The sequence below is a fragment of the Mucilaginibacter agri genome (assembly GCF_009928685.1).
Taxonomy (GTDB): domain Bacteria; phylum Bacteroidota; class Bacteroidia; order Sphingobacteriales; family Sphingobacteriaceae; genus Mucilaginibacter; species Mucilaginibacter agri.
In genome coordinates, this window is record NZ_WWEO01000042.1 from 576716 (window position 1) to 634386 (window position 57671).

A 57671-nucleotide genomic window follows, 5' to 3' on the forward strand; every position below is an offset into this window, starting at 1 on the left:
GCACACGTAACCTGCATGTACTTTTTGCCTTCCGTTTTATACAGGGTATGGCTAATTGCGCCAGTACAAGTATCTGTATTACCTTAATATTCAGCAGGCTTAAAAGCGAACGTGCCCGCGAGATCGGTTATTCGTTGTTTTACGGTCTGCTGCTTTGTATAACGCCGCTTACCACACTGGTAACCGCGTCGGTTGTTGATAATTTTAATTACAACGTACTGTATAAATTTATCATTTACTTTTATGTACCAGGTGCTATCCTGTTGTTCATCATGATGAATAATGTGAGGCTCGACAAGAAATTTCCGCTTTACCAGGTAGATTGGCCTAGCTTTATTATTTACGCCCTAATGCTGAGCCTTCTTGGTTATGTGCTATTGTATGGCCAGCAATATTATTGGTTTCAAGATCAACGCATTGTTTGGTCGGTTGTGGCAATCGGTGTTTTATTAGCCATCCACATTGTAAGGCAACTAAGCCTGAAACGGCCTTATTTAACGCTGGAGGTTTTTAAATATCGAAATTTTGTGGTGGGTCTTACACTAATATTTCTGCTCTACATCTGCCGTGGTGCTTTGGGTATTACAACCACTTATTTTGCCGCTGTTTTAGGCATGGACCCATTTCACGTGGCCGACATGCTGATCGCTAATATGGTTGGTATATTTCTGGGTGTAATCATCTCGTCACGTATGTTGCTAACGCATCGGCCTATACGCTTTATCCTGATGTTGGGGTTTAGCCTGATGCTCGTTTTCCATGTATGGATGTGCTTTTTGTTTAACATACAGGCTAACCCCTCCGAATTTATTATTCCGTTAATAGTGCAGGGATTAGGGGCGGGTATGCTGATGGCACCATTGATCATTTTCACGGTATCATCCGTGCCTGGTCATTTGGGTGGTACGGCTTCGGCTACCGGGGTATTCTTCAGGTTTGCCGGCTTTTGTTCTAGCATCGCCTTTATCAACTATTTTTCATTGTTTAAGCAGAGTGAGCACTTTAACCGTTTCCAACATTCTATCTCCGATGTGGATGCCGCTACAGTGCAGCGGGTTGCCGGTTACAAACAAGCATTAATGGGTCGTGGCATGGCTGCCGACCAGGCCGCTAAAGCCGCCAACGGTTTAGTAACACGCTCGGTAAACGCACAAACTTTAATGCGGTACAGTATGGACTATTACCAGTTAATCAGCTGGGTAATATTGGTGGTTATCTTGCTGATAGCCATTTATCCTTACATCAACCGCACCAAAATTAATCTTACGGATAATCAGCCAGCTCCGGCTTCTTATTAATACTACAAACTAAAACTAAACAAAAAAGGTGGTGAGCGTTTGCTCATCACCTTTTTAATTATTTATTGCTTAATACTTCGGCTTATTTAGCTGCCGGTTTCAAAGTAGCTTTAACTTCGCCGCAATCCATCATCGTTTTGCCATAGTAGGGGTTTTCGATAGTTTGCTTTTCGCTTAACCAGTAGGCTTTTTTCATTGGGCAATACTGCTGATAAAGTACCGTGCTGTTTGCTTTTAAACCGCTTAATACGGTGTACATATTTTTAGATAAGCTTTCAAAATGTTCGCGCTGGTGGTCTAACGCATCACTTTCGCTAATGTGGCGGCTGTCGAACTTTAATTTCTCTAAATTGGCAGATAGTAGTTTCTGCTGATCTGGTTTTAAAGTCTTGTCAACCGGGGCAGATAATACCGTAAGCAGCGCAGCGGCTTTGGTCTTAGCAGCCTTAACATCGCTCATTACCAGTGCATTTTTTAGGCCTAAGTATGCCTGTGCAATTTTATCAACAGATGTATTAGCCTGTGCATTGGCAACTAGTACAATGCACACCAGTATTAAGGATAGGGAAAGTGTTTTTATTGTTTTCATACTTTATGGTAATGATAATGATATAGAATTATTCTCCCAAATTTAGAAATTACAATAACATTTAACCAACAACATTACAACACTTGCTATGCTTCGCAAATTGCATATCTTAGCATCAGCATGCAAGCTAAAAACAACCCTAAAACCATCCGCGCCTGGGCCATGTTCGACTGGGCCAACTCATCGTATAACCTGGTAATTACATCCACCATTTTTCCGGCATATTTTACGGCAATAACTACCACCAAAGAGCACGGCGATGTGGTTACCTTTTTTGGCTACAAGGTAATTAACACGGCCCTTTCTGATTATGTGTTGGCTGCAGCCTACCTGCTGGTTGTGCTCATGCTGCCCATCCTAACCTCTATTGCCGATTATAAAGGCAACAAGAAAAGCTATATGCGTTTTTTTACGTTGATGGGAGGATTGGCTTGCTGTTGTTTATACTTCTTCAAGCTCGATACCTTAAATATGAGCATGATCTTCTTCGGGATAGCAGCTATTGGTTATTGCGGAGGTTTTGTGTTCTATAATTCGTACCTACCGCAAATTGCTACTTTAGATAAGCAGGATTCGGTTAGCGCCAAAGGCTTTACTTATGGCTATATTGGTAGCGTTATTCTCCAGATTATTTGCTTTGTAATTGTGTTGAAACCTGAGTTATTTGGTATCACAGATGGCGGTCTACCTGCCCGTATTTCTTTTTTACTGGTAGGGGTGTGGTGGATTGGTTTCGCCCAAATACCGTTCGCATTTTTGCCTAAGGGCGAACCTAACGCATCTGTATCTCACAAATACAACGTAATTAGTGGTGGTTTTGAAGAGCTGGGTCATGTTTGGCAAAAATTACGCGCAATGCCGCTGCTTAAACGTTATTTACCAGCGTTTTTCTTTTACTCTATGGGGGTACAAACCATTATGCTGGTGGCAGCTAACTTCGGCGCCAAAGAGTTGAATTTGCCACAGACGAGTTTAATAGCAGTTATTTTAGTAATTCAGCTGGTTGCAATCGGCGGTGCTACACTGATGTCGCGACTATCAGATAAATATGGCAACGTTAGAGTGCTTATTGGTGTAGTGGCTCTTTGGATAGCAGTGTGTATATCTGCTTATTTAATTACCAGCGCTACACAGTTTTATATGCTGGCTGTAGTAGTAGGTTTGGTAATGGGCGGCATCCAATCTTTATCTCGTTCCACTTATTCTAAATATTTGCCACAGGATATTACCGATACCGCATCCTATTTTAGTTTTTACGACGTAACAGAAAAGCTGGCCATTGTTATAGGTCTGTTCTGCTTCGGTTTTATCGAATCATTAACCCACAGTATGCGTAATTCGGCCCTGATATTGGGAGTGTTTTTTATAATCGGATTGATTTTATTGTTTTCCTTGCTATCGGCAGAACGGAAAAGTCATAAAAATTCTGAAATTAGCGGTTTGTAATTTATTAGGCTGATGAAGGTTGAGTTATTTATCCCGTGCTTTATTGATCAAATGTATCCCGATACGGCTTTTAATACTGTTAAGGTATTAGAGAAAGCAGGTTGCACGGTAAAATATAACACAGCTCAAACCTGTTGCGGTCAGCCGGCTTTTAACGCTGGTTTTTGGGACGAAGCTAAAGCCATCGGCAGTAAATTTCTGGACGATTTTTCGGCTGATGGTGTTATTGTATCACCCTCGGCATCCTGTACTGGCATGGTACGCAGTTACTACAACGACCTGTTTACCAACACGGCCGTACACAACAAATGCCGCGCGGTACAAGGAAATATCTACGAGCTTTCAGACTTTTTAATCAACATCCTCAATGTAGATTATTTTGGTGCGGAACTAGAAGGTCGTGCCGTTTACCACGATAGCTGCAGTGCCCTTCGCGAATGTAAGATCAAAGCTGAACCTCGCCAATTATTGGAAAAAGTTCACGGACTGGAGTTGGTTGAACTACCCGACAACGAAACCTGCTGTGGTTTTGGCGGAACGTTTGCCGTTAAGTTCGATGCCATATCCAGCGCTATGGCACAACAGAAGGTAGACCACGCCTTATCTGTAAATGCCGATTACATTATATCTACCGACGCCTCGTGCCTACTGCACCTGCAAAGCTATATCGATAAGCAACAACTCCCTTTAAAGACCATGCACATAGCTGATGTGCTTGCCGGTGGCTGGGGAAATATATAGGAGAGATTTTGGAATTCGGATGTTCGATTTCCGATTTTTTGAGATCCAACTGAAAATTCTTTAGTGAATTAATATTTGAGTGGCTAACTTTAAGCATCCTGTCACGATATTTCTATGAAATCCGATCTAGACGAATTAATAGCTGAGTTAGAGTTCGAAAAGCAGTTGATCCAAAAGTCAATTGACGATTGCGTTAAAGACGAAGACTATCTAAATGCCCACCACAATTACCAAGCCCGTAATAAACTTAACAGAGAGTTAGAGACGCTCTATAAATTGAGAGATCCGCTATATTTCGAAAAGGAACATATATTAAGAATTTTGGATATGTATAAATATTCGTCATTACGAATGGGCAGGTTTGACGATAGATTTCTGTCTGAAAACCGTCAGAAGAGCATTCGTGACGAAGAAGAAAAGCTTAATAGGCTCAATCAACAGAAATACACATATTACGACGGACAGGAAATAGATAACGCGTTGTTTGATCTTTATAAAGGGAAACTCGCAGGGTTTAAATTATATATCAATCAACAAGAAAATATCTATTTTGAATTTAGCTTAAACAACCACCAAAATCTACTCATCTCTATTGATGCGTCAGTTGAGGCGCAACAGTATATGGCCGCTAAGAGTCCGTTGCTGTTTTTTAAAACAAAAGGGTTTAAGATAAATGAAGTTAATAATAAGCTTAATTATTTATATGATAAGCCTTTCAAAGACGCTACTACGATAAAAGAATTACTAGCGCAAATTATTTTTAAGCTCTATAATGCTAGTATTCAGGCTCCGTTTATCGAGTTAATTTATCCAGATCATTTAAATAGTATCGGTTAAATCATCTTCGGCAATCAGTAAAAATCCCCCTAAAAAATCGTATCTTTGTAGCTCGAAATAAATCACTTAGTAGGTGATTGATTATCTTAATATTTTATAGAACAATAAATCATAGTTGTAGATGATTAACATTACACTTCCCGATGGATCCGTTCGTCAGTATGACAAGGGTATCTCATCCATGCAAATTGCACAATCCATTTCCGAAGGTTTAGCGCGTAACGTGCTGGCTGCCGAAGTTAACGGCCAGGTATGGGATGCAAGCCGTCCGATTGAAGAAGATTCGAACGTAAAATTATTAACCTGGAACGACGATGCCGGTAAATCAACCTTCTGGCACTCATCCGCCCACTTAATGGCCGAAGCCTTAGAAGCGCTTTATCCGGGTACCAAATTTGGTATCGGTCCGGCTATTGAAACCGGTTTTTATTACGATGTGGATTTCGGCGATCAGGAATTTTCTTCAGATCATTTTAAGCAGATCGAAGATAAAATGCTGGAACTGGCTAAGGCTAAAGAGGAGTTTATCCGCAAGCCGGTTAGCAAAGCAGACGCTATTGAATATTTTACCGAAAAAGGCGACGAATACAAGCTGGACCTGATTAAGGACCTGCCCGATGGTTCGATCACTTTTTATTCGCAAGGCGATTTTACCGACTTGTGCCGCGGTCCGCATATCCCTAATACTGGTTTCATTAAGGCAATTAAGCTGATGAATACTGCCGGTGCATACTGGCGTGGCGATGAAACCCGCAAACAATTAACCCGTATTTACGGTGTTACATTCCCTAAGTCGAGCGAACTTACCGAATATCTGCGTGTTATTGAAGAGGCAAAAAAACGTGACCACCGTAAATTGGGTAAGGAGCTTGAGCTTTTTGCATTCTCTGAAAAAGTAGGTATGGGCTTGCCATTGTGGTTACCAAAAGGTACTGCACTGCGTGAGCGTTTGGTTAACTTCTTGCAACGTGCACAGGTTAAAAGCGGTTACGAGCAAGTAATTACGCCGCACATTGGGCATAAAAACCTGTATGTAACTTCTGGTCACTACGAGAAGTACGGTAAGGATAGCTTTCAGCCGATAAAAACCCCGCAGGAAGGAGAGGAGTTCTTCTTAAAACCGATGAACTGCCCGCACCACTGTGAGATCTATAAAACCAAACCACGCTCTTATAAAGACCTTCCGGTTCGTTATGCAGAGTTTGGTACCGTATACCGTTACGAGCAAAGCGGCGAGTTGCACGGTTTAACCCGTGTACGTGGCTTTACTCAGGATGATGCGCACTTGTTCTGCCGCCCCGATCAGGTTAAAGAGGAGTTTATGAAGGTTATCGACCTTGTACTGTATGTTTTCTCGGCCCTGGGCTTTGAAGATTATACCGCACAAGTATCATTACGCGACCCGGATAACAAATCTAAATATATTGGTAGCGACGAAAACTGGGCTTTAGCCGAGGCTGCAATCATTGAAGCTGCTGAAGAAAAAGGGTTACGCACCGTGGTAGAGTATGGTGAAGCTGCCTTCTATGGCCCTAAGCTAGACTTTATGGTGAAAGATGCTTTAGGCCGTAAATGGCAGTTAGGTACCATCCAAGTAGATTATAACCTGCCAGAGCGTTTTGAGCTGGAGTATACAGGTAGCGACAACCTGAAACACAGACCGGTAATGATCCACCGTGCGCCATTTGGCTCACTGGAGCGTTTTGTGGCTGTTTTGATAGAGCATTGCGCCGGTAACTTCCCGTTGTGGTTATCGCCAGATCAATTTATTATTCTGCCTATATCAGAAAAATTTGAAGATTATGCAAAAAATCTTTCAGATGAACTAAAAAATTCCGATATTCGCGGGCTAATTGATTTCCGTGACGAGAAGATTGGTAGAAAGATCAGAGACGCCGAAGTCAAAAAGATCCCTTATATGTTAATAGTGGGCGAAAAGGAAGCTGCCGAGGGCACAATTTCAGTTCGTAAACACGGTGTAGGCGATTTGGGAAGTTTAACGATTGAGGATTTTAAACAACAATTAATTAAAGAAACAACAGTATAACTTGGCATTAAATAAACCAAATTTTAGCAGGGGGCCACGCCCTCCCTTCAAAAAAAAGGAAGCTGAACATAATATCAATCAATTTATCCGGGCTCAGGAAGTTCGCCTTGTTGGTGATAACGTAGAACCGGGTGTGTATTCGTTACGTGATGCTTTGGCGATAGCTGAGCAACAGGAACTGGATTTGGTTGAGATATCTCCAAATGCTGTACCTCCGGTTTGCAAAGTTACTGACTATAACAAGTTTATCTACGAGCAAAAGAAAAAGCTTAAAGAGATAAAGAACAACGCTAAGCAAACGGTAATTAAAGAGATCCGTTTCGGCCCGAATACTGATAGCCACGACTTTGAATTTAAGCTGAAGCATGCAATTAAATTCCTGGAAGACGGCGAAAAGGTGAGAGCTTACGTGCACTTTAAAGGTCGTGCCATTGTTTACAAAGAACAAGGTGAGATTTTATTGTTACGCTTCGCGCAAGCTTTAGAAGAAGTAGGTAAAGTAGAGCAACTACCAAAGCTGGAAGGTAAACGGATGTTTTTAACCGTTGCACCTAAGGCAGGTAAAAAATAATAAATGTGCAAATTCCGGATGTGCAGATGTGCAAATGGATTTGCGATAAGTAGCAACCACCGCAGTTGTAAAGATTAGTAAAGCAGTTTATCTGCAAATTTACATTTCAGCACATCTGCACATTAAATAAATAGTAGAGTTATGCCAAAAATGAAAACCAATTCCAGTGCCAAAAAGCGCTTTAAGCTTACTGGAACAGGTAAAATCGCAAGAAAGAACGCATACAAAAGCCACATCTTAACCAAGATGTCGACAAAACGTAAACGTGCCCTTGGTCATACCAGCATGGTATCTGACGCAGATATGGGTAACGTTAAACGTATGCTTTGTATCGGCAAGTAATTTCTTACAGGAAACAAATTTTTAACCAGGTATTAGAGTATTAAAGATCTTTAACAAGACACTCACTACCAAAAACGCAAAAAAATGCCACGTTCAGTTAACGCAGTAGCGTCGAGAAGACGCAGAAAAAAAATCATGAACCTTGCAAAAGGTTACTATGGTTCACGCAGCAAGGTTTACACCGTTGCAAAAAACACAGTTGAAAAAGGTTTACAGTATGCTTACCGTGACCGTAAAACTAAAAAAAGAGAGTTCAGAGCTTTATGGATCCAACGTATCAACGCTGGTGCCCGTCAGCATGGAATTTCTTACTCTCAATTAATGGGTAAGTTAACCGCTAAAGAAATTGGTTTGAACCGTAAGGTTTTAGCTGACTTAGCGATGAACCATCCTGATGCTTTTAAAGCTATTGTTGACGCTGTTAAATAAGCAACAACATAATATTGAAAAAGGCCCCGATTTATCGGGGCCTTTTTTGTTAATTTTGTTTTACACTTGATAATGATGAAAAAACTGCTACTCATTGCTGTTTGCCTGTTCGCCCTTTCTGCCTGTAACTCTAAAGTGGATAGCGCCATGCAGAAATACGTTAACGAAAGCCTGAAAGAGAAAAAGAAGGGCATCTTAAAGTTGAGCGCTTACAAGGAGGTAGATTGGGACGAGGTATATATTTTAGGACCTTATACCAGCAAAAAGCAGTTTGATGGCACCTTGCAGCATTATGAAAAGGAGATATTGGCTACCGGTGTCGATACTGACGATAGCATTTGCCTGGTGATGTTATTTAAAAATGGAAAATTGGTGGGCCAATCAATATTCGATAGAAAATCTATTGATTTTGCAAGTCTTACCCATTTCACAACAGGCACCAAAATAGAACCTTACAGTAAGGCTAAGGCTAATTTTGCCTTTAAGCAGCTGGGTAAATATGATCCGTTTATACTAAGCAATATTTAAGATAAAAGAAAAACCCGCCATCGGCGGGTTTTTCTTTTATCTATTAAGCTGAATATTTTGCGCTAGTCATTATCCTGCGTGTACGTTGCGTCCTCAATGTCCATATACTGTTTAAAGTTGCGCACGTCTTCATTAACCATCCCTTTAAATACGGGGCTTAAAATGTAGGCAAAGCCGGTACCTACACCACCTGCAGGAGGTTGGTAGCTAATTACTACATCAATTAGCGTAGTGCCAGGTTCGGGGCCATCCTGAAAACGTACTTTACCGGCATTGTCAATAGTCGAGTCTGGTAAAGAACTCCAGCCAATCATTTCGCCGGGCTCGTCTTTTACAATCTCGGCATCCCAGCTTACAGTGGTTACATTGGTTGGTAGTTTAAGTACCCAGTGCGAGCGTTTGTTGTCGAGCACTTCTACGCTTTCCAGGTGCTTCATAAACAAGGGTAGGTTATCCAGCTTGCGCCAAAATGAATATACCTCAAACCGTGGCTTGTTAACTGTAAATGATGAGCGGATGTTAACGTTGATAGGCTCGGTAGTGGTTTTACCCAATTTGCTATATAACTCGCAATGGCCGGTTATGCCCCGGTTAAGCAAGTAGCCACCAGCACCCATTTTTAATATGCTGGTAAACGGATGTTTAAAAATATGTGTCAGTCCCGAAAAGCCAAGTTTTACGCCTGCTGCTATTGAAACATATCGCTCGGGCCATTCTAAGTTTATATGGGCGTTGTCTTCGCCATGGTACATTGTTGTACGCTGTAGTGCCGTGGTTGTCATAATTCGCTGTTTTTTATAGGTATGTATAAATTCAACAGCTTAGCTAAAGTGATGTTTTCTTTAAATGAAAAATGTTTAGATAATAGTTAGTGTGTTATTAAGTTACTTGGTTATTGGCAACTTCTGAACATGAATGTAAAAGGGAGGCTACAAATAACTCAATAACCCACTAACCTAATAACTAACTCAGTAACTAAACTTAAACTTTGTCAAATCTGGTTTTATCGCTTTTGGGCGGTTTAATTCATATTGATAAATTAGTTGTCCCAAATTTTTTAGGAATGGGAGGCATACGGTTTCGTATTCGTACTTATTGTCGTTATAAATGCCGTCCTCGTTAGATTGCACTACCGCGGAGATCATAAATTCTACCTTGTTTTTAAAATCAACGACATAGGCATTATCAATGTCGTAACCATACGAATCGCCAACCTTGTTAAAGATACGCACATCAGGGTTTATAGCAGCGTTTTTATCTGCGCCGTAAAACAGAAACTTGCAATAAGCGGGGTAGTAGTCGGGTTGTTTGTAAGTAGGGTGCTCGCTTTCTGTGGGAAACATGCTCATGTAATGGTAGATGAGTTTGTAGTCATCTTTAGTTAAATTATATTGCTGCTGTTTGGGGAAAGCCTCCGGGAATAATAATCGTCTTAACACCATTTGCTGCTCGGCAAGTGGGTACACGTTCTTGTCGCTAAAATCAAAGGGCTTCATAACCAGTTGGTCTTTACTGTCTAAATAGCCTTTACCTTGTAGCATGTTTTCCAGCTGCATGGGGTAGTTGTTAACATCATATTGGGCGGGCGAACTATATACCAATTTATCACCTTTAAAAAAACGGATTGGGTTGGTTGCCCGAGCATTATCGCCACCATCGCCAACAGCTAAACGGCCGATAATGCGGGTGTTATTCAGCTCATATTTTTTCAGTTTGGTATTGATCTCAGCCCGGCCAACAAACTCGTACAAGCGGTTGTAAGCGTCGTTATCACTAACCAATAAGATCTTTTTAATATACTGCTCTATGCTGGGTTTTCCGTCGGCTGCAGAGGTGTCTGTAGTAACTTTGGTTTGTGCTTTAGAACTGCTATCAGTAATCATAATGGCACTTTTATTGAGGCCTTTAACATGTAATTCGTTAAGCTTTTCTAAAGCAAAAATAGCTGTAGGTAGCTTTACGGTACTGGCTGGATAAAAGTAGTGGTGTGGGTTTAAACGATAGCTGTAAGAGCTAAAATGAGGTATATTGTGCTCGTCGCGATCAATGCGCGTATACAATATCTGCACCTCGTTTTGGGTAGGATGATTAAGGATTCCTGCAAATAATTCGGGGTGCGATTGCAGCAGGTCCTTCAAAAATAGAGTGTCTGTTTTTTGACTAAAAACAGACATAGAAGCTAACATGCAGAATATAAATAGTAAGGGTTTCATTATCAATATTTATAGTTTGTAAGGTAACGATTATCGCCACAAAAAAAATCACGGATTGTTGATAACTCGAGGTTTTGTTAAAAACTAATGCACACTAAATGCCCACTTTTACATTAGATTTGATTCAAGTTCAATGCAACAATTTTTGTTGGCTCACGCGCTGTTAAAGGCGTTTCGTGATAAAAAGGCAAAGAAGAGCGTCTTGCGGGCTCACATAATATAGCCTTACCTGCCACCAAAAATTTATTTGTTACAACTTTCACGAATAAGGTTTTGTTAGGGCCAACCCGCTGCCGGGAATTTTTTCGGCACAGGATTTTTTGTCTCCTATCTAAACCAGGTTTAAGACGCTTAAAATATATAATTGCTATGCAACAGGAAGAAGTATTATTACAGGAGAATAAGGATCGGTTTGTGATCTTGCCTATCAATTATCCCCGCATATGGGAAATGTACAAGAAACATGAAGCCAGTTTTTGGACTGCCGAGGAGATTGACCTGAGTGCAGACAATAAAGACTGGAATAACCTGAATGATGGCGAAAGACACTTTATTTCGCACATTTTGGCGTTTTTTGCTGCCAGCGACGGTATAGTGAACGAAAACCTGGCGGTAAACTTTATGAGCGAAGTGCAGTTACCCGAAGCCCGTTGCTTTTATGGTTTCCAGATAATGATGGAGAACATCCACTCAGAAACGTATGCGTTGCTGATTGATGCTTACATCAAAGACAATAAAGAAAAAGACAGGTTATTCCACGCTGTGGAAACGGTGCCATGTGTTAAAAAGAAAGCCGAATGGGCTTTAAAATGGATAGAGAATGGCACATTTGCCGAGCGTTTAGTTGCGTTCGCAGCGGTGGAAGGCATTTTCTTCTCTGGTAGTTTTTGCTCTATCTTCTGGCTTAAAAAACGTGGTTTAATGCCTGGTTTAACGTTCAGCAATGAGCTGATCAGTCGTGACGAAGGTTTGCATTGCGAGTTTGCGTGCTTACTGTACGGCATGCTTAAAAACCAATTGAGCGAAGAGCGTGTACACGAAATTATTAAGGATGCGGTAATTATCGAAAAGGAGTTTGTTACCGACGCATTGCCGGTTGACCTGATTGGTATGAACGCACGCCTGATGCAACAATATATTGAGTTTGTGGCCGACAGATGGCTGGCCGAACTGGGCTACACCAAGGTTTACAACGCAACCAATCCATTTGATTTTATGGAGATGATATCGCTGCAAGGCAAAACCAATTTCTTTGAAAAAAGAGTTGGAGATTACCAGAAATCTGGTGTGTTAACAAGTAACAAAGACACCCAGGCATTTTCATTGGATGAAGATTTTTAAGAAACCAGTATCAATCAGTTTACAGTTTAAAATAAGGAGGGAAATTAATGTTTGTAATTAAAAGAGCAGGGAACAAGGAAAGCGTAAAGTTTGATAAGATAACCGCACGCGTTCAGAAACTATCGTACGGCTTAAGTGCGCTGGTTGACCCGATAGACGTAGCGAAGAAAGTAGTTGAAGGTTTGTACGATGGTGTAACTACCACCGAACTAGATAACCTGGCTGCCGAAACTTCTGCATCACTTACTACTAAACACCCGGATTATGCTTTGTTGGCAAGCCGTATTGCGGTAAGCAACCTGCATAAAAACACCATTAAGTCGTTTTCGGCTACAATGGAGAAACTTTACGATTATACCGACGAGCACAATGGCCGTAAAATGCCTTTAATTGCTGATGACGTAATGGAAATAATTCGCAAGAACGCTGATATACTGGATAGCTCTATTATTTACGACCGCGATTTCGGTTTCGATTATTTCGGTTTTAAAACCCTCGAAAAATCATATCTGCTGCGTGTTGACGGTAAAATTGCCGAGCGCCCTCAGCATATGTATATGCGCGTTTCTGTAGGTATCCACAAAGAAGATATCGAAAGCGTTATCCGCACTTATAACCAAATGAGCGAACGCTGGTTTACCCACGCCACGCCAACCCTTTTTAATGCGGGAACCCCTAAACCGCAAATGTCATCATGCTTCCTGCTTTCTATGAAAGATGATAGCATAGACGGTATTTATGATACCCTTAAACAAACTGCAAAAATTTCACAAAGTGCCGGTGGTATCGGTTTAGCTATCCACAATGTACGCGCTACCGGTAGCTACATCAGCGGAACAAATGGTACCAGTAACGGTATTATCCCGATGCTGCGCGTGTTTAACGATACAGCGCGCTACGTAGATCAGGGTGGCGGTAAACGTAAAGGTGCATTTGCTGTTTACCTAGAGCCTTGGCATGCAGACGTGTTTGATTTTCTTGATCTGCGTAAAAACCACGGTAAGGAAGAAGCACGCGCACGCGACTTATTCTACGCCCTTTGGATCTGCGATTTGTTTATGAAACGCGTAGAAGAGAACGGCGAATGGAGCTTGTTCTGCCCGCATGAAGCGCCAGGTATGTCTGAGTGTTTCGGTGCGGAGTTCGAGGCCCTATACACCCGATACGAAAAAGAAGGCCGTGCCCGCAAAGTTATCCGTGCACAAGACCTTTGGTTTGCCATTTTAGATGCACAGATAGAAACCGGTACACCGTACTTGTTATATAAAGACGCTGCCAACAGCAAAAGCAACCAGCAAAACTTAGGTACTATTAAGAGCAGTAACCTTTGTACCGAAATTATGGAATACACCAGCCCTGATGAAGTGGCTGTTTGTAACCTGGCTTCGTTAGCATTGCCTCGCTTTGTAAATAAAGATGTATTTGATTTCGATAAATTATATGAGATCACTTACGATGTAACCAAAAACCTTAACCGTATTATCGATAACAACTATTATCCCGTAGAAGAGGCACGCGTATCAAACATGCGCCACCGCCCGATTGGTTTGGGTGTACAAGGTTTGGCCGATGTTTTCATTATGCTACGTTTGCCGTTTGAAAGTGAATTGGCTAAGGTGTTGAACAAAAACATCTTCGAAACCATGTACTTTGCTGCCATGACAGCAAGTAAAGACCTGGCCATTGAGCAAGGTGCCTACGAAACCTTTAAAGGTTCGCCATTGTCAAAAGGTAAATTCCAGTTTGATCTGTGGGATGTAAAACCAACCGACCGTCACGATTGGGAAGGCCTGCGCAAAGCAGTCGTTAAACATGGTGTGCGTAACTCGCTGTTAATGGCGCCAATGCCAACAGCATCAACCTCGCAGATTTTTGGCAACAACGAGTGTTTTGAACCATATACCTCAAATATTTACACCCGCCGTGTATTAAGTGGTGAATTTGTTATTGTTAACAAGCACTTACTTAAAGATTTAGTAAACCTGGGCTTGTGGAACAACACCATGAAGAACAGCATTATCGCGGCTAACGGTTCTATCCAGCACATCCCTGAGATTCCGGCTGATATGAAGGAACTATACAAAACCGTTTGGGAAATTAAACAACGTAGCCTGATTGATATGGCGGCCGACCGTGGTGCGTATATCTGTCAGTCGCAATCATTAAACCTGTTTGTTGATAGCCCTAATACATCAAAGCTAACCTCAATGCACTTCCACGCATGGAAGAGAGGTTTAAAAACCGGCATGTATTACCTGCGTACACAAGCAGCTACCCAGGCGGTACAGTTTACGGTTGAGAAACAAGGCAGTAAAGAAATGGAGCCGGTTATTCCAGCACCAGAACCTAACGTACAAATGAATGATCTGGACAGTATAGAGCTTACCCAAACCAGCGGCCCTAGCTGCAGTATGGAAGAAGGTTGCGTAACCTGTTCGTCTTAATCAGACAAGATAGTTTGTTTTACTTTTAATTTGGCCGGGCTGTTTGCAAAGACAGTCCGGCTTTTTTGTTCTAAATACCACTACCGCCGGTCATGCTGAACTTGTTTCAGCACATCGCATGCCAGGTCGAGCGATTAGTTTGACGCATGCTTAGCAGGTGGGTTCCCGAAACAAGTTCGGGATGACGGTAGAGTTTAAGGCAAATAATATCCTCACATCCAAAACCTTTAAGCTTTCAAACGTTTATTCCTTAACACTTTAACTCATCAATCATGAACCCACAATTAATTCCACTAACCATAACAACGGATGCCGATGGTCCGTGTGTTTCGGTAGCCGGCGGTAACTATCGCGTAGTTATTTCGGGCAAGCAAACCGGCGGCGAATATGCCGTGATAGACATGCTTGTCCCACCAAACGGCGGACCGGGGCCACATGCCCATGTCGAAATTCAGGAGGCATTCTATGTACTCGATGGAGAGGTAGAAATAAAAACGGAAGAACAGACCTACACCGCGAAACGAGGTACATACATAAACATTCCGAAAGGAGGGATGGTGCACTGCTTTAAAAACAAAACGGATACGCTTGCACGTTTGCTGTGCTACGTAATGCCTGCCGGTATGGATGATATGTTTTTGGAAATAGGTAAGCCAGTTGAACCCGGTGTGTTTTTACCAGCGCCACAATTAGGCCCCGATGATATTAAGAAGTTGATGGAGATAGGCGAGCGATATGGTCAGAAGTTTTATCCGCCGGATTATTTGGACAAATAGACTATTGTATCATCTGTTCTCGGGCAATCCATTCCGCTTTATCATTTTCAAATTGAATTTTAAAAGCATTAATCATTGCTAGATAATCTAATGTGGAAAACTGAAATGAGGGAACTTTTTCAAACCATCTGACGCTTGATCCGATAAATTCAGGTTGATGGTTTTGTGAAATATCCAACCCCATCTTATGCCAAACTATTGTATCGTTTAAGCATTCAATTTCGGCAACGACAATCGTACATGAAAAATCACGATCATCTGGACACATTAGGATCGGACATACCGTTTTAGCATTTAGTTCGGGTAAAATTCGCCTCCACACTACTTCGCTTTCCGCCTCTATTTCCATCGAGAAAAGCAATGTGGGAATAGTACCTTTATATGCTTCCCCTGGATAGAGAACTTCTAAGTACTCATCTAAAAACTGACCGTCTAAACTAATATTTAGGAAATCACTATATATCTGATAGTCGCTTTCATCAATTTGTGCTACTATGTGATTCATCCTTGTAAAAACTTAAGTCAACTTTTATCTAATATGAAGCTAATTTAATTGAATAGATTAGCTTATTTGATACAGTATCAGAATCCTATTTATCTCTACTCAACAACCCCTCTGCAAATTCCTTCAAATATTGTTTACGTTCCATTGGCAGATCGATCGATTCAAGCGCTTTAAATGATTTATCTGCATAGGTTTGCATCGCTTTAACCGCATTTTCCCTGATCTGTAGTTTATTGTAGATTGCGGTTACTGCTGCAACCTTTTCAGCGGCATCGAATTCCTTAAGAGAGATCCAATGGTTTAGTTCGTTTTGGCTTTCAGTGTCGGCTGTTTCAAGGGCTTTAATTAGCAGGTAGGTCTTTTTGTTGGCCATAATATCGCCGCCTACCTGTTTGCCAAATTTCTCGGGATCGCCGTAAACATCGAGGATATCATCCTGGAGCTGGAAGGCAATGCCTAATTGTTCGCCGAAAGTATATAGCAGCTCTGCATCTTTGCCGGTAGCGCCACCTATCAAAGCACCAATTTCCAACGCACCGCCCAAAACAACGGCCGTTTTCAGGCGGATCATTTCTAGATACTCATCTATATGCACATCGTTCTGCTGCTCAAATTGCATATCAATCTGCTGGCCTTCGCAAACGGCAGTAGCGGTTGTATTAAAGATTTCTAATACGGGTCGCAGAATGTTGTTATCAACCTGCATCATCAGCTTATAGCCTTCAATCAACATGGCATCTCCAGATAGGATGCCCACATTGGGATTCCATTTCTGGTGCACCGTTTCACGGCCACGGCGCAGGGGGGCGTTGTCCATAATATCATCGTGCATCAGCGTGAAATTATGGAACACCTCGATAGCAAGGGCAGGGGGGACGGCTGATAGCACGTCGCCGCCAAACAAATCGCAGGCCATCAACACCAGGGCAGGGCGAAGGCGCTTGCCGCCTATGGATAAAATATAAGTTATCGGCTCGTATAAATCCGCCGGATGCGCAGGGTAAGATAGTTTTTTGACTGCCTCGTCTATAATGATCTGCAGATCTTTTAATGTAGTCATATAATGCTTGTAGCCTAATCAATCACCAAAGAAAAATCGATCTGTTTCTTGGTCAGATCAACGGTTTTAACTTTGATGCGTACCTCATCGCCCAGCTGGTAAACCTTCTTTTTACGCTGGCCGATGATGGCGTAATTTTTCTCGTCGAGTGTGTAGAAGTCATCTGATATATCGCGCAGGCGTATCATACCCTCGCATTTATTTTCGATGATCTCTACATACATTCCCCATTCGGTAACACCGGATATTACACCGTTAAATATGTTGCCGATCTGATCTTTCAGATATTCGGCCTGTTTGTATTTAACAGACGAACGCTCTGCATCAGCCGCTTTCTTCTCCATCTCCGAACTGTGCTGGCAAAGTTTCTCGTAATGGTCTGCATTGGCCGATTGTCCGCCATTTAAATAGTGGAACAGCAACCGATGTACCATCACATCAGGATAACGGCGTATAGGGGATGTAAAGTGTGTGTAGTGGTCAAAAGCCAAACCATAATGGCTCGAAGTTTTGGTGGTATATATCGCCTTAGCCATCGAACGGATAGCCAGGTGTGTTAAAACGTTCTGTTCTTTTTTCCCCTCCACATCATTCATCAGGTAGTTTAAAGATTTAGCAGTCTCTTTATCCGAGCGCATGCTAATCTTATATCCAAACCTTGCCGCAAAGGTAGCAAAAGATGCCAAAGCATCGGGCTTTGGTGTATCATGGGCGCGGTATACAAATGTATATTTATGTTTGCCTTTGCCCATTTTGCTTACATGCTCGGCAACTTTACGGTTGGCCAGTAGCATAAAATCTTCAATGAGTTTATGTGCGTCTTTACGCTCTTTCACATAAACACCAATAGGTTTGCCATTATCATCGAGCTTGAACTTAACCTCTGTAGTTTCGAAGCTGATGGCCCCATTTTTAAACTTACGGTCGCGCAGAATGTGGGCGAGTTCATTAAGTTTTAAGATCTCGCTGATATAGTCGCCCTGTTGGGTTTCTATCACTTCTTGAACTTCTTCGTAAGTGAAACGGCGGTTAGAGTGAATAATCGTTTTACCAAACCATTGTTCAACGATATTAGCTTTCTCATCCAATTCAAAAACAGCGGCAAAGCAAAGCTTATCTTCATTAGGGCGAAGCGAGCACAAGCCATTAGAAAGGCGCTCAGGCAGCATTGGTATCACACGGTCTACCAGGTAAACCGAGGTGCCGCGGTCGAAAGCCTCGCGGTCTAAGGCCGAATCAGGGATAATGTAATGGGCAACATCAGCAATGTGTACCCCGACTTCGTAGTTGCCGTTTTCCAATATTTTAAAGGAAATGGCATCATCAAAATCTTTAGCATCAAACGGGTCGATGGTAAAGGTTAATGTATCTCTGAAATCCCGGCGGCGTGCAATTTCGTCAGCGGTGATCACATCAGAAATAGCCTCAGCTTCTTCTTCAACCTCTTTAGGGAATGATAATGGGAAACCATACTCGGCAAGTATGGCATTCATCTCCGTATCATTTTCGCCTTGAGCACCCAATACCGCTTTAATACGGCCTATAGGGTTTTTAGCGTCAGTTGGCCACTCGGTTATTTCTGCAACGGCCTTAATGCCATTTTTTGCACCATTAAGCTCATTAAGCGGGATAAAGATGTCGTGCAGCATCTTACGGTCATCGGGTACGAAAAACGCGAATCGTTCAGATAGTTTTACTACTCCGGTAAATTCGGTTTTAGCGCGTTTAATGATCTCTATAACCTCGCCCTCTTTACGGCGGCCTTTACTTTTGGCGTAAACGTAAATTTTAACACGATCGCCATTAAGGGCGTTGCGCAGCTTGCGCGGGGCGATAAATATGTCGCTTTCGCCAACCTCATCGGTTATAATAAATGCCGAACCGTCGGCCGTCATATCCACCTTACCTTCAACAAACGTTTTAAGTTCTATCAGCTGGAACTTACCGGGGGCGGTTTCTTTTAAAACACTTTTAAAAACTTCATCCTTCAGAATCTCCAGGATTATCCCCCTCGAATCGGGATCGTTGATATTCAGCGCAGCAGATACCTGCTTATAATTTAAAGGCGTATTGGCGTTTTTCTCAAAAACATCAAGTACTAATTGGGTTAGTACGTGCTTAACAGAATTATTACTGTTTTTCTTTTTAGACATTGATGTATGTATTGGGCTAAGATAGGGAAAAGAGAATCAAGAATCGAGAATCAAGAGACAAGAAGAGTGAATCGGGAGTCAAGAATCGGGAATAGAGAAATAAGTCCCCCCAATTGCCTTAATTCCTGGCTTTTGTTTCCTGCCTCTAAACAAAAACGATCATTTCTTCCGGTATCAATTCTTCTCCGCGGAAACGTTTCAATAATTGTGCCGTCGCTATCACGTCTTTCTGACAATAGGTGCTGATACGATCTAATTGGTTGTCAACCCAGTACACATGACCTACCATGCTGCCATCAATGTCGTCTTTTGGGGTCGGGATATTGAAAATTGCGGCTAGCAGGTTAAGTGAAGTGAAATTTTTATAATCACCACATTTCCATAGCTCCATGGTGTCGAGATGGTTAACCTCCCAGGGTTTTTTACCATGTAGGTTTAACTGCGTAGGCATCTTTACACCATTGATTAACATACGACGGCAGATGTATGGAAAATCAAATTCCTTAGCATTATGACCGCATAATATCAGATCAGACCTTCTGCCATTTAGCATGGTAGCAAACTCCTCTAACAGTTCCTTTTCACTGTGCGAGGCAAATGATTTTACCCTAAAGCCGTTGCCGCCTGTGAACATGCCTACCGAAATACAGATGATTTTACCAAACTCGGCCAGTATGCCTGCGTTGGCATAAAAATCTTCGGCGGTTTCTTCTTTACGCTGATATTTGGTTTTGGCTGCCCATAGTTTCTGCATTATCGGCGGCAAATCATCATGACTGCTGTGTTGTGGAACAGTCTCAATATCAAGCACCATAATGTTATGCAGATCGTAATTTTCGAGCATGGGAAATAGGAGGTTGTGTAGGCTGGCAAATTAGTAAATTTTGTTGTTAAAAACTGCGTAATGGGGCGAGGGCTAGCGCGCTTTGGAAAGCTCTTTACTGAGGTTTGGCATAATTTTTATAATTTAAGCCCGTATGGCATAGCCATATTTAACAAATATCATCTGCACGTTAATACATATCTATGAAAATAAACAAATTATCAATCGTAATACCTGCTTATAACGAAGGCAAAACCATACACCTGATATTAAATAAGATTAAAGCAGTTGAGCTGATTGATGATATTGCGAAAGAAGTGATTATTGTTAACGATTGCTCTAAAGACGACACAGAGGAAGCGGTTGCCCGTTACCGCGAGCAAAACCCGGAGTTAGAAATTATGTATTTTAAACATGATGTTAACCAGGGTAAAGGTGCCGCGTTGCATACCGGCATCGCTAAAGCCACCGGTGATTATCTGATTATCCAGGATGCCGATTTAGAATATGATCCGGAAGAGTATAACGACTTGTTAAGACCGATTTGCAAAGGCTTTGCCGATGTAGTTTACGGATCGCGTTTTATGGGTGCTAACCCACACCGTATCCTTTTCTTTTGGCATACCATAGGCAACCGTTGGCTAACCTTTGCATCCAATATGTTTTCGAACATGAACCTTACGGATATGGAAACCTGTTACAAACTGTTCGACCGAAAGCTGATACAGTCAATACACCTTACAGAAAAGCGCTTTGGCTTCGAACCGGAGGTAACTATTAAATTATCGCGTGTGCCTAATTTGCGCCTTTATGAGGTCGGTATTTCTTACTATGGCCGTACTTATGATGACGGCAAGAAAATTGGATGGAAGGACGGCGTAAGGGCTATCTACTGTATCCTAAAATACGGGTTGTTTAAAGCTAAGTAGGTTATAGTTATTAGGTAATTGAGTTATTGGTTTTTGAAAAAGCACACATACAACGTAATAACTCAATAACCAATAACTAACCAGCTACCTAATCATCACCCCTGGTTTATTAAGCACGGGGATGCGGATGAAGTTTGATTCTACTACGCTTTCGGGCAGGAAAATAAATTTTTTGTCGAAGATGTCGCGACCGATGTAATAGCTTAACCAGTACTCATTTGTTAAACCGAAGGTAGCTTCGTCTATCGGCTCAATAAGAGCAGATGCGTTAGGTTCTATAAGCGGGATCATATGGCGTAGCACAGAGGTTTTTACGTGCTCGCCGTTTTTTTCTCCGTAGCCTTTTGAGGTAACCAATACGTTTTCAATTGGTTCATCTTTCAGGTTGATCACATACACATACCAGATCTTACTTTCAACACTTTCTTTTTCGAGGGCAACTGCAATGGCTATATCTTCAACTATATTACTGGGCAGATCTTTTTTCATAGGTATAATTGCTTTCGCTTTATTAATTATTTGTAGTACCGCTATTATGGTTCTCCAACAACTTTAACGTGTGTTGCATCGAACTATTGTCGGTCCAATCGCCATGACCCGGAATGATGGTTACAGCATCCGGATAGCGTTTAATCAGTTTCTCTATACTTATTGGCCACGCCTTCAAGTCAGCTTCGGCTATGTTGCCTAGTGAGTTGGCATCGGTGCTTTTGATAATACAACCGCCGAAAAGCACTTTTTGCTTCGGAAACCAAACCACTTCGTTGTCGGCAGTGTGGCCCGCGCCGGGGTAGTAAACCTCTATAGGAGTATTTCCAATATGCAATACAGTATCGTTCTTAAACGTTTGTGATACTTTGGGATAGCCCTCGGCCAAAGCTTTAACACTTGTAGCCGCAGATGCATAAGTTTTTATTCCCTTTACCTGAAGCGCCCTAATGCCGCCAATGCGGTCATCGTGATAATGGGTGCTTACACAAAATAATATCTTTTGGTTTAGGTTTTTGGATACCCAGTCAATCAGCTGATTCGTTTGATCATCATCCCAGGGAGTATCAATCACTGCAGCGCCTTTCGGTGTGCTTAGTAACAAGCCATTTCCGCCAACTACTGAGCCCTTGAATACACCGTATGATTCATACACATAAAAGCCATTACCCAAAGGGGTGACTTTTATGTGTTGCTTAGTTTGTGCAAGGCAACAATTGTATAAGAAACAGAAGCACAGTATAAGCCGCTTCATAGGCTTTATTTTTTCTTAGCAAATTTTTTACCACCAGCTTTTTTAGGCTCTTTCTCCATGGCATCGGCTAATGCTTTGCATTCGTCGTAAGTAAGTTCTAAAGGTTCTTTACCTTTCGGGATCTTAACGTTTAGCTTACCAAATTCGATGTAAGGACCCCAACGACCATTTAAGATCTTAACATCAGGATTCTCGTCAAACGTTTTCATTAGCTTTTCGGCGTCTTTTTTACGCTTTTCGAGGATGATATCTATTGCTTGTTGTTCGGAAACCTCTAACGGATCAACGCCTTTCGGTAGCGAGTAAAACGCACTGTTATGACGAATGTATGGGCCGAATTTACCAATGGCGACAGTCATATCTTTTTCTTCGAAAATACCAGCCTTTTTAGGGAGTTTAAATAGCTCTAAGGCATCTTCTAAAGATATGGTTTCGATCATTTGCCCTGCTCTTAAGCTGGCGTAAACTTTATCTTCATCGTCATTTTCGCCAATTTGTACAAATGGACCATAACGACCAATGCGTACCGACATGCGTCTGCGATTCTCAGGGTGCACTCCCAAATCGCGCTCGCCGCTTGCACGGTCGGCGTTTTGGATGGTAGATTCAACTTCCTCATGGAAAGGGTTGTAAAATTTGCGGATCATATCGGTCCACTCTTTTAAACCTTGTGCAATCTCATCAAACTGCTTTTCTACGTTGGCGGTAAAGTGAAAGTCTACAATGCCATTAAAGTGCTGTACTAAAAAATCGTTTACCACCGCACCAATATCTGTCGGGAACATTTTACCCTTTTCGGCACCTGTAGTTTCGGTTTTTTCGTCTTTAGTTATAGCGCCGTTTTTCAAAGTTAATACCCTGAAATTACGTTGTTTACCTTCGCGCTCTTCCTTAACCACATAACCCCGGTTTTGGATAGTGGAGATAGTAGGAGCGTAGGTTGATGGACGGCCTATGCCTAATTCTTCTAATTTTTTTACCAGGCTTGCTTCGGTATAACGTGCCGGTGGGCGAGAGAAACGCTCGGTAGCCGTCATGTCAGTTAACGACAGTTGCTGTCCTCTCGTTAAAGGAGGCAATATTGCGTTGGCATCATCCTGTTGGTTATCCTCATCCTCATCAACCGATTCGAGGTACACTTTTAGGAAACCATCAAATTTCATTACCTCACCGTTCGCAACCAGTTCTTCGGGACGGGTTGAAATACCAATACGGGCAACGGTACGCTCAAACTGGGCCTCGCTCATTTGCGATGCAATGGCCCGTTTCCAGATCAATTCATACAAGCGGCGTTCAGAAGGGTCGCCGTCTGTAGTATGTTCGTTGAAATAGGTAGGTCTGATAGCCTCGTGAGCTTCCTGCGCACTGGCGGCCTTGGTTTTATATTTTCTAAGCTGATGGTATTGCGCACCATAAGCCTCATTAATCTCTTTAGCGGCTGCATCTAAAGCGGTATCCGATAAGTTTACCGAGTCGGTACGCATATAGGTGATCTTACCAGATTCGTATAGCTTCTGGGCTACCGACATGGTACGCGATACCGAGAAACCTAACTTACGGCTGGCTTCCTGTTGCAATGTCGATGTAGTAAAAGGTGCAGCCGGCGCTCGTTTGGCTGGCTTCGTTTCTAACGAGTTGATGTTGAAGTTGGCGGCAATACAATCCTGCAAAAACTTCTCGGCATCTTCTTGTTTGGCAAAGCGTTCGCCTAATTCGGCTTTAAAAGCTTCACGACCTTTACCAAAAATGGCCACGATACGAAAGGCGGCTTCTGATTGAAACTTATTGATTTCACGCTCGCGATCAACGATCAATCTAACGGCAACAGATTGTACCCGACCGGCAGAAAGTGATGGCTTAACCTTCTTCCATAATACCGGAGAAAGCTCGAAACCAACCAGCCTGTCTAACACACGACGTGCCTGTTGGGCGTTTACCAAATTATAGTTGATAGTACGTGGATTTTCGATAGCACGCAGTATGGCTGGTTTGGTAATTTCGTGAAATACAATACGTTTAGTGTTGTTTTCTTTCAATCCTAACGTCTCATACAAGTGCCATGATATTGCTTCTCCCTCGCGGTCCTCATCGGACGCTAGCCATATCATTTCTGCTTCTTTAGCTAACTTTTTAAGTTCGCTTACCAGCTGCTTTTTATCGGCTGGTACTTCGTATTTCTGTTTAAAATCGTGTGCTATATCTATGGCATCTTCAGACTTAACCAGATCGCGGATGTGGCCATAACTCGACTTTACAGTGAAGTCTTTGCCCAGATATCCTTCGATGGTTTTGGCCTTAGCCGGTGATTCTACTATGAGTAAATTTTTTGCCATTAATAGTCGATTTTCTGCAAATAAACACAAAGGAAAATGAAACACGAATTTTGAGACGTGTTTTTAAAGAAAATTTATTTTTAACGATATTGTTTCAGGAGGCGTTAATTCCTACGAAAAGGCGGTGTAATTGTTACATTAAGAAACCACCACCAAGCAAGTCGTTTCCTTCGTAAAACACTGCCGATTGGCCCGGAGCAACACCCGATACGTTATGCAGGAAGTCTACTTTCATATGGTCGCCCATTTGCTGAATCACACTTTCGGCACCCGCATCTTTATAGCGGATTTTGGTAACCGCTTCTAAAGGTTGGTGTATGTTTTCGTATTTAATAAGGTTAAGATTCTTAACCCAGGCTTGTTTACGTTCTAATTCGTTTTGCGTACCTAGTACCACGGTATTGGTAGCAGGCTCAATACGGGTAACAAACATTGGTTGACCCAATGCAATGCCTAAGCCCTTGCGCTGGCCGATAGTATAAAAAGGGTAGCCCTGATGTTTGCCAACTACAGTACCGTCTTCTAAAACAAAGTTTCCGCCGCCTACACGTTCGTCCAGGTCTTCAACCTTGTGGCGTAAAAATGCACGGTAGTCGTTGTCAGGCACAAAACAAATTTCGTAGCTCTCGCTTTTATGCGCCAATTCTAATTGGCCCATATCCAAAGCCATCTGACGAATCTCGGCCTTTGTAAAACTACCTAACGGGAATTTGGTGCGAGCCAGGTTTTGTTGCGATACACCCCAAAGCACGTAAGACTGATCTTTGTTTTCGTCGCGGCCTTTTGATATTACGTAACGGCCGTTATCATGCTGACGGATATTTGCATAGTGGCCCGTAGCAATAAATTCGCAATCGAGTTTATCGGCACGTTTCAGTAGAGCATCCCATTTAATATGGGTGTTACATAAAACGCATGGGTTAGGGGTACGGCCGGCAAGATATTCGTCAACAAAATTGTCGATCACAAAATCACCAAACTCGTTGCGGATGTCCAATATATAATGAGGGAAGCCATAGCCAACAGCTAAAGCGCGGGCATCATTAATACTATCCAGACTGCAACAGCCAGTTTCTTTGCTGCTACCGCCAGATGAGGCATAATCCCAGGTTTTCATGGTAAGCCCGATAACTTCGTAGCCCTGTTCATGCAACATCACCGATGCTACCGAACTATCAACTCCACCACTCATGGCTACTAAAATTCTTCCGTGCTTACTCATAATAATAAAGTGCAAAAGTAAGGGTTTTAAAACGCAATAGTACTATCACACCGTCAGTATGAGGTAAAAACGTATTAATGTAAAGTTGACGTTTAATTAGTTCGGTTGGCTTATTTAGGAAGAATTTTATATAAAAAAGGGTGTTTTTCACCCTTGACTGGTAAAAAAACGAATATTAAAATTCACTTAAACTTCACTATTTGGTTACAATGTTTGTAAGAAAAACAGATATACCGAGGTGCTTTATACAAAGCAGTTTCGAAAATGTTTAATTTATTACAAAAATGATTTTATCTATTGTTGCGTGTTTGCCATGCCAATATATTTGAAATAAGACCTCCAAATAAATGAAAACTATTGTTTCACTAACTATCGAACAAAAACTGCAGTACATCATACTGGCAACCATTGTTTGCGTTGCCGTGGTTCATTACTTCGTATAAGTAATGTTGCAATAAAAATTACTAAGGTGTCCACCCTAATGGACGCCTTTTTTTATGATGCAAGTTTCGATACTCTCTACGTAAAAAATTAAGTATTTGTTTAGATAAGTTTTAATATTGTAAAAATTAAAACCGATTTTAAATGAATACTCCCGACCAAAATTTTGAAGCTTTAGGACTCGAATTGCCACCCGCACCTTCACCCCTTGGTGTTTACAAACCCTGTTTGGTTGATGGCAAATATCTATACCTGTCGGGCCATGGAACCGTGCAGAATGACGGTAGCCTCATAATAGGTCGCGTGGGTGAAGATATGGATATGGAAGAGGCCAAATTAGCCGCGCAACAAGTAGGCTTAGCTATGCTGGCAACCATCAAGAAAAATATCGGCAGTTTTGACAAGGTAAAACGGGTAATTAAAGTATTGGGTATGGTTAATTGCGTGCCCGAGTTTGAAAGGCACCCTTACGTTATAAACGGTTGCAGCGAGCTGTTTGCCAAAGTTTGGGGCACCGAGAATGGCATAGGTGTTCGGAGCGCGGTAGGCATGGGCTCATTACCAGATAATATCCCTGTTGAAGTGGAAGCTCTATTTGAATTAGCATAATTACTTATGCCTCAATGAATTGGTACGAAGTTAAGGACGTAGATCAGCTGGATTCGCCGGCGTTGGTGGTTTATCCGGACAGGGTGAGGCATAACATCGCGTTGGCAATAAATATGGCTGGCGATGTTTCGCGCTTGCGGCCGCATATTAAAACGCATAAGAATAAGCATGCCGCCCTGCTTCAGATAGAAGCGGGGATCAGTAAATTTAAGTGCGCCACAATTGCGGAAGCAGAAATACTGGGCATGTGTAAGGCGCCAGACGTTTTGCTTGCCTATCAGCCGGTTGGCCCCAAACTGAAGCGGTTTATAAGTATCATAGAGAAATATCCGGACACGCAGTATGCATGTTTGGTTGATAACCTTGCGGAAGCGGAAGCTATTTCGGTTGAAGCCTTGGTGCATGATATACAAATACCAGTTTATGTAGATCTGAACGTCGGCATGAACCGAACGGGGATTGCTCCGGGTGAGAAGGCTCAAAACCTTTATTTAACTGCTAATACGTTAAAAGGAGTAAAACCTGTAGGCCTCCATGCTTACGATGGCCATATCCACGAAGCGGATCTCGATATGCGGAACATGAAAAGTGAAGTCATCATTGCAGCCGTTAGAAAGTTGCAGGCTGATATTGTGAACGCTGGGGCAGATAAACCCGTTGTCATCGCAGGTGGCTCGCCAACGTTTCCGTTTTATGCAGCTCAGCCCGATGTAGAATGCAGTCCCGGTACTTTTGTTTATTGGGATGCCGGTTACCAGGAAGCTTTTGCAGAGCAACAATTTTTGCCGGCAGCTTTGGTGGTTACCCGGGTAGTGTCTTTGCCCGATGAAACGAAAGTTTGTTTGGATTTGGGGCATAAATCGGTGGCATCAGAAAGTCCGTTGGACAAGCGTGTACGTTTCTTAAATGCAGCCGGGTTAGCACCTGTAAGCCAAAGCGAGGAGCATCTGGTGATGGAAGCGGGTGCGGGGCATCATTACAAACCGGGCGATGTGCTATACGGCGTACCATATCACATTTGCCCAACAGTGGCCGTTTACGAACGTGCTATCACCATCGAAAATAATCAGATAACAGGCGAGTGGCTCAACGAAGCCCGCGACCGTAAAATAACCGTTTAATGTTTGTAGTAGACGCCCACCTCGACTTGAGTATGAACGCCATGGAATGGAACCGCGATTTGCGGCTGCCCGTTTCGGCCATTAACAAACGTGAGCAAGGTTTAGCCGATAAACCAGATCGTGCCAAGGCAACCGTGTCACTACCCGAGTTGCGGAAAGGCAACATTGGCTTGGTAGTAGCTACGCAGATAGCTCGCTTTGTGGCTCCCGGAAATAACCTTCCCGGTTGGCACTCACCGCAACAGGCCTGGGCGCAAACGCAGGGGCAGGTGGCTTGGTATAAAGCCATGGAAGCCGCCGGTGAAATGGTGCAGGTAAACAACCTCGAAACCCTTGAAGACCACGTAATGCTTTGGAACGATGGCCAACCAAACGAGCATAAACCCATCGGATATATCCTGAGTTTGGAAGGTGCCGATTCTATAATCGATGTTAGCTATCTCGAAACGGCCTGGCGCTATGGACTGCGTGCGGTTGGCCCTGCGCATTATGGGCCAGGCAGGTACGCGCAAGGTACAGATGCCACAGGTTTTATGGGCGAATCCGGCCATGCTTTGCTAAGGGAAATGGAAAGGCTTAACATCATCCTCGATGCTACGCACTTGTGCGACGATAGCTTTTGGGAAGCTTTAGACCATTTCAACGGCCATGTTTGGGCCAGCCACAATAACTGCCGGGCATTGGTTAACCATAACCGCCAATACAGCGACGAACAGATTAAGGCGCTTATTAGCAGGGGCGCAGTTATAGGGGCTGCATTAGATGCCTGGATGATGGTGCCTAATTGGGTTAGGGGGGTATCTACACCTCAGGGCATGAATTGCAATCTCGAAGTGGCCGTAAATCATATCGATCATATTTGCCAGTTGGCAGGTAACACACTCCACGTAGGTATGGGAACCGACCTCGATGGCGCGTTTGGCCGCGAGCAGTGCCCGTATGATCTGGAAGATATTAGCGACCTGCAGAAATTTATCGCATTGTTCGAAAAACGGGGATATAGCCATGCCGACATCCAGAATATGATGCACGGAAACTGGCTTCGGTTTTTACGAAAAGCCTGGGCTTAAACAAGCCGCCGGGTGGTGCATGGTGCAAAGTTCCACATGCACCACTGTGTTCCTACTTAAAAGTCATTTTTTAAGATTGTCGTTATCTATCTATTTGGTAGTTAGTAAGATAATTGTAATTGGTTATTCTGGTAAAACTGGTCGTGCACCAGTTTTAGAGACTTAAAAGTCATTTTCGGTGTCAATGTTCTGCCAGTAGAAAATTTTGTTATGGCCTGATTCTCTCTTTTGCTGACGGAGGAAGAATCTTCTTTATTAGAAAAGTATAGCTTAGAAGACTCTTCACTGTCGTTCAGAATGACAAGAAGTTTAAAGACCTCCTTTATAAATAACCCATTTTCTTCAGGTACGCAGCCCAAACTACATAAGCCTCTGGTTTAAGGTGCAACCCCTCAATAGTGTATTTACTATCCAGACGGCCTTCGCTATTCAAAAATAAGGAGTGGATGTTTACAAAGGTGTATTTGCCAACAGTAGCATTAGCTTTAAGCAATTTGTTAACGCTGATCACATGCTCCTGCTTATCGTAATGTTGAGGGAAACGATCGTGGGTTGGGTCGAGGGGTAAAATGCTTTGTACGTAGATTTGGGTAGCAGGACTTTGCGCGTGGATGATGTTCACAATCTTGAGGTAATTGTCGGCAATTACCGCATCCGGAATATCTTTGCCTATGTCATTAATACCCAGTAAGATGAATAACTTTGACGGTTTTCTGCGCACAATATCATTCAGCCTTTTCAATACGCCGAAGGTGATATCACCTCCGATACCTCTGTTTACAATGGTAGTATCATTCAGTACCTTTTTCCAGTCGCCCATTTCGGTAATACTGTTGCCGAGGAAAATTACGTGGCCGGTGGTAACAGGTTCCTTCGCAAAAACGTCCAGGCGCTGTTGGGTATGTTCGGGAATAAAGGGGATGGTATCGAACACATTTTGGTTGGTAACTTTAGTCTGCGCACTTGCCAGCATAGGCAAAAGCAAAAGAATTAACACGTATTTCATAACTCGTTTATAAATTGCGACACAATATACATACTACTATTATCGAAAACCAATGCTTATGAAGTGTATTCCAAAAATCGTTTTCATGGCCCTTTTATTTATTTGTGTAGGCCAATTGGCTAATGCACAGAAAATTATTGTAGCCACCTTTAACCTGAGATACGATAACCCGCGCGATACCGGCAATCTTTGGGTAAACCGTAAACAGGCTGCCACCGATCTCATCCGTTTTCACGAATTCGATTTATTCGGTACGCAGGAAGGGTTATTAAATCAACTGAACGATATTAACACTGCCCTGCCCGAATACAGCCGTTATGGTGCGGGCCGCGACGATGGCAAGGATGCGGGTGAACACTCGGCCATATTTTATAAAACAGATCGGTTTAAGTTATTGGATAAAGGCGATTTCTGGCTTTCACAAACACCCGAAAAACCTTCTTTAGGCTGGGATGCCACCTGCTGCAACCGCATCTGTACCTGGGTTTATTTGCAGGATAAACAGTCGGGTAAAAAGTTCTGGTACTTTAATGTTCATTACGATCACCAGGGTGTGGTAGCCCGCGAAGAAAGCAGCAAGCTTATTCTGCAAAAAATAAAGACAATAGCAGGCAACGGAATGGTATTATTAACCGGCGATTTCAACGGCGATTACACCACCGTCTGCTATCAACGCATCGCCAATTCGGGCGTATTGAAAGACACGCATGGGGAGGCAAAACACGCGTACGACAATAACACGTCATTTAACGATTTCGGTAAGCAACTGCAGGACAAAGAGATCATCGACCATATTTTCACCACCAAACAATTTACTGTTAAACGCTGGGGGATTTTGACAGATAGCTATCACGGCAAGTACCCGTCAGATCATTTTCCGGTTATGGCGGAGTTGAGTTATTAGGTACCTAACCATTCCGATGGCAGTCGGGATGGTAACGGAAGGAGGGCTTTTAACTTTACAAATAACACACCCCATGAATGGCAGTGCACATTGCATTGTCAGTGCTTCCCCTCTCGAGAGAGAATTTGTGGTGCGGTGAAAAATATCGGTGGCTTTAATTGGGGGGGCACTTTTCGCTAAAGAAAATTTCAGACCCCCAACGTTGTCATCGCACCAGTTAAACCTTATAAAGTCTTCAACTTCTGCATAAAAGGCTTAAACGCAGGTAGCAGGTCGCTAAATAATGGGTTGTCACGGTTTTTGAGCATTACCTCGCTAAACAATTTTAATCCAAGGGCAAATTCCGCTGCCGCGGCAGGGTCGTTAAATGGATCCTTTTGTTGGATGCGTTCTATAATGCCGAAGATCTCGTCGTGGTTTTCAAAGCTAATGTCTATTGGCGTTTTATCGCCGGGGTCGCCGTTAGCGTATGATATTTGGGTTAGTACTAAATTGTATTTATTTGCTCGTGTAGCCATGTCGTTTTTTGTTTATATCATAACGTCCCGGTCCGGGCTTTTAATACAATTTCAGCTACTGAATATTCCTGCTTTTGGTCGGTGTTGTCACCGTACCAGTCTATTGAATCCCGAGCATCTGCTTAATCCAGATAGGGATCAAACGCTTACGATCTTCAATCAAGCGGTTAAATTGTTCGTTATCTATCGTATTTGATTTAATAACTACCTCACGGCTAAAGAAAGGGAAAATGGTCATACTCATAATATTCATCATAATATGCACATGGTCAAAATCAAAATTGCCTTCTGCCTTAAGATCCAGTATCTGTTTGGCAAAAACAGACTTTTGCATGTTCAGGATATTGGTAACCATAGACGATTGTATGGCCCCAGACATTACCTCATTCACCATAAATAAGGGGAAGTCGAGGTTCTGACTAATCATATCAATATAATGCCTTACAAGTAATTCTATTTTTTCGGACAGGGTAGTGGATGGATTGTTAACCACGGGCTGTATCTGATCAAACAGCTGTTGTACTGTCTCGGTCATGATTAACTCGAACAATTTCTCCTTGCTGCGGAAATAGTAATTAACCAGCGAAAGGTTAATATCGGCCTCGGCAGAAATATCGCGCACTGTTGTAGCCGCAAAGCCTTTGCGCGTAAATACAGCCTTGGCTGCTGCCTTAATCTTATCTTCCGTGCTGATCTCTACTGTCGAACTCATCATTATCGTAATTATCTCCCAAATTTATGATTTGTGGAGATAATTACGGCTTTAAGTTTAATGCGTGTCTGCCACGGCTTTCATCTTTTTAAATGGAGCCAGGTAAAGCAACGGAATACTAAAGAGCATCATAATACCCACTATCCAGTAAGCATCATTATAAGTAAGCAACATGCTTTGTTTTACTACGGTACCCTCAATTGCTCCGTAAGCCATGCGCGTAGCGTCAGTGGCGCTTTTACCTTTCCCTATAAAGTTTTGTACCAAACCATTAAAGCGTTGCACAAAGTAGGGGTTATAAGCATTGATATTAGTAAGCAAATTGCTGCGGTGCACTGCCTGGCGGATGTGAATTAGGGTAGTTAAACCTGCTATACCGAACGACCCGCCTAATTGGCGCATCATGTTGTTTAAGCCAGCACCCTGGCCAATTTCGGCTCCTTTTAAGCCCCCGATGGCAAGGGTAGTAAGCGGTACGAACAACAAGGCCAAGGCCGCACCCCGAATAGCCAGCGGCCAGAAGAAATCGCCACTACCGATGTTTAGCGTTGAATTGCTTAGCATTAACGAAAATATGAAGAACAAGATCATACCGCCGGTTGCCAATATCTGGGCAGGTACTCCCTTGTTGAGCATAACACCCATTAGCGGCATAATAATAATGGTAACCACGCCACCCGGCAATAGGATAAGCCCGGTTTGCTGTGCCGAAAAACCAAGTAAGCTCTGTGCAAATACCGGGAAGATAAAGGTAGAACCATACAAACCTAATCCTAACACAAAGGAAGTAACCATCCCCGCCGAAAAGCTGCGGTGACGCATGATCTTGAAGTTTACAATAGGGTGATCTGTGCTAAGCTCGCGCCAGATAAACAACAGCGTGCCGAATACGGCCAATACTGTTAATACAATAATGTAACCGGTAGAGAACCAATCTTCGTCTTCGCCTTTTTCTAAAATGGTTTGCAGACTGCCTACAGCTACAGCCAATAAGCCAATGCCCCACCAGTCTATGGGCTTGTCGCGGCCATCTCTAGGTGTTTCGGGTACAAACATGTACGTAAAGGTGGCTGCGAGTGCGCCAACGGGCAGGTTTACGTAAAATATCCATGGCCACGAGAAATTATCAGTAATATAACCACCGATAGTAGGGCCCAAAGTAGGGCCTACAACTGCGCCCAAACCAAATAAAGCCGTGGCTGTACCCACCTGGTCGCGCGGCCAGGTGTCTAATAATATGGATTGAGCAGTAGAAAGCAAACCGCCACCCGCTATGCCTTGCAGTATGCGGAAGCTTACCAGTTCTGTTAATGTATGCGCGTTACCACATAAAAAAGAGGCAACAGTGAAAATGACTATTGAAGCCAGAAAATAATTCTTTCGCCCAAAGAAACTACCCAGCCAGCCCGACATAGGTAATATAATAACGTTAGCCACGCTATACCCCGTTACTATCCAGGCAGCGTCTGTTAACGTTGCCCCTAAATTCCCCTGAATTTGCGGTATAGATACGTTTACAATGGTGGTATCAATAAGCTCCAGCAAGGAAGCTGTGATAACTGTGATGGTGATAATCCACTTTTTGAAGCCTGTTTCAGCCATGATTTGATCTGTTAATAATAAATTGAACAGTTGTTTAAAACTGTGTGTCAAAATTATTAATCATTTGATTAAATCAGTTGTTTAAATTGATTGTTTGAAATAAGTTGACAGTTGCGTGAGAAATGCAGTTCAACAAAAAAGCCCTTTGATGTATCAAAGGGCTTCAGCAATAGGGATATGTTTTTTTACAGGTCGTCCCTGTCTTTTAATGCCTTAACCATTTCGTCACTCAGCGGGTCGCTGTACACACCGTAACTGTTTACCAATACGCCTTTAGTTTCACCGTCGATAGATGAAATGGCGTAAACCACAGCTTCGTCGTCGGGATTGGTGTCTCCTTCAAAACGGAAATGCCTGTCCACTACAAATTGTTCCGGATGCAATTTTACTTCATTACCCGCGCACGAAATACAATTTTCGGTCAGGTTAAAATCTTCGGTGTAGCCTTCGGTTCGTAATTTTTCAATAATTTCCGAAAGGGTGGTCATAGAACTCATAGCGATAGTTTTTTATAGTTGAAAATGTATAATGCAAGATACGCTTAATTGTTTTCTATTGTAAAAACTGAAATGCAAATATGAGATAACGCGGTAAAATGAAGATGCGATTTGCGCCTGGGAGGTGATTTGGAGAGGAGCAATGAGCCGGCGAAAGGCAGGGGGAATAATGTTATACAAATACCCGGTTTTTGGCCGGGTATTTTTTAGGGACAAAGGGTTAGGCGCTCTTTTCTTTCCGCAGAAAGCGGCTAACCACTTCAATAAAAACTTCTACTTCGTGTTGCAGGCCGTTAATGCCCTGCTTGTAAAACTCCGACAATGTATTTTCACTGTTGCGTTGTGGCTTTTGACGGTAGCAAAGCAATATGGCATTGTCTGTACTCGAGTGGATTACAATCTCTTCTTCATTGTTCCAGCCTAAAAGATCGAGTGCTTTGATTAATTCGTGTCGTTTACGATTAAGTACATTTAGGGCGAACGCATTGCTTTCGCTATACGCGTATGAACTCAAATTTTTGATCCGCTCCAGGAGCTCTTCGAGCAACCCTAACAGGTGCTTGGGGTCAGGAAAATAATTCATAGATGTTTAGATAAAAATGTCCAATAACAACGCTTTTAAGTCTACTAAAATTGTATGGTTCTACGTAATCTTAATGTAATTGGTTTCGTTTATTTATTAATATTTTCTTTGATGGAAATATATCTAACAGTAAATCAATGTTATGTAAACTATAAAGCACAATATAGCCCCTCACCAATAGTGCGTTAAATCAAAAAATACAAAAAAATTACAATTGAAACGGCGTTTTTAGCCTGGATTTAGGCTCGATCAGTCTACTTTACCAGTTGCTCAAAATTGCTGCTGGCCTTAGCATATTCGCTAAGTAGCTTAAACTGATTTCTCGCCCGTTTAAGGTTATGGCCCTCGTATTTGGCTCCGTAGTAACTGTCGTTATTCAGAAAGTCGGTCAGGAAACGGAGAGCTTGCATGTAGATCATCATTTGGCCAGAGAAATTAAAGTTTTTCAGTTCGGCAGGGATTAGTATGCTGCCCATTTCCGAAAGGTAGCCATGGCAAATGGCACTAAATATTTCCGGCCGGATATATACCTGCTCCAGGTCGGTTTCTTCTTCATTAGCAGGCGAAAGGTAGGTGCGCATCATGTCGCCAACATCACTTAAATAATAGCCGGGCATAATGGTGTCAGGGTCTATTACGCACAAGCCGTTTTGCTCGTCGTCGAACAACACGTTGCTGATTTTAGTATCGTGATGGATAACCCGTAATGGGATCGCCTGATCAGCAATTAATTGGTTATATACTTGTACAATGTGCTCAAATTCATGCGCTTGTTCTATTTCTGCGGATGCCTGTTTCTGGCGTAAGCTATCTGCGTTTTCGCAGGCTGCAATAAATTGCTGATAACGCAGGTTGAGGTTATGAAAATCGGGAAGGGTATATTTTAGCCTGCTGGCATCAAAATCTTTTAGTAGGGCTGTAAACTTGCCAAACTGCTTTGCTGCTTCAAAAGCCTGCTTCTCGTCGCCAATAACGTCAACCGTGTGCGAGCCTTCCACGAAAGGGAACAGCCTGTAAATATTACCCAATGGCGATTGCATCAAGGTATCGCCTTTTAAGGTTGGTAGCGGCGCTACAAAAAGGTAGCTGGGGTGAGTTTGGTTAAAGTAGTCCTGCAGTTGCTTTAAGTTGCAGACAATATCAGCTGGCGCCTTAAATACCTGGGTGTTAACCTGCTGCAAAATATACTGCTTTCCATTGCCAGATACTTTGTACGTATGGTTAATGAGGCCCGAACCAAATGGTTCTACAATGTATTGGGTTGGATTAAGGCCAAAGCCGGCTAAAATGTAATTGAGCATAAAAGGCAGGATTGTATACCAAACATACTAATACGACTTCAAAATTGGTGTGAACATTTTGTGAATTTTAATGATTTATAAGGCCGAATCATTATTTTGCCGCCGCGTTCCCATCAATCAATTACGTTTTTCGATAATACAACAACAGCTACAAAATGGAAAGAAGAGAGTTTATTAAACAAAGTTCGATAGCGGCGGCCGGTTTTGCCATACTACCTACCGGAAGCCTTTTTGCTGCCAATAAGGACAAAATTAAACTGGGCTATATCGGCGTTGGCGAGCGTGGCCGTAACCATATTGCCGAAGGTTTGCTGCGCGACGATGTTGAAATAGCTGCCATTTGCGATATTCAGGAATCATCGCTGCAGTTGTGCCGCGAACAGATTAAGGCATCGGGCAAAGCCATGCCGCAGGAGTATACCGGTGGGCTGGATGCCTATAAAAAACTGTTGGATCGTAAAGATATTGATGCCGTAATTATTGCCACGCCATGGCAGTTTCATCACCCGCAGTCTATCGATGCCATGAACGCCGGTAAGTACGTGGGCTGCGAAGTAATTGCGGGCCTAAGTATGGAAGATCATTGGGATATTGTTAACACCTCTGAAAAAACCGGTATGCCCTACATGACGTTAGAAAATGTTTGCTACCGTCGCGATGTTATGGCTGTGCTTAATATGGTTAGGCAAGGCCTGTTTGGCGAACTGGTGCACGTAGAAGGCGGCTACCAGCACAACCTGCGCGATGTTTTGTTTAACGATGGTAAGCACGTTTATGGCTATGGTGTGGAATTTGGGCCTAATGCACTGAGCGAAGCTCAGTGGCGTACCCAATTTAATATAGATCGCGATGCCGATATTTACCCAACTCATGGTGCAGGGCCAGCTATGCATTATGTAGATATTAACTATGGCAACCGCTTTACCAGCCTGGTATCTTTCAGTTCGAAAGCAAGGGGACTGGCTGCTTATGTTGAAGAAATGGCGCCCGGTAATAAAAATGCCAAGATCAATTATAAAAATGGCGATGTAACTACCACCATGATCAATTGTGCTAATGGCGAAACCGTATTGCTTTCGCACGATACGCATTTGCCAAGGCCTTACTCGTTAGGCTTTAGGGTGCAGGGTACAAAAGGTATCTGGATGGATGTGGCCAAGAGTGTTTACATCGAACATCAATCGAAAAAGAACGACGTTTGGGATCCTGTTGCCGACTGGTTTACCAAGTACGACCACCCGCTTTGGAAAAAGTACGAAAGCAAAGCTGAAGGCGCAGGGCACGGTGGTATGGATTGGTTTGTATTTAATGCTTTTGTTGAATCCGTGAAGCAAAAGAAACAAACGCCGATAGATGTCTATGATTCGGTTACCATGAGCGCTATCACGCCCTTGTCCGAAAAATCTATCAAAGAGGGTAATATGCCTCAACAATTCCCGGATTTTACGAAAGGCAAATGGAAAAACCGCAAGAATACCTTCGCGCTTGACGATAGCGGTTTTTAAGACAGAAGACTATATATTTAACAAAGCCCGGTGCCCTAACACCGGGCTTTGTCGTTTCACATCAAAATGTGCAACATTCTGGTGATTGTGAAAGTATGCAGGCTGGTGGTTAAGTGTCTAAATTAGCTTCAAGGGCACAACTAATTAGAATCCGAAAGTGCGCCGAATACTCCAAAAATTAACATTGGCTCACTTGTATGGTAAATTTAAATCGCCTAGCTTTAAATAAATCACCTGCTAACCACATGAAATTCAGCCTTATACTGCTATCCCTCTTTTTATTTTGTATACCTATATTCGCCCAGCAAACAGATATTGCCGGGGTTGATAAGGACACCATCACCAACTATTCTGCCTATAAGCGCTCCATCGGCTTTTCGGGTTTACTGCAAACCCGGTTTGTTAATTCACTCACCAGCGATGTGGATGTTAACGGCAAAAATTTCAACGAAAACTCGGATAGCAAGATCACCAATACCTTTCTGCTTAAACGTGTACGTTTTATGGTGAAGGGTACAGTTAACGACCACTTTTCGGCCAATCTGATGTTCAACTTTGCCGAGTTTAGCAGTAACCCAACCAACAAGGTTTTAGAGAACGCCTACGTTAAATACACGCTTAATAAACATTTAAACGTGCAGGCGGGGCAATTCAGGCCGTTTTTCGGTATTGAAGACGCCATGCCTGTAGATGTGATCCGTACGCTCGATTATTCCAACCAATACTATGCATTCGGTGCAAGTGGCTGGCAAAGTTTCCAGGTGGGTCTATCCATTTTTGGCGACATAACCGGCGAAGGGCAATTGCCGGTTAGATATTACGCCGGCGTTTATAATGGCAACAACCGTAACCAACCTGTCGATAACGACAATCAGAAGAATGTATATGGCCGGCTCGAGGCCACTATAGGTAAAACGATGATAGTGGGTATTAACGGAGCTTTCGGCAGCCAGGGCAATGGTGGGGGCGACGCCTGGGGGGCAGATGTGATAGGTAAGGCAAAAATCAGTACCAACTGGCAGTTCCTTTTCGGCACAGAGTATAAAAACGGTACAAATCTGGCACTTTACAATACCTATACCGTTCCGCGGCCTCCATTGTCGCAGGTACGGATGCAGGGCATTTATGTGTTCCCTATTATGCGCTACTCGTTTAATATGCCGAGGGTACGGGCTATTGAGTTTTCGTCGCGATATGAGTATCTCAATGAAAATTACAAGTTCGATAGCAATCCGCATCAAACCATTATCCCCAACGTATCCCTCGTATTTGCCGACGATTTTTACGCCGTGGTACAGATGGGCGTTTCTATCGATATGTATAAAAACGATATCCCTTTAACAACCACATACTCGCACAACCTCGGGTACCTGCAATTACAGGTGCGCTTTTAATATAAAAACCTTTAACTATGAAAGAGATTAACCTGCGTTCGTTGGCCATTACAGCGGTAATTGGGTTAATAATCTGGTTTATTCCGGCTCCCGAAGGGGTGAAACCCAATGCTTGGCACTTGCTGGCCATATTTGCTGCAACCATTATCGGTATTATTTTAAAAGCCGCTTCTATGGGCACCATGGCCATGATTGGTATTACGTTGTGTGCCGTTACGCAGGTGCTGGCACCCGGTAGTCCTTCAAAATCCATCGCCAATGCATTAAGTGGTTTTGGCAACTCTACGATATGGCTTATTGGGCTGGCCTTTTTTATTGCGCGCGGGTTTATTAAAACAGGTTTGGGTACGCGGCTGGCCTACAATTTTATCCGCATCTTCGGCAAAAGCTCGTTAGGGCTGGCTTATGGCCTTAATACTGCCGATCTGATCTTGGCACCTGCAATTCCCAGTAACACAGCAAGGGCAGGAGGTGTGATATTCCCCATTATGAAATCTATTGCGGTTAACATGGGTTCTGAACCCGAAAAGCCCGAAACCCATCGCAAAATAGGCGCCTTTTTAACGCTGAGCAGCTACAATGCCAACATGATTACCTCGGTGATATTTTTAACCGCTACCGCAAGCAATCCCATGGCGCAAAAATTTGCTAAAGATCTCGGCATCACCATAACCTGGAGTAGCTGGTTTATGGCAGCAGCAGTGCCCGGCCTGGTTTGCTTTTTATTAGCACCGTTATTCCTCTACAAATTTTATCCACCCGAACTCAAAAAAACCGGCGATGCACCTGCTATGGCTGCTGTGAAATTGAAAGAAATGGGCGCCGTGACGGTGCAAGAATGGTTAATGGTGGCCACCTTTATCATTCTGCTGGTGCTGTGGATTTTCGGTAACCTGTTCGCAGTTGATGCCACAACCGGCGCTTTAATAGGCCTTTGTATTTTATTACTCTGCGGCGTGTTAACCTGGGAGGATGTAAAATCTGAAAAAGGGGCTTGGGATACTATCGTTTGGTTTTCGTCATTGGTAATGATGGGGTCGTACCTCAACTCGCTAGGTTTTATTGGTTGGTTTGGCCATTTGGTGGGGGCAAAAATGTCGCACATGAGCTGGCAAACGGCATTTCCGATTATCATACTGGTTTATTCTTATTGCCATTACATGTTTGCCAGTGCAACCGCACAGGCGGCAGCTATGTATTCGGTGTTTTTGGCGGTAGGTATTTCGGTAGGTGTTCCGGGAACTATGCTGGCTGTATTTTTAGGGGCCTGCGCCACGTTAATGGGTTCGCTCACCCACTACGGCCACGGACCAGCGCCTATATTTTTTGGAAGCACTTATGTGGATATGAAAGACTGGTGGAAACAGGGATTCTTTATCAGCGTACTGTTCCTGCTTATTTGGTTTGTTGTGGGTGGTTTATGGTGGAAGGTAATCGGTTTATGGTAACATATAGCTAAACAGCTTTCCAAAATTTATGAAAAATAATATCTACTTATGAAGACAAATTCGCTACAATATAAACTCTGGATGTCGGGCACCGGGCTTTTTCTGTGCTTCTTCCTGGTAATTCATTTGCTGGGTAACCTGCAACTGTTTTTGCCGCCGGATAGGGCACGCGAGCAATTTAACTGGTATTCGCATTTGTTGGCCGGCAATATCATCATCGAAATTATAGCCTATGTTTTGTATGCATCCATCATCGGTCATACCGTTTATGCCATTATACTTACCGTCAAGAAATCAAAGGCTAACGGCACTAAATATGTGTACGATAAGCGCGGAGTATCCAGCGTATGGTACAGCCGAAACATGGGTTTGCTGGGTACTATCATCTTCCTGTTTCTTATTATCCATTTTAAAGATTTTTGGTATCAGTACAAGTTTACCAACCTGCCGCTTGATGCTAAGGGAAATAAGGACTTGTACACCATTGTAGAAAAAGCCTATCAGCAACTATGGTATGTTTTGGTATACGAAGTTGCCCTTATAGCCCTCGGTTTCCATTTGCTGCACGGCTTTTTTAGCGCGGCACGTACGCTGGGTGTGTTCCATCCCAAATATGTTAGATGGGTAAAGGTAGTGGGCTGGGTGTATACCACGGTTATTATACTGGGCTTTATGGCAATGCCTGTTTATGTTTACTTAAATAGCTTGTAATGATGTTAGATGCAAAAATTCCGGCTGGTGACTTGGCCGATAAGTGGGATAAGTATAAAGAACACGCCAAGCTGGTTAACCCGGCTAATCGTAAAAAGCTGGATGTTATTGTGGTAGGCACGGGGTTAGCCGGCGCATCGTGCGCGGCTTCATTGGCCGAGCAGGGTTATAGCGTAAAATCATTTTGCTTTCAAGATAGTTCGCGCAGGGCCCATTCTGTAGCCGCACAGGGTGGCGTAAATGCAGCCAAGAATTATAAGAACGATGGCGACAGCGTGTACCGGATGTTTTACGATACCATTAAGGGAGGTGATTTCCGCTCGCGAGAGGCTAATGTATACCGGTTAGCGCAATGCTCTGCTCAATTAATAGATCAGGCTGTGGCACAGGGCGTGCCTTTTGCAAGAGAGTATGGCGGGTATTTAAATAACCGATCTTTTGGTGGGGTACAGGTGTCGCGCACGTTTTATGCCAGGGGACAAACGGGTCAGCAACTTTTGTTAGGCGCATATCAGGCACTGATGCGACAGGAAAGCCTGGGTAAAGTAAAAACCTACACCCGGCACGAAATGCTCGAACTCGTAGTGGTTGATGGTAAAGCCAAAGGCATTATCGCCCGAGATTTACTTACCGGGCAGATTGAGCGCCACGCCGCTAACGCAGTAGTGCTGGCTACGGGTGGGTATGGCAAGGTTTATTACCTGTCTACGCTGGCTATGGGTTGTAATAGCTCGGCTATATGGCGGGCGCATAAAAAGGGGGCATTTATGTCGGGGGTAAGCTGGATCCAGTTTCATCCAACCTGTTTACCGCAACTTGGCGAGCATCAGTCTAAACTAACGCTGATGTCCGAATCTTTGCGTAACGATGGCCGCATCTGGGTGCCAAAAAAGGCGAGCGACGAGCGCGAACCCAAAGACATTCCGGAAGAAGAACGCGATTATTACCTCGAACGCAAATACCCAGCATTTGGTAACCTTTCGCCAAGGGATATCTCCTCCCGCGCTGCCAAAGAACGTATTGACGCAGGTTGCGGAGTTGGGGCGATGAAGAATGCCGTATGCCTCGATTTCTCTAAAGCCATTAAAGAGCAGGGTAAAGAAAAGATCAAAGAAAAGTATAGTAACCTGTTTACCATGTACGAGAAGATCAACGGCATTAATGCTTACGAACAGCCTATGCTAATCTCGCCCGCGGCGCACTTTACTATGGGCGGCCTCTGGGTAGATTATCAATTAATGACCACCATCCCCGGTCTGTTTGCCTTAGGTGAAGCTAACTTTGCAGACCATGGCGCTAACCGATTAGGGGCAAACTCCTTATTGCAGGCCTGTGTTGATGGCTATTTTGTTGCCCCGTATACTATACCTAATTACCTGGCAGATGAATTGAAGGCTGAAAAGGTGACCACAGATCACCCGGCGTTTGAAGAAGCAGAACAAGTTGTTAAGGCACAATTGGACCGATTCCTGCAAAGCAAAGGAACGTTGTCAGCTGATTATTTTCATAAGACACTAGGTAAACTCCTTTACGATAAATGTGGCTTGTCGCGTAGCAAAGAAAGCCTGACACAAGCCATAACGGATATCAAACAGTTGCGCGAATCGTTTAAAAATGATCTTAAGATAACGGGTGACGGCACCGTAAACAGCGAATTGGAAAAGGCCGGCCGCGTGACTGATTATCTCGAATTAGGAGAACTAATGTGCTATGATGCGCTAACAAGAGAAGAATCATGCGGGGCACACTTCAGAGAGGAATATCAGACACCAGACGGTGAGGCCGTGCGTAACGACCAGGATTTTTGCTTTGTATCTGCCTGGGAATGGAAGGGCAGTGGAGCAGAAGAGGAACTGCACAAAGAGCCGTTGGTTTTTGAAAATGTTGAACTTGCTGTACGGAGCTATAAATAACCTAACACTAAAACGATTTGACAATGAGATTGAAGTTGAAGATATGGCGTCAGGAAGCAGCTACCCAACCGGGAGCAATGGTTGATTACATGCTCGATGATGTATCGGAGCACATGTCGTTTCTGGAGATGATAGACCTGCTGAATGAGACTCTGGTGGGTAAAGGCGAGCGCGTAGTTGAGTTCGATCATGATTGCCGCGAGGGTATCTGCGGCCAGTGTGGTATGATGATCAACGGGCGGGCACATGGGCCGCTACCTAATACAACTACCTGCCAGCTGCATATGCGCAGTTTTAAAGATGGTGACACGATCTACATCGAACCTTTCAGGGCAGCCGCATTTCCAATAGTGCGCGATTTAAAAATAGATCGTAGCGGATTTGACCGTGTTATACAGGCAGGCGGGTTTATATCTGCTTCGACGGGACAACCGCCGGAGGCTAACAGCATCCTGATATCGCATGATGTAACCGAAGCAGCCTTTGACGCCGCAGCATGTATTGGCTGTGGTGCATGTGTGGCTACCTGTAAAAACTCAAGTGCAGCTTTGTTCACCTCTGCTAAAATAACCCATTTGGCTTTGCTGCCTCAAGGCAAACTGGAAGCTGCGGACAGGGTGGTAAACATGGTAGATCAGATGGAAGCAGAAGGTTTTGGGCATTGCTCTAACACAGAAGCCTGCGAGGTAGAGTGCCCGCAATCTATTTCGGTGCTACATATTGCCCGCATGAATTTTGAATATAATAAAGCCCTGGTGATGAAACCATAACTTAAAAATTAGCATGCCTTATTTACAATTAGAAGTAACCAAAACCTATCCAACTGCTGTTAAGCAGGAATTAGCCAAGCAGATGGGAGAGATCTACGCCCGGATAATGAACGCAAGTGTTAAGCGTATAACCGTAACCATCCGTGAGCTGGGCGAAGGCAGCGTTTGGCGTTGCAGCGAAGGCGAGCCTTACCCAGCCGCAATATTGATGTGCGACATCAGAGCTGGCCGATCTGTAGAAGTAAGAACAGAGCTATCAAAGGCCCTCGTCGCGGTGATTAATGAATTGCTCCAACTGGAAGTTAATGCCCTCAATATCGAATTTACCCAGCACACCGGCGACGAGATGTATCATCAGTGGATGGGCAGTTTCAGCAACGATTGGTCGCCCGATGAAATGGTGTAATTATAAGTTGCCTTTCTTTAATTCGTCCGCGGCAAAATCAACTGCACGGGCAGTAAGTGCCATATAAGTTAACGATGGGTTTTGGCTTGCCGACGAAGTCATACAACTGCCATCGGTAATAAATACGTTTTTGACGGCGTGTACCTGGTTGTTGCCATTCAACACCGAAGTTTTCGGATCGCGGCCCATGCGGGCTGTTCCCATTTCATGTACAGTAGAACCGCCTGGTTTGCCATAGTTAAAGGTATCGATATCCTTAAATCCGGCAGCATCCAGCATTTCGCCAGAGGTTTTGCGGATATCCGCCATCATCTTATTCTCATTGTCGCGGAAAGAAAAATCGATATTGATAATAGGCAATCCCCATTTATCTTTTTTATCGCTCAGGCTTATCTGGTTATCATGATAGGGTAAACATTCGCCCCAACCGGCCATCCAAACTGTCCATGGGCCAGGATGCGTAAGTTTCTTCTTAAAGTCGGCACCAAAGCCGGTAATGCCAATCGGGTCGCGCCATTCGGCGCGTTCGCCGTGGCCTTGTATGTTGTAGCCGCGGGTATAATCCAGTCCGTCGCCCGGTTTCAAGTTGCGGAAACGCGGGATCAGGAACCCGCACGGCCTGCGGCCCTTGTAGTAAAATTCTTTATAACCACTATGCACACCATGCGCCCCTGCAGATGAGTGGTGATCCATCAGGTTATGGCCAACTTCGCCGCTATCATTACCAAAGCCGTTAGGGAAACGGTGTGATTTTGAATTAAGCAATAATCCCGCGGTAGCAATGGTAGATGCATTTAAGAAAACCACTTTAGCATGGTATTCAAAATGTTCATTACTTAGCGTATCAATAATGCGTACACCCTTGGCGCGTTGCTTTTGCTCATCATACACTACATCAGCCACAACAGAGTAGGGCCTGATGGTGAGGTTACCGGTTGCCATAGCTGCGGGTATGGTTGAGCTATTGCTGCTAAAATAACCACCAAAAGGGCACCCGCGCGAGCAGAGATTACGGTTCATACATGGGCCTCGGTTGTCCCAGCCACGGCTCAGGTTGGCTACGCGGGCAATGGTAAGCAGGCGGTCGTGGCCGCTTTTGCGCAGGGTATCGTCTAAATGTTTTTCAATGCAGTTAAGCTCCATAGCGGGCAGGTACTCGCCATCGGGTAATTGCGACAGGTTTTCTTTTTGACCGCTTACGCCTATGTAACGTTCTACATACGCATACCAAGGGGCAATATCTTTATAGCGAATAGGCCAGTCTACAGCAATACCTTCTTTAGCGTTAGCTTCAAAGTCAAGGTCGCTCAGGCGGTAACATTGCCTTCCCCAGGTTAACGAACGGCCACCCATGTGGTAGCCTCTGTACCATTCGAATGGTTTTTGCTGAATGTAGGGGTGTTCTGTATCATTTACAAAAAAATGCGCATTGCCCTGGTCTGTTCCTCCCGACTGTATCGGGCTTTCTTTAACAAATTGTGGGGTATTGTTAAGCCTGTATTCAAAATCCCAGGGATTGAGGCTGGCTGTGGGATAATCTTTAATGTGTTCTACGTTGCGGCCACGCTCCAGCAGTAGGGTTTTTAATCCTTTTTTGCAGAGTTCCATAGCTGCCCAACCACCACTAATGCCCGAGCCAACTACAATTGCATCATAAGTTGCGTTAGCCTCTGAAGTACCTGTTGTAAACATAAATTTATTTAGTGGCCCAAGCCTTTTGATTTGGAGTAATTGGAATACAAGCCTGAAAAGTTACGGGGATATAATCATATGCCATGCCTTTGGTTGCACCCAGCATCGATGTGCAATAACCTTCTACAGTAAGGTCCCTAAGTTTTACGAAGAATGGCACACCCAGCAGCTTTTTATTGATCTTGTTAATAATATTAATGCGGTAAGTAGCCCTCGACTCAAAATGCTTTAATATGTCGGTTCTTTGCGCTTCGCTGCAGCTTGTAAATGGCTTGCCATAACTGTCTGTGCTATACTTTTCCAGGCCAGACAATCCCCTCAAGAAGTTGTGTTGAGTTTTTGAATCTGTGCAATCACGAATCATCTTGATGATAAAGTCTTCAACTCCGGCATCTTTAGCGCCCGGGGTGTCAGTACGGGGGATAATTGTGTCAGCCAGTTCGGCCAGTAACAATTTTTTATGCGGAAGTTCGTTAACGCTGATCTCCTCCGGGAGCGATAACTTAAAAACAGTACCCGAAGAAACGCCAATACCGGCAATTAATAACAGATTTTGTATAGCTTTTTGTCTATTCACAGCGAAAAATAAAGTTAGATCTTAGTACCGTCTATTAAGCATTCAGTTTAATCATTTTGCCTCAATATAATACATTCGAGTCATTTAGTAACGAAAATGTTACTTTTTCGGATTTTATGGCAACTTTATGATTTAAGCTTGCGTACACATCTACAGAAAGCGGAAAGGGGCGTATGAAAATCAAATTCTACTCAATTTTAGGGGCCATTGCGTCAGTTGTAATTCTTACATCGTGCAAAAAGGCCGAAAGCATTAATCCTGTTACAGATAGCATTACCACAACAATTGCAGCAACAACACCAGTTACAGGCAGAACATTGCCGGTTGGTAAAGGCTCCGGGTCATTGCTTATTGATGGCAATACCATGGGCCTCAAGTGTAATGATCTGATTAGTGTAAAGAGCGGCACATACAATAGTATCGACGTGCAAAACATTAATGCTGGCTGCCCAATCTATATTAAAAACAGTGGCCTGGTGCAAATGGCGGGCAACTGGGACCATATGCATATTACCAACGTGAGCAACTTAACTATTGCAGGTAATGGCACCGCTGGTATTGATGATGGTTTTGTATCGAGAGATAATCCATCGTACCATTCCATTACCTTAATTGGTACCACACGCAATTTAACCATCCAAAACTTCTCTTTTAATAACATTGGTAATATCGCCATCTATAACAGTGGCACTATCAAATACACCGGCTTGGCGGGGTCTTATACCGATGGTTTGAAGCTGCTAAGTCTCGACTGCACCAACTCGCAAATGTTTATGCAATTTGGTGGCGATGCGGTGAATGGTGTAATAACCGGGCTGATCAAAAACCTGGAGATTGCAGATGTTAATTTTTCGAAATCGGATTGCGGGGTGGTGTTTTTTGCAGCCAACGTAGATGGTTACGACATCCACAACAATACCATTACCGATGTTAACCCTACTAACAATAACCATAACGGCATATTTATGATTAAGGGTAGTGGTTCTTTCCACCATAACCTTATTAAAAATCACCAGGGTAACGCCATCCGGGCCTGGATCCGTAGCTTTGGTACTACGCCTAAAGATGTACTGATCTATAACAACGTGGTGGTAAATTCGCGCAAGTATTCCGCGTTCGAGGTGCAATCTTTTGCATCAGAAATAATGCCGGGGATAACTACTTATGCCAATGCCCAAATTTACGACAATACCTGCGGCAACCTTAATTTAAGCAAAGACTGGTATGGTGTTGTTGTAGATGTGTATGATTTATTTGGCGGCAAGTGCGATGTTTACGACAACGTAGGCTTTAACTTCCCGGCGCCAAACCCAAATAGTTATATCGTTAATCAGCAGGCTACAACGGTGCCTACGGTTAGCAATAATATCTACTTCACCACTTCAGATGCTGCCGGTATTCCAGATGTTAATGCCCTAAAGGTGGTTCAATAGTATTTAGCTATAAGTTGTTGTAAAGCAGTTAGATTGGTTTATAAATTGGTATATTGCTTATACCAATTTTAACCCGAAATGGAGAATTATAACCGGTTGTGGCGCTTCTTTTTTGCGGTTGCGTTAATAGCTATTGCCGTACAGCAATTAATAGTAGGCGACATAAGGCCAGTAATTATTCCGCCCGCTTATCCGCTATGGCTTCAGCAGGGGAGACTGATCTTTACCTGGGTGTTAAGTTTACTAATGATTGCGGCATGTGTGCTTATTGTTTTTGAGCTGAAAGCTCATGCCGCGTCTATTCTATTAGGGTATGTGTTGCTATTGTTTGTATTTACCCTTCAATTGCCTTACCAGCTGGCGCATTACCCGGGTCATTTGGGCGTGTGGACAGATCCACTAAAAGAGCTCAGTTTAGCGGGAGGTGCATTTTTAGTCGCAGCCTCCTTACCCCAATATTATGACATTCCCACACCGCTTCGGATTTTGAGCGCCTTAGGCAGGTGCTTTTTCTGTGTAACAATGATCCTTTTTGGCATAGATCATTTTTTATATCCCGATTTTGTGAAAATGCTGGTTCCCGAGTGGCTGCCCGGTAACCTTTTCTGGACTTACTTTGCCGGCATTGCATTGATGCTGGCAGGCATAGCCATAATAATTAATGTTAAAACAACACTGGCTGCAACGCTGTTGGGTATAATGATATTCCTTTGGCTTGTTATGCTGCACATCCCACGCGCCATTGCCGACCCTAATACCGGCCATGGAAATGAGTTGACCAGCGTGTTTGAAGCCCTTGCATTTAGCGGGATTGCTTTTTTAATAGCAGGAAGCCATAAAAAACTATCAATATCAAAACGGTACCATTAAAACATCACCCATGAAAAAACTAATCCTATGCTCGTTTATCGCCTGTGTAATGTTTGCCTGTAGCAGCGCAAAAAAGGCAAACCCAACAGCCGCGGTGTCAGACACCACCAAGGTAACCGATACTACCCAGCTGGCAGGTAGTTGGGAACTTAATTATGTTGCAGGATCTACAGCTGTAGATAGCTTATATCCCACAAAAAAACCGGTGATCAACTTCGATATGGCTGCCAAGCGGGTGAGTGGTAATACAGGTTGTAATAGCTTTAATGGCCCGTTAATGGTAACCGGCCATAAAATAGATTTTACCGGGCCAATGGCATTAACCAAAATGTTTTGTACTGGGCAGGGCGAAACCGTTTTTTTAGATAACCTCAAAAAAGTAAACACCTGGTCGGTAAGCGATGGTAACACGCTTAATTTTATAATGGGCGATATAGCCATAATGCGGTTTACCAAGAAGTAATTATTTCGGGTTAGGCACCGTAAACAGTCCACCAATCCGTAACCTTAAACTTGTATTTAAGAACCTTATTTGCGTTTAAGCAATTCACCACTTTGCTGCTGATCAGCTCGTCTTTAAATTGTGGAAGCTCTGCTCCAAAGTGTTGGGTTGCCATTCGATAGAAGTCGGCTTTATGCGGATGATCTGGCGAGCACGCATTAAATACATGTCCGTAGGCTTGCTTTGCGATGAGGCTCAATGTGATACAAACTGCATCATCCAAATGAATAAGGTTAACGGGAGACTGCCCATTTGGTATGTCTTTTTTACCGGCGAAGAATCGCCCGGGATGGCGATTAGGGCCAACCAGTCCGCCAAAGCGGATGACTGTGATTTTAAACCCGGAAGCTTGTTGCAGAAGCTTTTCCGCTTCGTACATTATCTTACCCGATTCCGTATCGGGTTGAGGAATAGTTTGTTCATCTACCACGCCTTGATCATCACCATAAACACCTGTGGAGCTGATGTAGATCACTTGAGCAGCCTGATGCTTTTTAATGACTTCTATCAGCCGCTCTATTTTCTGTATAAAATCGTCTCCACTAGTTTTACGAATATTTGGAGGTATACTGATGATCAGTACATCACAATCAAAAAAATCAGGATCGTATGCTATCCCTTCAGCGCTTAGGTTTATGAGGTAGGGCTTTATTCCAATGGCGGCAAAGTCAGTAAGTTTTTCTGAAGAGGTAGTAGAGCCTTTTACTGTAAAACCTTCTTTTAAAAGCGCCAGGCCGAGCGCTTTGCCGTACCATCCGCAACCTAAAATGCTAACCGTTTTCATCTGCAGCTAAGGTAATTTATGTAGATCAAAGCTTTGCCTGCTTTTTGCAATTTGTAAAAATGTTATGCGGTTAGGGTTTATAGCGGCTGGTAATTATTGTACCCCCGGCTCAATTTTATAAATTAGGTACATGAAAACCACAAACCACTATTCGGCCCGCAGCATTTGGAAAAAAACCTTGCCGCTTGTTTTGGGCGTAACACTTTGCAGTAACATCAGCTTTGCACAAACAAGCAAATCGGAAGTTATTGACGCCATTGTTAAAGAGGAGAACAGTAACTCGCAATTAGAAAAGTTAGCGCACGAGCTTTTTGACGAGATTGGCCCGCGCCTGGTGGGTACGCCGCAAATGAAACAGGCCAACGACTGGGCCGTAGATAAATACAAAAGCTGGGACATACAAGCCCATAATGAAAAGTGGGGCGAGTGGCGCGGATGGGAGCGTGGGGTTTCGCATATTGATATGGTATCGCCGAGGGTAAGAACTTTGGAGGCGACCCAACTTGCCTGGAGCCCGGGTATGGGTAAAAAGACTGTAACTGCCGAAGTTATTATACTGCCGGATTTGGCCGACTCGGCCGCTTACGCCGCATGGATGCCAAGCGCCAAAGGAAAATTTGTGATGATTTCTATGAACCAACCAACCGGTCGCCCGGATTATAACTGGCAGGAATTTGCGCTGAAAGAATCATTCGATAAAATGAAGGCTGAGCGTACCGCGATGACCGACGCATGGAAAAAGCGCATTGCTAAAACCGGTTACACTACCAAAACCTTACCGGTGGCTTTAGAGAATGCGGGTGCGGCGGGGATATTAACCAACACCTGGTCGGCCGGATTTGGGGTTGATAAAATATTTAGTGCATACACCAAAAAAGTGCCTACTGTTGACGTTGCTTTAGAAGATTACGGCTTGCTTTATCGCTTGATTGAATCTGGCGGCAAACCGATGATCAGTATGCACACAGAATCTAAGGAACTGGGTGTAGTATCAACCTTTAATACCATTGCCGAAATTAAAGGCACCGAAAAACCCGATGAATATGTGATGCTATCAGCTCACTTCGATTCGTGGGATGGCGGTACCGGTGCAACCGATAATGGTACAGGTACGTTGACTATGATGGAGGCTATGCGCCTGTTAAAGAAATTCTATCCACATCCAAAACGCACTATACTGGTGGGTCACTGGGGTAGCGAAGAAGAAGGACTGAACGGCTCACGTGCATTTGTAGAAGATCACCCGGAAATTGTGAAGAACTTGCAGGCTCTATTTAACCAAGATAACGGTACCGGTCGTGTGGTAAACTTATCGGGCCAGGGTTTTGCTGATGCCAAAACCTATTTGGGCCGTTGGTTAGAGGCTGTGCCAGATACTATCAAAAATCGTATTAAAACCAACTTCCCTGGTCAACCGGGTGGTGGCGGGTCCGATTTTGCTTCGTTTGTAGCTGCCGGTGCGCCGGGCTTTTCGTTGGGATCGCTTAACTGGTCGTACTTTAATTATACCTGGCATACCAACCGCGATACTTATGATAAGGTGATCTTCGACGACTTACGCAATAACGCGATGTTAGCAGCTATAATGGCCTACATGGCAAGCGAAGACCCGGAGAAAACTTCAACCGTAAAAACCGAAGGCATTAAATGGCCGGTGCCGGTTAAGGCCATCCGCAGGGGAGGACTGGACGGGAAATAGTTTCCGGGAATCAAGAATCGAGAGTCAGGAATCAAGACACGCTCATAAAAAAAGCCGCTTTGAATATTCAGGGCGGCTTTTTGAGTTTATTTGTCCTCTTTTATTTTGAGTGCCTGCTCCTGGTATATTTCATTAAGAGCGTTGGTGTGATCTGTCAGAAACTTCAGTTGTTCTTCTGTGTAAGTGGAAAACAACTCTGCTACTACGGTACTCAGCGCTGCGTAATGTATTTTGGCATTAGTGTGTTTGTCGGGTACAAAGGTTACAATTACCTTACGGCGATCGGTTGGGTCGGCGCTACGTTTTACAAAACCGGCCTTCTCCAGTCGGTCTATTACATTAGTAATGGCTCCGGTAGTCAGGCGGGTGGCCTTTGCCAATGCCCCTGCGGTTGATGGCCCCATTTCCTGCAGAAAATCCATGCACTCGGTGTCGGTTACATTTAGCCCAATGTCTTGTGCTATCATATGTTGTAATATTAACGAGGAGCGGGTAAATTTCCTTACGGCCCACATCAGGTCGTAAATACTGGTTGGATTTTCTGTCGACATATCTGATTTTCGTGCGTTAAACAAATATCAGATTTTTAAGTATCTTAACCATTAAGATATTCTATTTCAATATCATTTTATTAAGCGTTAGCCATGCTGCGGTCCTTAGTATTATATAATTCTTCAGGGATTTCGCCCAGGGTAGAATAATGGATTTTATCACCCAAACCATAGAATTGTTGAAAGCTCATGATAAGGGGCCGCCATTTATCAGGGTCTATACGGTCAGGGTTTCCATCTATTAATATCTGCTCGTCGATGTGTACTTGCTGAATACGCAGTTCGAATGTGATTATTTTGCCACGCATGTCGGCATCATTTTCAGCAAGGCCATGTGTGGCTTCCACAACAGCTTCCAAATGTACCGGGCATTCTTGTACCCGATAGGCGTTAACCGTTAATGCTGATAATCTGCTAAGGTTGGCTATGCCGAATTTATCTTCTTCAAAACGATAGCCCTTTAGTCGTTTGCCTTCAGGAACGGGGTCTGTGCCGGTAGTTTTCGCAAGGCGATTTACAGCCGCTACCTCATTAACAGAAGGAAGGTTTAAAACGCATTGACGGGTACGCAACAAGTTTTGAGTAGTTTGTGATGCCGCCGCCAAGCCAATAACGCAACGCCAACCCAGCCAAAATATAGACGACATAGGAGCAAGGTTATCCGTAGCGTTTTTATTTTTAGTGCTGATGATTACTACCGGTGTTCCGAAATATAAAATGGAGGGCCTTGATGTGATGTGCATGCAATCTTATTTTGTTGAGAACGAAAGTAGATCGCCGCGTGCTAATACAAAACCCGATTCTTGCTGTCTTGAGATAGAACTAAATACTGGTTATGTCATAGTATTGTCTGCAAACTGTCCTGATTACTACGCTTTATTTTTAATATTTAAGACAATATCATACACAAAATAGGAGTATTTGTAGTGAAAATCTTGTTTTAAAGCAAATAAATGGTTATGGTATACATCTTGTATTGTAAGTGTTATAAAACATTAATTAATCAAATTTTAACACATTTAAAAACAAGTCATGAGATCTTTATTATATATCATCGCTGTTATCCTGGTTATCGGATGGATATTAGGTGAATTTGTTTATTCAGCTGGCGGTTTAATTCATATCTTATTAGTAATTGCTATTATTTCGCTAATCCTGGGTTTCCTGAGACGAGATACAGTAGTATAAATTAATTAGAACAGCTATATTTTTTTTAGCCAGGTTATAATGATAGCCTGGCTATTTTTTTGAAGATAAACCTTTTTACGAGATGCGATTTAATACGAGCTGTTTTGTATTTATGCTGGGGATGTATGCTTGCAGTACGCCTAACGATAAACCATCGAGCGAGGATGTTGGAACGAAGGATGTTGCTAACGCAGTTTATAATCATCCTATTAATCCACTTAAACCTGGTACTGCAAATGCGCCAATTAACATTGTAACTGGTGCTACCCAACCTGCCGAACTGGTAAGCTTTGCGCGAACACTTGCAGGCATCCCATATAAATATGGCTCAACAGACCCGCAATACGGGTTCGACTGCTCGGGTTTTATAAGCTATGTATTTAACCATTTCGGCATATCTGTACCGCGCAGTTCGGTTGATTTTACTTACGTAAACCACCAGATTGATGTGAAGGACGCCCAAGCCGGAGATCTGATCCTTTTTACCGGCACAGACACTACCGATCGTACCGTGGGGCATATGGGCATCATTATTTCCCCTAAGGGCGATGCCCCAAGGTTTATTCACTCCACATCTGGCAAGGCTTACGGCGTTACCGAAACATCCTTGTATCCAGCTTATCGAAGCCGCTTTGTGAAGGTTCTCCGCATATTCCCACAAAACGATAAATAGTTTATTTAGTCTATCTTCTTTTCGCCGGCATCAATCGCTTTAATAAAACGGATAAGGCCGGTCATATAAGTCTGCTGGTCGTCGTACATACTCATGTGGCTGCCATTGGCACAATATAGGTAACTCCCGTTTTGCACCTGAGTAGCTATCCATTTCATGTGCACCGGATCCATGGTGTCGTATTGTGCACCGATACTTAAAGTTGGTACATAAAGCTGTTTTAATTGGCTTTTAACGTCCCAATTAGCCAGTTTGCCCGATATGCCAAATTCGCTAGGCCCTTGCATGGTTACATAGAGCGACTTATTGATCTTTGCAAAAGAACGGTTAACAGGCTCAGGCCATTTATCAATCGGCCGGCGCAGGATATGCTTGGCATAATAATTCGGCATCAGCAAGCCCATATATTCGGGGTTTTCAAAATCTTTTTTGGCTTCAAGTGCGCGTATTTTGGTCAATACAACTGGGTCGAATTGTTTGGCGAGCACGCTATCGGCGTATTTACCATAATCGGGAGCGCTCATCATCATGTTAGAGATAATCAAGCCCTTTAAATTCTTTTGATATTTCAGTGCGTATTGCGCTGCCAGTATGCCGCCCCATGAATGGCCTAACAGATAAAAGTTGCTGTTATCCAGTTTTAAGGCCTGGCGTACTTGTTCAACCTCTTCAACGTAGCGGGGCAGGTCCCACATGGTTGTGTCCTTAGGGTTGTCGGAGTTGCCGGTACCTAACTGGTCGTAGTAAATAAACTCAATGCCCTGGGCCGGTAAAAAGCTTTCCATGCATTCAAAATATTCGTGCGTAGCACCCGGTCCGCCATTTAATAACAGTAATTTAATCTTAGGGTTATTTCCAAAGCGCTTGGTCCACACATTAAACTTGCCTTTTGGGGTGTTAATCTGTATCATTTGAACACCACCGGTTTTGATACCTTCGGTCTCATCTTTAAGATACTCGTTCTGTGGATTGTCTGATTTATTGAGCTGGCCGTTTTGCGTGCAAGCTGCAATTAAAGTACTGAAAGCAACGGCTGCTATGGGTATTAGTTTTTTGAGCGACATTGGAAAATTGTTTTAGTTGCAGGTAAAGCACGAAATTAACGAAAATCGGATATAATGATAGGATATGAGTGAAAGCTGACCTGTTATAAACAAAAAATCCCTCTGAGCTGGAGGGATTTTTTTTAATGAGTTATTTTTATTGACGATCAATTAGTTTTATAGAAATTTAGAATCGGGATATCAACTACCAGGGAAATGCTCCATCGGCCATAAGTAGATCCGGAAGTGGTGGCGTTAGTGTCAGTAAGATCTCTTAATCGAGGTCCCATTTGCCAGCCGGCATTAAGAGATACTGGTACCTTGGGTATTCCGAAAGACAAGAAAGCTCCCGGAGATACAATGTCTTTAAGCTTTATGCTAGGCACCTGCTCCGTTTTATCGTCTGCAAAACGGAATGCTACTGGCGCCCCTAAATCAATTACAGATAAGAAAGCTGATAAAGAAGCTGCCCCAGGTTTTTTGGGGCTCAGACCAAAATTGATGCTGAAGCCAATGGGAGCGGTTATGCCGTAGGCGTTTGCCTTATATTTATCATCCACACCTTTTATCTTTTCGGCTCCTAAATAGGGGCCTACGTAAGCATTAAGGGCAATACTAAAAGGAGAATGCTTTTTTAGTGAGGCACTGCCTACCGGAAGGGCGATGGCATCTATTGCTGCTTCAACATCGTCGGAGTTTTTGGCTTTAACCATGTTAGCCATAAAATTGCCGTATTTAGACAAAAAAGCACCAACCTGGATAGCGCCATCTTGTATAGCTACCTGATTGTTAGCAAAGTCGGCAGTACTGGTAGTTCCCTTACTGTTTACAGTTGCCAGTGCTTTAAAAGGGGTAGCTGGCGCCGTTAGGGTATCAGTTCTGTTGGCTATAGTAAGTTTGTTGCTATTAATTATTGTCGGCTGATCCTGCTTAATCTGCAAAAACTGCATGTATAGCGCAAAGGCATCCGTAGCGGAGGAACCATAGTTTTTTTGCGCTATATCCATAGCCAGATCATTGGCCTTTCGAAATGCCATAATATAGTCGGCCATTACAGGTTTAAATGATACCGATTTATTTATATACGGCAATGCGCGAACTTCGTAAACCTGTTGCAGTACATCGGCAAAGTTGTCGAACAGCCGATGATATAGTGCATCAGGCTCCTGGTTAGTAGTATTGTTTTTAATCTGCAGAACGCTTGATTCTACATTATGCGTAAGCTGCCCAAATTTCTGGATATAGGCGATGTATTTTTTGATGGAGTCGGTGCTAGCTGCAACAGGTTTAAGATATTCGGCCAAAGAATTATTAGCCGTCCCGAACGAAATCAACTTAGCTTTTTCGTAAATAAAACCGAGATAAAATTTTGCAGCAATAAATTCAGGGTCGTCTTTGCTGATCAACATTTTTAAGGTATCTGGTGTGGTCCAGTATTGTTTGCTGCCCCGCGCACGCAACGATTTTGAAAATAGCTGTATGGTGCTGATGGCCCCGGGAAATGGCTGACTTAAGCTGTCTACATCCACCTGCGGCAGTGTTTCGATTATTTTACCCGGATGAGTATCGTTGATCAATTCGCGGGCTACAAACAAACTTAAAAGTGCCGAGTATTTAACATCTGTGTGTTTGGCAAAATAGTCTTTAAAATTGCCCTCGTTAACAACCTTTGGCATGTTATCTAACAATAAGCTGAAATCCTGTTCAAATGCCGATCTAAGTGTGTTGATATAGTTAGAATATTGATAAATGTCTTGATCAATGCTGTTAAGAGTTTGAACCGTATTAGGAAATAGCAAGCTAATGTCTTTGTATTTGGGTTTGTTCAGCAGTTCTTTAAAATGCTGGAAGAAGTTTACCGTTAGCTCTTGTTTAGTTCTTTTAACCAGAAATTTAGCAATACCGTCTACAACGGTGGTTACGTCGGTGTTGCCCACACCGCTGATAAAGCCTGATAGGTTTACACCGCCCTGCGGGTTTGCAATCAATGCATCATATGTAGATAGGTTGTTTAAAACCGGGTTAATGAAAGGGTTGTTTTTCCAGTTATATGTTTCAGGATCGCCACTTTTTTTAGAGAGAGTGTAAATGTCGTTGAGCAAAGCGATTAAATCGGTTGTTTTACCTGCATTATAAAGATTGCTTGCGTAGATGGCATCATGAATTTCTATGCCGCGCATAGGTGATATTGTTTTATCAGGTGTATCATCTTTCGGCGCTGCCGTGCCGGCTGCGGTTTTTAAACCAGTTGTTGAAGTTGTGCCCGCAATAGTTGATG

At 43.3% G+C, this 57671-nt stretch carries 55 protein-coding genes (2 of these 55 running past the window's edge); 30 read left to right on the forward strand and 25 right to left on the reverse strand.

Going from position 1 to position 57671, the window contains the following annotated elements; all coding sequences use genetic code 11:
* On the forward strand, positions 1–1298 hold the 3' portion of the coding sequence (locus GSY63_RS12495) for an MFS transporter (protein WP_166586135.1). It extends 304 nt beyond the left edge of the window; 1298 of the gene's 1602 nt are visible here — the last part of the coding sequence; its start codon lies off the left edge, out of view; its stop codon occupies positions 1296–1298.
* 82 nt (positions 1299–1380) lie between these two features.
* Here GSY63_RS12495 and GSY63_RS12500 read toward each other — a convergent pair whose 3' ends face one another.
* Positions 1381–1887 carry a DUF3347 domain-containing protein gene (locus tag GSY63_RS12500; protein ID WP_166586136.1) on the reverse strand — a complete coding sequence of 169 codons (507 nt, stop codon included), beginning with the start codon at positions 1885–1887 and terminating at the stop codon, positions 1381–1383.
* Positions 1888–2007: 120 nt separating this feature from the next.
* Here GSY63_RS12500 and GSY63_RS12505 point away from each other — a divergent pair, with 120 nt between their 5' ends.
* The 8 genes from GSY63_RS12505 to GSY63_RS12540 all read left to right on the forward strand — a co-directional run bounded on the left by GSY63_RS12505 (position 2008) and on the right by GSY63_RS12540 (position 8828).
* Positions 2008–3333 carry an MFS transporter gene (locus tag GSY63_RS12505; protein WP_166586137.1) on the forward strand — a complete coding sequence of 442 codons (1326 nt, stop codon included), beginning with the start codon at positions 2008–2010 and terminating at the stop codon, positions 3331–3333.
* 12 nt (positions 3334–3345) lie between these two features.
* Entirely contained in the window at positions 3346–4074 is a 729-nt protein-coding gene (locus tag GSY63_RS12510; RefSeq protein WP_166586138.1) for a (Fe-S)-binding protein, read from the forward strand.
* Between the two features lie 114 nt (positions 4075–4188).
* A complete protein-coding gene (locus tag GSY63_RS12515) occupies positions 4189–4911 on the forward strand; it encodes a hypothetical protein (protein WP_166586139.1) in 723 nt (240 codons plus the stop codon).
* Positions 4912–5032: 121 nt separating this feature from the next.
* Positions 5033–6958 carry a threonine--tRNA ligase gene (thrS, locus tag GSY63_RS12520; protein ID WP_166586140.1) on the forward strand — a complete coding sequence of 642 codons (1926 nt, stop codon included), beginning with the start codon at positions 5033–5035 and terminating at the stop codon, positions 6956–6958.
* A gap of 1 nt (position 6959) precedes the next feature.
* Positions 6960–7529 carry a translation initiation factor IF-3 gene (gene infC, locus GSY63_RS12525; RefSeq protein ID WP_166586141.1) on the forward strand — a complete coding sequence of 190 codons (570 nt, stop codon included), beginning with the start codon at positions 6960–6962 and terminating at the stop codon, positions 7527–7529.
* A 141-nt stretch (positions 7530–7670) separates the two neighbouring features.
* Complete coding sequence (gene rpmI, locus GSY63_RS12530) at positions 7671–7871, forward strand: 50S ribosomal protein L35 (protein ID WP_166586142.1); 201 nt, start codon at positions 7671–7673, stop codon at positions 7869–7871.
* Positions 7872–7955: 84 nt separating this feature from the next.
* Positions 7956–8300 carry a 50S ribosomal protein L20 gene (gene rplT, locus GSY63_RS12535; RefSeq protein WP_166586143.1) on the forward strand — a complete coding sequence of 115 codons (345 nt, stop codon included), beginning with the start codon at positions 7956–7958 and terminating at the stop codon, positions 8298–8300.
* 72 nt (positions 8301–8372) lie between these two features.
* On the forward strand, positions 8373–8828 hold the full coding sequence (locus GSY63_RS12540; protein WP_166586144.1) for a hypothetical protein: 456 nt from the start codon (positions 8373–8375) through the stop codon (positions 8826–8828).
* A gap of 62 nt (positions 8829–8890) precedes the next feature.
* On the opposite strand, the gene GSY63_RS12545 is transcribed toward GSY63_RS12540, so the two are convergent.
* Entirely contained in the window at positions 8891–9610 is a 720-nt protein-coding gene (locus tag GSY63_RS12545; protein WP_208094526.1) for an SRPBCC family protein, read from the reverse strand.
* Positions 9611–9796: 186 nt separating this feature from the next.
* On the reverse strand, positions 9797–11041 hold the full coding sequence (locus tag GSY63_RS12550) for a serine hydrolase (protein WP_166586145.1): 1245 nt from the start codon (positions 11039–11041) through the stop codon (positions 9797–9799).
* Positions 11042–11410: 369 nt separating this feature from the next.
* Between GSY63_RS12550 and GSY63_RS12555 the strand changes: the two genes are divergently transcribed.
* The 3 genes from GSY63_RS12555 (at position 11411) to GSY63_RS12565 (ending at position 15602) form a co-directional block, all read left to right on the forward strand.
* The gene (locus GSY63_RS12555; protein ID WP_166586146.1) at positions 11411–12382 is read left to right on the forward strand and encodes a ribonucleoside-diphosphate reductase small subunit; all 972 of its coding nucleotides are present in this window, start codon (positions 11411–11413) and stop codon (positions 12380–12382) included.
* A 47-nt stretch (positions 12383–12429) separates the two neighbouring features.
* Complete coding sequence (locus GSY63_RS12560) at positions 12430–14826, forward strand: ribonucleoside-diphosphate reductase subunit alpha (protein WP_166586147.1); 2397 nt, start codon at positions 12430–12432, stop codon at positions 14824–14826.
* A gap of 272 nt (positions 14827–15098) precedes the next feature.
* On the forward strand, positions 15099–15602 hold the full coding sequence (locus GSY63_RS12565) for a cupin domain-containing protein (RefSeq protein ID WP_166586148.1): 504 nt from the start codon (positions 15099–15101) through the stop codon (positions 15600–15602).
* Position 15603: 1 nt separating this feature from the next.
* Here the strand turns inward: GSY63_RS12565 and GSY63_RS12570 are convergent, their stop codons facing one another.
* The 4 genes from GSY63_RS12570 to GSY63_RS12585 form a co-directional block, all read right to left on the reverse strand.
* Complete coding sequence (locus tag GSY63_RS12570; RefSeq protein ID WP_166586149.1) at positions 15604–16107, reverse strand: hypothetical protein; 504 nt, start codon at positions 16105–16107, stop codon at positions 15604–15606.
* 85 nt (positions 16108–16192) lie between these two features.
* Positions 16193–17167, reverse strand: a complete 975-nt coding sequence (locus GSY63_RS12575; RefSeq protein WP_166586150.1) for a polyprenyl synthetase family protein — start codon at positions 17165–17167, stop codon at positions 16193–16195.
* A 14-nt stretch (positions 17168–17181) separates the two neighbouring features.
* The gene (gene rnr, locus GSY63_RS12580) at positions 17182–19320 is read right to left on the reverse strand and encodes a ribonuclease R (RefSeq protein WP_166586151.1); all 2139 of its coding nucleotides are present in this window, start codon (positions 19318–19320) and stop codon (positions 17182–17184) included.
* Between the two features lie 145 nt (positions 19321–19465).
* On the reverse strand, positions 19466–20164 hold the full coding sequence (locus tag GSY63_RS12585) for a 3'-5' exonuclease (protein WP_166586152.1): 699 nt from the start codon (positions 20162–20164) through the stop codon (positions 19466–19468).
* A 182-nt stretch (positions 20165–20346) separates the two neighbouring features.
* Here GSY63_RS12585 and GSY63_RS12590 point away from each other — a divergent pair, with 182 nt between their 5' ends.
* Positions 20347–21072, forward strand: a complete 726-nt coding sequence (locus GSY63_RS12590) for a glycosyltransferase family 2 protein (protein WP_166586153.1) — start codon at positions 20347–20349, stop codon at positions 21070–21072.
* Between the two features lie 84 nt (positions 21073–21156).
* Here GSY63_RS12590 and GSY63_RS12595 read toward each other — a convergent pair whose 3' ends face one another.
* From GSY63_RS12595 to mnmA, 4 genes are all read right to left on the reverse strand, one after another.
* Positions 21157–21561, reverse strand: a complete 405-nt coding sequence (locus GSY63_RS12595; RefSeq protein ID WP_166586154.1) for a hypothetical protein — start codon at positions 21559–21561, stop codon at positions 21157–21159.
* 22 nt (positions 21562–21583) lie between these two features.
* Complete coding sequence (bla, locus tag GSY63_RS12600) at positions 21584–22315, reverse strand: subclass B1 metallo-beta-lactamase (protein ID WP_166586155.1); 732 nt, start codon at positions 22313–22315, stop codon at positions 21584–21586.
* A gap of 5 nt (positions 22316–22320) precedes the next feature.
* The gene (gene topA / locus GSY63_RS12605) at positions 22321–24648 is read right to left on the reverse strand and encodes a type I DNA topoisomerase (protein ID WP_166586156.1); all 2328 of its coding nucleotides are present in this window, start codon (positions 24646–24648) and stop codon (positions 22321–22323) included.
* Positions 24649–24781: 133 nt separating this feature from the next.
* Positions 24782–25870, reverse strand: coding sequence for a tRNA 2-thiouridine(34) synthase MnmA (gene mnmA / locus GSY63_RS12610; RefSeq protein ID WP_166586157.1), 1089 nt, complete (start codon positions 25868–25870; stop codon positions 24782–24784).
* A gap of 585 nt (positions 25871–26455) precedes the next feature.
* Between mnmA and GSY63_RS12615 the strand changes: the two genes are divergently transcribed.
* The 3 genes from GSY63_RS12615 to GSY63_RS12625 are packed head-to-tail and all read left to right on the forward strand — an operon-like array spanning position 26456 to position 29111.
* Positions 26456–26920 (forward strand): RidA family protein, encoded by a 465-nt coding sequence (locus GSY63_RS12615; protein ID WP_166586158.1) that lies wholly within the window; start codon positions 26456–26458, stop codon positions 26918–26920.
* A gap of 14 nt (positions 26921–26934) precedes the next feature.
* A complete protein-coding gene (locus GSY63_RS12620) occupies positions 26935–28041 on the forward strand; it encodes a D-TA family PLP-dependent enzyme (RefSeq protein WP_166586159.1) in 1107 nt (368 codons plus the stop codon).
* Positions 28041–29111: a dipeptidase gene (locus GSY63_RS12625; protein WP_166586160.1), complete on the forward strand. Its 1071-nt coding sequence runs from the start codon at positions 28041–28043 to the stop codon at positions 29109–29111. The genes GSY63_RS12620 and GSY63_RS12625 overlap by 1 nt, the downstream gene beginning before the upstream one ends.
* Before the next feature lie 322 nt (positions 29112–29433).
* Here GSY63_RS12625 and GSY63_RS12630 read toward each other — a convergent pair whose 3' ends face one another.
* The gene (locus GSY63_RS12630) at positions 29434–30117 is read right to left on the reverse strand and encodes a GDSL-type esterase/lipase family protein (RefSeq protein ID WP_166586161.1); all 684 of its coding nucleotides are present in this window, start codon (positions 30115–30117) and stop codon (positions 29434–29436) included.
* Positions 30118–30202: 85 nt separating this feature from the next.
* On the opposite strand from GSY63_RS12630, the gene GSY63_RS12635 reads away from it, so the two are divergent.
* Positions 30203–31021 carry an endonuclease/exonuclease/phosphatase family protein gene (locus tag GSY63_RS12635; protein WP_243749216.1) on the forward strand — a complete coding sequence of 273 codons (819 nt, stop codon included), beginning with the start codon at positions 30203–30205 and terminating at the stop codon, positions 31019–31021.
* Positions 31022–31245: 224 nt separating this feature from the next.
* On the opposite strand, the gene GSY63_RS12640 is transcribed toward GSY63_RS12635, so the two are convergent.
* The 6 genes from GSY63_RS12640 to GSY63_RS12665 all read right to left on the reverse strand — a co-directional run bounded on the left by GSY63_RS12640 (position 31246) and on the right by GSY63_RS12665 (position 36234).
* Positions 31246–31539, reverse strand: coding sequence for a DUF3861 domain-containing protein (locus GSY63_RS12640; protein WP_166586163.1), 294 nt, complete (start codon positions 31537–31539; stop codon positions 31246–31248).
* Between the two features lie 100 nt (positions 31540–31639).
* Positions 31640–32254, reverse strand: coding sequence for a TetR/AcrR family transcriptional regulator (locus GSY63_RS12645; protein ID WP_166586164.1), 615 nt, complete (start codon positions 32252–32254; stop codon positions 31640–31642).
* A 54-nt stretch (positions 32255–32308) separates the two neighbouring features.
* The gene (locus GSY63_RS12650; protein WP_166586165.1) at positions 32309–33853 is read right to left on the reverse strand and encodes a DHA2 family efflux MFS transporter permease subunit; all 1545 of its coding nucleotides are present in this window, start codon (positions 33851–33853) and stop codon (positions 32309–32311) included.
* A 185-nt stretch (positions 33854–34038) separates the two neighbouring features.
* Positions 34039–34350 carry a phosphoribosylpyrophosphate synthetase gene (locus GSY63_RS12655; protein ID WP_166586166.1) on the reverse strand — a complete coding sequence of 104 codons (312 nt, stop codon included), beginning with the start codon at positions 34348–34350 and terminating at the stop codon, positions 34039–34041.
* Positions 34351–34570: 220 nt separating this feature from the next.
* A complete protein-coding gene (locus tag GSY63_RS12660) occupies positions 34571–34933 on the reverse strand; it encodes a hypothetical protein (protein ID WP_166586167.1) in 363 nt (120 codons plus the stop codon).
* A gap of 254 nt (positions 34934–35187) precedes the next feature.
* Complete coding sequence (locus GSY63_RS12665; RefSeq protein WP_166586168.1) at positions 35188–36234, reverse strand: phosphotransferase enzyme family protein; 1047 nt, start codon at positions 36232–36234, stop codon at positions 35188–35190.
* 155 nt (positions 36235–36389) lie between these two features.
* Here GSY63_RS12665 and GSY63_RS12670 point away from each other — a divergent pair, with 155 nt between their 5' ends.
* The 7 genes from GSY63_RS12670 (at position 36390) to GSY63_RS12700 (ending at position 44381) form a co-directional block, all read left to right on the forward strand.
* A complete protein-coding gene (locus GSY63_RS12670) occupies positions 36390–37739 on the forward strand; it encodes a Gfo/Idh/MocA family protein (protein ID WP_166586169.1) in 1350 nt (449 codons plus the stop codon).
* Between the two features lie 245 nt (positions 37740–37984).
* Entirely contained in the window at positions 37985–39133 is a 1149-nt protein-coding gene (locus tag GSY63_RS12675) for a porin (RefSeq protein ID WP_166586170.1), read from the forward strand.
* 17 nt (positions 39134–39150) lie between these two features.
* Positions 39151–40581, forward strand: a complete 1431-nt coding sequence (locus GSY63_RS12680; protein ID WP_166586171.1) for an anion permease — start codon at positions 39151–39153, stop codon at positions 40579–40581.
* Between the two features lie 48 nt (positions 40582–40629).
* Positions 40630–41292: a succinate dehydrogenase cytochrome b subunit gene (locus GSY63_RS12685; RefSeq protein ID WP_166586172.1), complete on the forward strand. Its 663-nt coding sequence runs from the start codon at positions 40630–40632 to the stop codon at positions 41290–41292.
* A complete protein-coding gene (locus tag GSY63_RS12690; protein WP_166586173.1) occupies positions 41292–43205 on the forward strand; it encodes a fumarate reductase/succinate dehydrogenase flavoprotein subunit in 1914 nt (637 codons plus the stop codon). The genes GSY63_RS12685 and GSY63_RS12690 overlap by 1 nt, the downstream gene beginning before the upstream one ends.
* A 23-nt stretch (positions 43206–43228) precedes the next feature.
* Positions 43229–43975 (forward strand): succinate dehydrogenase/fumarate reductase iron-sulfur subunit, encoded by a 747-nt coding sequence (locus tag GSY63_RS12695; RefSeq protein ID WP_166586174.1) that lies wholly within the window; start codon positions 43229–43231, stop codon positions 43973–43975.
* A 13-nt stretch (positions 43976–43988) separates the two neighbouring features.
* Positions 43989–44381 carry a tautomerase gene (locus tag GSY63_RS12700; RefSeq protein WP_166586175.1) on the forward strand — a complete coding sequence of 131 codons (393 nt, stop codon included), beginning with the start codon at positions 43989–43991 and terminating at the stop codon, positions 44379–44381.
* Here the strand turns inward: GSY63_RS12700 and GSY63_RS12705 are convergent, their stop codons facing one another.
* Both GSY63_RS12705 and GSY63_RS12710 read right to left on the reverse strand, forming a co-directional pair.
* Positions 44382–46073 (reverse strand): GMC oxidoreductase, encoded by a 1692-nt coding sequence (locus GSY63_RS12705; protein ID WP_166586176.1) that lies wholly within the window; start codon positions 46071–46073, stop codon positions 44382–44384.
* Positions 46074–46077: 4 nt separating this feature from the next.
* Positions 46078–46650 (reverse strand): gluconate 2-dehydrogenase subunit 3 family protein, encoded by a 573-nt coding sequence (locus GSY63_RS12710; protein WP_166586177.1) that lies wholly within the window; start codon positions 46648–46650, stop codon positions 46078–46080.
* A 173-nt stretch (positions 46651–46823) separates the two neighbouring features.
* On the opposite strand from GSY63_RS12710, the gene GSY63_RS12715 reads away from it, so the two are divergent.
* The 3 genes from GSY63_RS12715 (at position 46824) to GSY63_RS12725 (ending at position 49416) form a co-directional block, all read left to right on the forward strand.
* The gene (locus GSY63_RS12715) at positions 46824–48083 is read left to right on the forward strand and encodes a hypothetical protein (protein ID WP_166586178.1); all 1260 of its coding nucleotides are present in this window, start codon (positions 46824–46826) and stop codon (positions 48081–48083) included.
* Positions 48084–48161: 78 nt separating this feature from the next.
* Complete coding sequence (locus GSY63_RS12720) at positions 48162–48953, forward strand: DoxX family membrane protein (RefSeq protein ID WP_166586179.1); 792 nt, start codon at positions 48162–48164, stop codon at positions 48951–48953.
* Positions 48954–48963: 10 nt separating this feature from the next.
* Positions 48964–49416 (forward strand): META domain-containing protein, encoded by a 453-nt coding sequence (locus tag GSY63_RS12725; protein WP_166586180.1) that lies wholly within the window; start codon positions 48964–48966, stop codon positions 49414–49416.
* A gap of 10 nt (positions 49417–49426) precedes the next feature.
* Here the strand turns inward: GSY63_RS12725 and GSY63_RS12730 are convergent, their stop codons facing one another.
* Positions 49427–50239, reverse strand: coding sequence for an SDR family oxidoreductase (locus tag GSY63_RS12730; RefSeq protein ID WP_166586181.1), 813 nt, complete (start codon positions 50237–50239; stop codon positions 49427–49429).
* 130 nt (positions 50240–50369) lie between these two features.
* On the opposite strand from GSY63_RS12730, the gene GSY63_RS12735 reads away from it, so the two are divergent.
* Positions 50370–51938: a M20/M25/M40 family metallo-hydrolase gene (locus GSY63_RS12735; RefSeq protein ID WP_166586182.1), complete on the forward strand. Its 1569-nt coding sequence runs from the start codon at positions 50370–50372 to the stop codon at positions 51936–51938.
* A gap of 86 nt (positions 51939–52024) precedes the next feature.
* Here the strand turns inward: GSY63_RS12735 and GSY63_RS12740 are convergent, their stop codons facing one another.
* On the reverse strand, positions 52025–52489 hold the full coding sequence (locus GSY63_RS12740) for a MarR family winged helix-turn-helix transcriptional regulator (protein ID WP_166586183.1): 465 nt from the start codon (positions 52487–52489) through the stop codon (positions 52025–52027).
* 80 nt (positions 52490–52569) lie between these two features.
* Entirely contained in the window at positions 52570–53232 is a 663-nt protein-coding gene (locus GSY63_RS12745; RefSeq protein WP_166586184.1) for a flavin reductase family protein, read from the reverse strand.
* Between the two features lie 289 nt (positions 53233–53521).
* Here GSY63_RS12745 and GSY63_RS12750 point away from each other — a divergent pair, with 289 nt between their 5' ends.
* Together GSY63_RS12750 and GSY63_RS12755 are read left to right on the forward strand one after the other, a co-directional pair.
* Entirely contained in the window at positions 53522–53677 is a 156-nt protein-coding gene (locus tag GSY63_RS12750; protein ID WP_166586185.1) for a lmo0937 family membrane protein, read from the forward strand.
* A gap of 82 nt (positions 53678–53759) precedes the next feature.
* A complete protein-coding gene (locus tag GSY63_RS12755; RefSeq protein ID WP_166586186.1) occupies positions 53760–54350 on the forward strand; it encodes a C40 family peptidase in 591 nt (196 codons plus the stop codon).
* A gap of 5 nt (positions 54351–54355) precedes the next feature.
* On the opposite strand, the gene GSY63_RS12760 is transcribed toward GSY63_RS12755, so the two are convergent.
* Both GSY63_RS12760 and GSY63_RS12765 read right to left on the reverse strand, forming a co-directional pair.
* On the reverse strand, positions 54356–55414 hold the full coding sequence (locus GSY63_RS12760; RefSeq protein WP_166586187.1) for a proline iminopeptidase-family hydrolase: 1059 nt from the start codon (positions 55412–55414) through the stop codon (positions 54356–54358).
* A gap of 146 nt (positions 55415–55560) precedes the next feature.
* On the reverse strand, positions 55561–57671 hold the 3' portion of the coding sequence (locus GSY63_RS12765; protein WP_166586188.1) for a hypothetical protein. Its footprint extends 376 nt past the window's final position; only the last 2111 of its 2487 coding nucleotides appear in the window; its start codon lies off the right edge, out of view; it ends in the stop codon at positions 55561–55563.

Bases quoted from the DNA above. Each gene is read 5' to 3' on its own strand.
- GSY63_RS12500 (WP_166586136.1), bottom strand. From the start codon at position 1,887: ATGAAAACAATAAAAACACTTTCCCTATCCTTAATACTGGTGTGCATT.
- GSY63_RS12505 (WP_166586137.1), top strand. From the start codon at position 2,008: ATGCAAGCTAAAAACAACCCTAAAACCATCCGCGCCTGGGCCATGTTC.
- GSY63_RS12510 (WP_166586138.1), top strand. From the start codon at position 3,346: ATGAAGGTTGAGTTATTTATCCCGTGCTTTATTGATCAAATGTATCCC.
- GSY63_RS12515 (WP_166586139.1), top strand. From the start codon at position 4,189: ATGAAATCCGATCTAGACGAATTAATAGCTGAGTTAGAGTTCGAAAAG.
- thrS (WP_166586140.1), top strand. From the start codon at position 5,033: ATGATTAACATTACACTTCCCGATGGATCCGTTCGTCAGTATGACAAG.
- rpmI (WP_166586142.1), top strand. From the start codon at position 7,671: ATGCCAAAAATGAAAACCAATTCCAGTGCCAAAAAGCGCTTTAAGCTT.
- rplT (WP_166586143.1), top strand. From the start codon at position 7,956: ATGCCACGTTCAGTTAACGCAGTAGCGTCGAGAAGACGCAGAAAAAAA.
- GSY63_RS12540 (WP_166586144.1), top strand. From the start codon at position 8,373: ATGATGAAAAAACTGCTACTCATTGCTGTTTGCCTGTTCGCCCTTTCT.
- GSY63_RS12545 (WP_208094526.1), bottom strand. From the start codon at position 9,610: ATGACAACCACGGCACTACAGCGTACAACAATGTACCATGGCGAAGAC.
- GSY63_RS12550 (WP_166586145.1), bottom strand. From the start codon at position 11,041: ATGAAACCCTTACTATTTATATTCTGCATGTTAGCTTCTATGTCTGTT.
- GSY63_RS12555 (WP_166586146.1), top strand. From the start codon at position 11,411: ATGCAACAGGAAGAAGTATTATTACAGGAGAATAAGGATCGGTTTGTG.
- GSY63_RS12560 (WP_166586147.1), top strand. From the start codon at position 12,430: ATGTTTGTAATTAAAAGAGCAGGGAACAAGGAAAGCGTAAAGTTTGAT.
- GSY63_RS12565 (WP_166586148.1), top strand. From the start codon at position 15,099: ATGAACCCACAATTAATTCCACTAACCATAACAACGGATGCCGATGGT.
- GSY63_RS12570 (WP_166586149.1), bottom strand. From the start codon at position 16,107: ATGAATCACATAGTAGCACAAATTGATGAAAGCGACTATCAGATATAT.
- GSY63_RS12575 (WP_166586150.1), bottom strand. From the start codon at position 17,167: ATGACTACATTAAAAGATCTGCAGATCATTATAGACGAGGCAGTCAAA.
- rnr (WP_166586151.1), bottom strand. From the start codon at position 19,320: ATGTCTAAAAAGAAAAACAGTAATAATTCTGTTAAGCACGTACTAACC.
- GSY63_RS12585 (WP_166586152.1), bottom strand. From the start codon at position 20,164: ATGCTCGAAAATTACGATCTGCATAACATTATGGTGCTTGATATTGAG.
- GSY63_RS12590 (WP_166586153.1), top strand. From the start codon at position 20,347: ATGAAAATAAACAAATTATCAATCGTAATACCTGCTTATAACGAAGGC.
- GSY63_RS12595 (WP_166586154.1), bottom strand. From the start codon at position 21,561: ATGAAAAAAGATCTGCCCAGTAATATAGTTGAAGATATAGCCATTGCA.
- bla (WP_166586155.1), bottom strand. From the start codon at position 22,315: ATGAAGCGGCTTATACTGTGCTTCTGTTTCTTATACAATTGTTGCCTT.
- topA (WP_166586156.1), bottom strand. From the start codon at position 24,648: ATGGCAAAAAATTTACTCATAGTAGAATCACCGGCTAAGGCCAAAACC.
- mnmA (WP_166586157.1), bottom strand. From the start codon at position 25,870: ATGAGTAAGCACGGAAGAATTTTAGTAGCCATGAGTGGTGGAGTTGAT.
- GSY63_RS12615 (WP_166586158.1), top strand. From the start codon at position 26,456: ATGAATACTCCCGACCAAAATTTTGAAGCTTTAGGACTCGAATTGCCA.
- GSY63_RS12620 (WP_166586159.1), top strand. From the start codon at position 26,935: ATGAATTGGTACGAAGTTAAGGACGTAGATCAGCTGGATTCGCCGGCG.
- GSY63_RS12625 (WP_166586160.1), top strand. From the start codon at position 28,041: ATGTTTGTAGTAGACGCCCACCTCGACTTGAGTATGAACGCCATGGAA.
- GSY63_RS12630 (WP_166586161.1), bottom strand. From the start codon at position 30,117: ATGAAATACGTGTTAATTCTTTTGCTTTTGCCTATGCTGGCAAGTGCG.
- GSY63_RS12635 (WP_243749216.1), top strand. From the start codon at position 30,203: ATGGCCCTTTTATTTATTTGTGTAGGCCAATTGGCTAATGCACAGAAA.
- GSY63_RS12640 (WP_166586163.1), bottom strand. From the start codon at position 31,539: ATGGCTACACGAGCAAATAAATACAATTTAGTACTAACCCAAATATCA.
- GSY63_RS12645 (WP_166586164.1), bottom strand. From the start codon at position 32,254: ATGATGAGTTCGACAGTAGAGATCAGCACGGAAGATAAGATTAAGGCA.
- GSY63_RS12650 (WP_166586165.1), bottom strand. From the start codon at position 33,853: ATGGCTGAAACAGGCTTCAAAAAGTGGATTATCACCATCACAGTTATC.
- GSY63_RS12655 (WP_166586166.1), bottom strand. From the start codon at position 34,350: ATGAGTTCTATGACCACCCTTTCGGAAATTATTGAAAAATTACGAACC.
- GSY63_RS12660 (WP_166586167.1), bottom strand. From the start codon at position 34,933: ATGAATTATTTTCCTGACCCCAAGCACCTGTTAGGGTTGCTCGAAGAG.
- GSY63_RS12665 (WP_166586168.1), bottom strand. From the start codon at position 36,234: ATGCTCAATTACATTTTAGCCGGCTTTGGCCTTAATCCAACCCAATAC.
- GSY63_RS12670 (WP_166586169.1), top strand. From the start codon at position 36,390: ATGGAAAGAAGAGAGTTTATTAAACAAAGTTCGATAGCGGCGGCCGGT.
- GSY63_RS12675 (WP_166586170.1), top strand. From the start codon at position 37,985: ATGAAATTCAGCCTTATACTGCTATCCCTCTTTTTATTTTGTATACCT.
- GSY63_RS12680 (WP_166586171.1), top strand. From the start codon at position 39,151: ATGAAAGAGATTAACCTGCGTTCGTTGGCCATTACAGCGGTAATTGGG.
- GSY63_RS12685 (WP_166586172.1), top strand. From the start codon at position 40,630: ATGAAGACAAATTCGCTACAATATAAACTCTGGATGTCGGGCACCGGG.
- GSY63_RS12690 (WP_166586173.1), top strand. From the start codon at position 41,292: ATGATGTTAGATGCAAAAATTCCGGCTGGTGACTTGGCCGATAAGTGG.
- GSY63_RS12695 (WP_166586174.1), top strand. From the start codon at position 43,229: ATGAGATTGAAGTTGAAGATATGGCGTCAGGAAGCAGCTACCCAACCG.
- GSY63_RS12700 (WP_166586175.1), top strand. From the start codon at position 43,989: ATGCCTTATTTACAATTAGAAGTAACCAAAACCTATCCAACTGCTGTT.
- GSY63_RS12705 (WP_166586176.1), bottom strand. From the start codon at position 46,073: ATGTTTACAACAGGTACTTCAGAGGCTAACGCAACTTATGATGCAATT.
- GSY63_RS12715 (WP_166586178.1), top strand. From the start codon at position 46,824: ATGAAAATCAAATTCTACTCAATTTTAGGGGCCATTGCGTCAGTTGTA.
- GSY63_RS12720 (WP_166586179.1), top strand. From the start codon at position 48,162: ATGGAGAATTATAACCGGTTGTGGCGCTTCTTTTTTGCGGTTGCGTTA.
- GSY63_RS12725 (WP_166586180.1), top strand. From the start codon at position 48,964: ATGAAAAAACTAATCCTATGCTCGTTTATCGCCTGTGTAATGTTTGCC.
- GSY63_RS12730 (WP_166586181.1), bottom strand. From the start codon at position 50,239: ATGAAAACGGTTAGCATTTTAGGTTGCGGATGGTACGGCAAAGCGCTC.
- GSY63_RS12735 (WP_166586182.1), top strand. From the start codon at position 50,370: ATGAAAACCACAAACCACTATTCGGCCCGCAGCATTTGGAAAAAAACC.
- GSY63_RS12740 (WP_166586183.1), bottom strand. From the start codon at position 52,489: ATGTCGACAGAAAATCCAACCAGTATTTACGACCTGATGTGGGCCGTA.
- GSY63_RS12745 (WP_166586184.1), bottom strand. From the start codon at position 53,232: ATGCACATCACATCAAGGCCCTCCATTTTATATTTCGGAACACCGGTA.
- GSY63_RS12750 (WP_166586185.1), top strand. From the start codon at position 53,522: ATGAGATCTTTATTATATATCATCGCTGTTATCCTGGTTATCGGATGG.
- GSY63_RS12755 (WP_166586186.1), top strand. From the start codon at position 53,760: ATGCGATTTAATACGAGCTGTTTTGTATTTATGCTGGGGATGTATGCT.
- GSY63_RS12760 (WP_166586187.1), bottom strand. From the start codon at position 55,414: ATGTCGCTCAAAAAACTAATACCCATAGCAGCCGTTGCTTTCAGTACT.